General features: G+C 63.8%; 51 protein-coding genes, 3 tRNA genes and 2 riboswitches (2 of these 56 running past the window's edge). Of the genes, 24 read left to right on the forward strand and 30 right to left on the reverse strand.

The window, feature by feature from the left end; genetic code table 11:
- The 3 genes in view from AC0IPL_RS01415 to AC0IPL_RS01425 are tightly spaced (at most 6 nt apart) and all read left to right on the forward strand, a layout consistent with a single transcriptional unit that may run on beyond the window.
- Window positions 1-848, forward strand: partial view of a glycosyltransferase family 2 protein gene (locus AC0IPL_RS01415; RefSeq protein WP_474271956.1) — the 3' portion only. The gene continues 139 nt to the left of window position 1, outside the view; the window shows 848 of its 987 coding nt (coding positions 140-987); its start codon lies off the left edge, out of view; the stop codon is at window positions 846-848.
- The gene (locus AC0IPL_RS01420) at window positions 845-2545 is read left to right on the forward strand and encodes a DUF5927 domain-containing protein (protein WP_474271469.1); all 1701 of its coding nucleotides are present in this window, start codon (window positions 845-847) and stop codon (window positions 2543-2545) included. Before AC0IPL_RS01415 ends, AC0IPL_RS01420 begins: the two co-directional genes overlap by 4 nt.
- Before the next feature lie 6 nt (window positions 2546-2551).
- Window positions 2552-3988 (forward strand): nodulation protein NodH, encoded by a 1437-nt coding sequence (locus AC0IPL_RS01425; RefSeq protein ID WP_474271471.1) that lies wholly within the window; start codon window positions 2552-2554, stop codon window positions 3986-3988.
- Between the two features lie 314 nt (window positions 3989-4302).
- Here the strand turns inward: AC0IPL_RS01425 and AC0IPL_RS01430 are convergent, their stop codons facing one another.
- From AC0IPL_RS01430 to AC0IPL_RS01465, 8 genes are all read right to left on the reverse strand, one after another.
- Complete coding sequence (locus AC0IPL_RS01430; protein ID WP_474271473.1) at window positions 4303-4767, reverse strand: PTS sugar transporter subunit IIA; 465 nt, start codon at window positions 4765-4767, stop codon at window positions 4303-4305.
- Between the two features lie 53 nt (window positions 4768-4820).
- Window positions 4821-5378 carry a ribosome hibernation-promoting factor, HPF/YfiA family gene (gene hpf / locus AC0IPL_RS01435; RefSeq protein ID WP_474271475.1) on the reverse strand — a complete coding sequence of 186 codons (558 nt, stop codon included), beginning with the start codon at window positions 5376-5378 and terminating at the stop codon, window positions 4821-4823.
- A gap of 270 nt (window positions 5379-5648) precedes the next feature.
- Window positions 5649-6407 carry an LPS export ABC transporter ATP-binding protein gene (lptB, locus tag AC0IPL_RS01440; protein ID WP_474271476.1) on the reverse strand — a complete coding sequence of 253 codons (759 nt, stop codon included), beginning with the start codon at window positions 6405-6407 and terminating at the stop codon, window positions 5649-5651.
- The gene (gene lptC, locus AC0IPL_RS01445) at window positions 6407-6928 is read right to left on the reverse strand and encodes an LPS export ABC transporter periplasmic protein LptC (RefSeq protein WP_474271478.1); all 522 of its coding nucleotides are present in this window, start codon (window positions 6926-6928) and stop codon (window positions 6407-6409) included. The genes lptB and lptC (AC0IPL_RS01445) overlap by 1 nt, the downstream gene beginning before the upstream one ends.
- Window positions 6929-6931: 3 nt before the next feature.
- Window positions 6932-7531: an LPS export ABC transporter periplasmic protein LptC gene (gene lptC / locus AC0IPL_RS01450; protein ID WP_474271480.1), complete on the reverse strand. Its 600-nt coding sequence runs from the start codon at window positions 7529-7531 to the stop codon at window positions 6932-6934.
- Between the two features lie 26 nt (window positions 7532-7557).
- The gene (locus tag AC0IPL_RS01455; protein ID WP_474271482.1) at window positions 7558-8526 is read right to left on the reverse strand and encodes a KpsF/GutQ family sugar-phosphate isomerase; all 969 of its coding nucleotides are present in this window, start codon (window positions 8524-8526) and stop codon (window positions 7558-7560) included.
- Window positions 8523-9137, reverse strand: a complete 615-nt coding sequence (locus AC0IPL_RS01460; protein WP_474271484.1) for a ribonuclease D — start codon at window positions 9135-9137, stop codon at window positions 8523-8525. Before AC0IPL_RS01460 ends, AC0IPL_RS01455 begins: the two co-directional genes overlap by 4 nt.
- 166 nt (window positions 9138-9303) lie before the next feature.
- Window positions 9304-9390, reverse strand: a tRNA-Leu gene (locus AC0IPL_RS01465).
- Between the two features lie 227 nt (window positions 9391-9617).
- Here AC0IPL_RS01465 and AC0IPL_RS01470 point away from each other — a divergent pair.
- Entirely contained in the window at window positions 9618-10610 is a 993-nt protein-coding gene (locus AC0IPL_RS01470) for a complex I NDUFA9 subunit family protein (RefSeq protein WP_474271486.1), read from the forward strand.
- 63 nt (window positions 10611-10673) lie between these two features.
- Here AC0IPL_RS01470 and AC0IPL_RS01475 read toward each other — a convergent pair whose 3' ends face one another.
- Entirely contained in the window at window positions 10674-11480 is an 807-nt protein-coding gene (locus AC0IPL_RS01475) for an undecaprenyl-diphosphate phosphatase (protein WP_474271488.1), read from the reverse strand.
- Between the two features lie 241 nt (window positions 11481-11721).
- On the opposite strand from AC0IPL_RS01475, the gene AC0IPL_RS01480 reads away from it, so the two are divergent.
- The 7 genes from AC0IPL_RS01480 to AC0IPL_RS01510 all read left to right on the forward strand — a co-directional run bounded on the left by AC0IPL_RS01480 (window position 11722) and on the right by AC0IPL_RS01510 (window position 22941).
- Entirely contained in the window at window positions 11722-13161 is a 1440-nt protein-coding gene (locus AC0IPL_RS01480) for an NAD(P)-dependent oxidoreductase (protein WP_474271490.1), read from the forward strand.
- A gap of 55 nt (window positions 13162-13216) precedes the next feature.
- Window positions 13217-13651, forward strand: coding sequence for a GFA family protein (locus AC0IPL_RS01485; RefSeq protein WP_474271492.1), 435 nt, complete (start codon window positions 13217-13219; stop codon window positions 13649-13651).
- Window positions 13648-18180, forward strand: coding sequence for a glutamate synthase large subunit (gene gltB / locus AC0IPL_RS01490; protein ID WP_474271494.1), 4533 nt, complete (start codon window positions 13648-13650; stop codon window positions 18178-18180). Before AC0IPL_RS01485 ends, gltB begins: the two co-directional genes overlap by 4 nt.
- A 101-nt stretch (window positions 18181-18281) precedes the next feature.
- Complete coding sequence (gene mtgA / locus AC0IPL_RS01495) at window positions 18282-19019, forward strand: monofunctional biosynthetic peptidoglycan transglycosylase (RefSeq protein WP_474271496.1); 738 nt, start codon at window positions 18282-18284, stop codon at window positions 19017-19019.
- 65 nt (window positions 19020-19084) lie between these two features.
- Window positions 19085-19750, forward strand: coding sequence for an FtsZ-binding protein FzlA (gene fzlA, locus AC0IPL_RS01500; protein WP_474271498.1), 666 nt, complete (start codon window positions 19085-19087; stop codon window positions 19748-19750).
- 69 nt (window positions 19751-19819) lie between these two features.
- Complete coding sequence (queG, locus tag AC0IPL_RS01505; protein WP_474271500.1) at window positions 19820-20863, forward strand: tRNA epoxyqueuosine(34) reductase QueG; 1044 nt, start codon at window positions 19820-19822, stop codon at window positions 20861-20863.
- Window positions 20864-20934: 71 nt separating this feature from the next.
- Window positions 20935-22941, forward strand: a complete 2007-nt coding sequence (locus tag AC0IPL_RS01510; RefSeq protein ID WP_474271502.1) for a hydantoinase/oxoprolinase N-terminal domain-containing protein — start codon at window positions 20935-20937, stop codon at window positions 22939-22941.
- 191 nt (window positions 22942-23132) lie between these two features.
- On the opposite strand, the gene msrA is transcribed toward AC0IPL_RS01510, so the two are convergent.
- From msrA to ade, 7 genes are all read right to left on the reverse strand, one after another.
- Window positions 23133-23648, reverse strand: coding sequence for a peptide-methionine (S)-S-oxide reductase MsrA (gene msrA, locus AC0IPL_RS01515; RefSeq protein WP_474271504.1), 516 nt, complete (start codon window positions 23646-23648; stop codon window positions 23133-23135).
- Window positions 23645-24094 (reverse strand): peptide-methionine (R)-S-oxide reductase MsrB, encoded by a 450-nt coding sequence (msrB, locus tag AC0IPL_RS01520; protein ID WP_474271506.1) that lies wholly within the window; start codon window positions 24092-24094, stop codon window positions 23645-23647. Before msrB ends, msrA begins: the two co-directional genes overlap by 4 nt.
- A 105-nt stretch (window positions 24095-24199) precedes the next feature.
- The gene (locus AC0IPL_RS01525) at window positions 24200-24763 is read right to left on the reverse strand and encodes a DUF4202 domain-containing protein (RefSeq protein ID WP_474271508.1); all 564 of its coding nucleotides are present in this window, start codon (window positions 24761-24763) and stop codon (window positions 24200-24202) included.
- A gap of 108 nt (window positions 24764-24871) precedes the next feature.
- The gene (locus AC0IPL_RS01530) at window positions 24872-25786 is read right to left on the reverse strand and encodes a DMT family transporter (protein WP_474271510.1); all 915 of its coding nucleotides are present in this window, start codon (window positions 25784-25786) and stop codon (window positions 24872-24874) included.
- A 175-nt stretch (window positions 25787-25961) separates the two neighbouring features.
- Window positions 25962-26249, reverse strand: a complete 288-nt coding sequence (locus AC0IPL_RS01535; protein WP_222454480.1) for an HU family DNA-binding protein — start codon at window positions 26247-26249, stop codon at window positions 25962-25964.
- A gap of 139 nt (window positions 26250-26388) precedes the next feature.
- A complete protein-coding gene (locus AC0IPL_RS01540; RefSeq protein ID WP_474271512.1) occupies window positions 26389-27855 on the reverse strand; it encodes an AMP nucleosidase in 1467 nt (488 codons plus the stop codon).
- The gene (ade, locus tag AC0IPL_RS01545; protein WP_474271514.1) at window positions 27852-29654 is read right to left on the reverse strand and encodes an adenine deaminase; all 1803 of its coding nucleotides are present in this window, start codon (window positions 29652-29654) and stop codon (window positions 27852-27854) included. The genes AC0IPL_RS01540 and ade overlap by 4 nt, the downstream gene beginning before the upstream one ends.
- Window positions 29655-29821: 167 nt before the next feature.
- Between ade and AC0IPL_RS01550 the strand changes: the two genes are divergently transcribed.
- Complete coding sequence (locus tag AC0IPL_RS01550; protein ID WP_474271515.1) at window positions 29822-31012, forward strand: hypothetical protein; 1191 nt, start codon at window positions 29822-29824, stop codon at window positions 31010-31012.
- On the opposite strand, the gene AC0IPL_RS01555 is transcribed toward AC0IPL_RS01550, so the two are convergent.
- Entirely contained in the window at window positions 31009-31950 is a 942-nt protein-coding gene (locus tag AC0IPL_RS01555; protein ID WP_474271517.1) for a GlxA family transcriptional regulator, read from the reverse strand. The genes AC0IPL_RS01550 and AC0IPL_RS01555 overlap by 4 nt on opposite strands.
- Window positions 31951-32029: 79 nt before the next feature.
- On the opposite strand from AC0IPL_RS01555, the gene AC0IPL_RS01560 reads away from it, so the two are divergent.
- The 5 genes from AC0IPL_RS01560 to AC0IPL_RS01580 all read left to right on the forward strand — a co-directional run bounded on the left by AC0IPL_RS01560 (window position 32030) and on the right by AC0IPL_RS01580 (window position 37845).
- Entirely contained in the window at window positions 32030-33193 is a 1164-nt protein-coding gene (locus AC0IPL_RS01560) for an acyl-CoA dehydrogenase family protein (protein ID WP_474271519.1), read from the forward strand.
- A 3-nt stretch (window positions 33194-33196) separates the two neighbouring features.
- Complete coding sequence (locus AC0IPL_RS01565) at window positions 33197-33505, forward strand: Rdx family protein (RefSeq protein ID WP_474271521.1); 309 nt, start codon at window positions 33197-33199, stop codon at window positions 33503-33505.
- Between the two features lie 241 nt (window positions 33506-33746).
- Entirely contained in the window at window positions 33747-35777 is a 2031-nt protein-coding gene (locus tag AC0IPL_RS01570; RefSeq protein ID WP_474271523.1) for an acetate--CoA ligase family protein, read from the forward strand.
- A 47-nt stretch (window positions 35778-35824) separates the two neighbouring features.
- Entirely contained in the window at window positions 35825-36610 is a 786-nt protein-coding gene (locus AC0IPL_RS01575) for a carnitinyl-CoA dehydratase (RefSeq protein ID WP_474271525.1), read from the forward strand.
- A gap of 359 nt (window positions 36611-36969) precedes the next feature.
- Window positions 36970-37845 carry an SDR family oxidoreductase gene (locus tag AC0IPL_RS01580; RefSeq protein WP_474271527.1) on the forward strand — a complete coding sequence of 292 codons (876 nt, stop codon included), beginning with the start codon at window positions 36970-36972 and terminating at the stop codon, window positions 37843-37845.
- A 138-nt stretch (window positions 37846-37983) separates the two neighbouring features.
- Here the strand turns inward: AC0IPL_RS01580 and AC0IPL_RS01585 are convergent.
- Window positions 37984-38060: transfer RNA gene (locus AC0IPL_RS01585), tRNA-Arg, on the reverse strand.
- A gap of 146 nt (window positions 38061-38206) precedes the next feature.
- Here AC0IPL_RS01585 and AC0IPL_RS01590 point away from each other — a divergent pair.
- A complete protein-coding gene (locus AC0IPL_RS01590) occupies window positions 38207-39232 on the forward strand; it encodes a LacI family DNA-binding transcriptional regulator (protein WP_474271959.1) in 1026 nt (341 codons plus the stop codon).
- Between the two features lie 119 nt (window positions 39233-39351).
- A complete protein-coding gene (locus tag AC0IPL_RS01595) occupies window positions 39352-40437 on the forward strand; it encodes a winged helix-turn-helix domain-containing protein (RefSeq protein WP_474271961.1) in 1086 nt (361 codons plus the stop codon).
- Between the two features lie 3 nt (window positions 40438-40440).
- Here AC0IPL_RS01595 and AC0IPL_RS01600 read toward each other — a convergent pair whose 3' ends face one another.
- From AC0IPL_RS01600 to AC0IPL_RS01620, 5 genes are all read right to left on the reverse strand, one after another.
- On the reverse strand, window positions 40441-40881 hold the full coding sequence (locus AC0IPL_RS01600; protein WP_474271529.1) for an acyl-CoA thioesterase: 441 nt from the start codon (window positions 40879-40881) through the stop codon (window positions 40441-40443).
- Between the two features lie 13 nt (window positions 40882-40894).
- A complete protein-coding gene (locus tag AC0IPL_RS01605; RefSeq protein ID WP_474271532.1) occupies window positions 40895-42400 on the reverse strand; it encodes a TRAP transporter large permease in 1506 nt (501 codons plus the stop codon).
- On the reverse strand, window positions 42397-42978 hold the full coding sequence (locus AC0IPL_RS01610; protein ID WP_474271534.1) for a TRAP transporter small permease: 582 nt from the start codon (window positions 42976-42978) through the stop codon (window positions 42397-42399). The genes AC0IPL_RS01605 and AC0IPL_RS01610 overlap by 4 nt, the downstream gene beginning before the upstream one ends.
- 81 nt (window positions 42979-43059) lie before the next feature.
- Window positions 43060-44103, reverse strand: coding sequence for a TRAP transporter substrate-binding protein (locus AC0IPL_RS01615; protein WP_474271537.1), 1044 nt, complete (start codon window positions 44101-44103; stop codon window positions 43060-43062).
- A gap of 487 nt (window positions 44104-44590) precedes the next feature.
- Window positions 44591-44666: transfer RNA gene (locus tag AC0IPL_RS01620), tRNA-Lys, on the reverse strand.
- A gap of 187 nt (window positions 44667-44853) precedes the next feature.
- Here AC0IPL_RS01620 and dapF point away from each other — a divergent pair.
- The 3 genes from dapF to AC0IPL_RS01635 all read left to right on the forward strand — a co-directional run bounded on the left by dapF (window position 44854) and on the right by AC0IPL_RS01635 (window position 47615).
- Entirely contained in the window at window positions 44854-45696 is an 843-nt protein-coding gene (gene dapF / locus AC0IPL_RS01625) for a diaminopimelate epimerase (protein ID WP_474271540.1), read from the forward strand.
- Window positions 45693-46955 (forward strand): tRNA (N(6)-L-threonylcarbamoyladenosine(37)-C(2))-methylthiotransferase MtaB, encoded by a 1263-nt coding sequence (gene mtaB, locus AC0IPL_RS01630; RefSeq protein ID WP_474271542.1) that lies wholly within the window; start codon window positions 45693-45695, stop codon window positions 46953-46955. The genes dapF and mtaB overlap by 4 nt, the downstream gene beginning before the upstream one ends.
- A gap of 222 nt (window positions 46956-47177) precedes the next feature.
- The gene (locus AC0IPL_RS01635; protein ID WP_474271544.1) at window positions 47178-47615 is read left to right on the forward strand and encodes a glyoxalase superfamily protein; all 438 of its coding nucleotides are present in this window, start codon (window positions 47178-47180) and stop codon (window positions 47613-47615) included.
- Between the two features lie 148 nt (window positions 47616-47763).
- On the opposite strand, the gene AC0IPL_RS01640 is transcribed toward AC0IPL_RS01635, so the two are convergent.
- The 4 genes from AC0IPL_RS01640 to AC0IPL_RS01655 all read right to left on the reverse strand — a co-directional run bounded on the left by AC0IPL_RS01640 (window position 47764) and on the right by AC0IPL_RS01655 (window position 51289).
- Window positions 47764-48549, reverse strand: a complete 786-nt coding sequence (locus AC0IPL_RS01640; RefSeq protein ID WP_474271546.1) for a cytochrome c1 — start codon at window positions 48547-48549, stop codon at window positions 47764-47766.
- Window positions 48550-48568: 19 nt separating this feature from the next.
- Window positions 48569-49900: a cytochrome b gene (gene petB, locus AC0IPL_RS01645; protein WP_474271549.1), complete on the reverse strand. Its 1332-nt coding sequence runs from the start codon at window positions 49898-49900 to the stop codon at window positions 48569-48571.
- 12 nt (window positions 49901-49912) lie between these two features.
- Entirely contained in the window at window positions 49913-50473 is a 561-nt protein-coding gene (gene petA / locus AC0IPL_RS01650) for a ubiquinol-cytochrome c reductase iron-sulfur subunit (RefSeq protein WP_474271551.1), read from the reverse strand.
- Between the two features lie 213 nt (window positions 50474-50686).
- Window positions 50687-51289 carry a glutathione S-transferase gene (locus AC0IPL_RS01655; protein ID WP_474271553.1) on the reverse strand — a complete coding sequence of 201 codons (603 nt, stop codon included), beginning with the start codon at window positions 51287-51289 and terminating at the stop codon, window positions 50687-50689.
- Window positions 51290-51454: 165 nt separating this feature from the next.
- A riboswitch (FMN riboswitch) is annotated at window positions 51455-51604 on the forward strand.
- A 78-nt stretch (window positions 51605-51682) separates the two neighbouring features.
- Between AC0IPL_RS01655 and AC0IPL_RS01660 the strand changes: the two genes are divergently transcribed.
- Entirely contained in the window at window positions 51683-52120 is a 438-nt protein-coding gene (locus AC0IPL_RS01660) for a 6,7-dimethyl-8-ribityllumazine synthase (RefSeq protein WP_474271556.1), read from the forward strand.
- Here the strand turns inward: AC0IPL_RS01660 and AC0IPL_RS01665 are convergent.
- The 3 genes from AC0IPL_RS01665 to thiB are packed head-to-tail and all read right to left on the reverse strand — an operon-like array spanning window position 52117 to window position 55305.
- Window positions 52117-52809 carry a thiamine ABC transporter ATP-binding protein gene (locus tag AC0IPL_RS01665; RefSeq protein ID WP_474271558.1) on the reverse strand — a complete coding sequence of 231 codons (693 nt, stop codon included), beginning with the start codon at window positions 52807-52809 and terminating at the stop codon, window positions 52117-52119. The two genes, AC0IPL_RS01660 and AC0IPL_RS01665, sit on opposite strands and share 4 nt — an antisense overlap.
- The gene (locus AC0IPL_RS01670) at window positions 52796-54352 is read right to left on the reverse strand and encodes a thiamine/thiamine pyrophosphate ABC transporter permease ThiP (RefSeq protein WP_474271560.1); all 1557 of its coding nucleotides are present in this window, start codon (window positions 54350-54352) and stop codon (window positions 52796-52798) included. The genes AC0IPL_RS01665 and AC0IPL_RS01670 overlap by 14 nt, the downstream gene beginning before the upstream one ends.
- The gene (gene thiB / locus AC0IPL_RS01675) at window positions 54328-55305 is read right to left on the reverse strand and encodes a thiamine ABC transporter substrate binding subunit (protein WP_474271562.1); all 978 of its coding nucleotides are present in this window, start codon (window positions 55303-55305) and stop codon (window positions 54328-54330) included. The genes AC0IPL_RS01670 and thiB overlap by 25 nt, the downstream gene beginning before the upstream one ends.
- A gap of 32 nt (window positions 55306-55337) precedes the next feature.
- A riboswitch (TPP riboswitch) is annotated at window positions 55338-55430 on the reverse strand.
- A gap of 184 nt (window positions 55431-55614) precedes the next feature.
- Here thiB and aroC point away from each other — a divergent pair.
- Window positions 55615-56069, forward strand: the beginning of a protein-coding gene (aroC, locus tag AC0IPL_RS01680; RefSeq protein WP_474271564.1) for a chorismate synthase. 649 nt of this gene lie beyond the right edge of the window; 455 of the gene's 1104 nt are visible here — the first part of the coding sequence; the start codon lies at window positions 55615-55617; its stop codon lies beyond the right edge, outside the window.

The raw sequence follows: 56069 nt of genomic DNA on the forward strand, positions 1-56069 counted from the left end.
TGCCATATTTCCTGCAGTATTACCGCAACTTGGGGATCGGCCATTTCTTGTTCGTGGACAATGGCTCCACCGATGGAAGTGCCGACTATCTGCGCGGGATGAACGACGTGTCCCTGTGGCGGACCGAGGCCAGCTACCGGCGGGCGGGGTTCGGCATCGACTGGATGAACTATCTCAAACGCAGGTATGCCCATGGCCATTGGGTTCTGGTGGTCGACCCGGACGAGTTCTTTATCTATCCGTTCTGCGACACGCGACCGATCCGGGCGCTGACCGATTGGTTGGACAATTCCGAGATCCGCAGCTTTGCGGCGATGCTGATCGACGTCTACCCCAAGGGGCGGATCGACGCGGTGCCCTATCAGGCTGGTCAGGATCCGCTGGAGATTGCGCAGTGGTTCGACAGCGGCAACTACATGATCTCTCGCAATCCGGAGTACGGCAACCTGTGGATTCAAGGCGGGCCACGGGCGCGCGTGTTCTTTGCGGACAAGCCCAAGAAGGCGCCGGCCCTGAACAAGATTCCGCTGGTCAAATGGGACCGGCGCTATGCCTATGCCAGCTCAACCCATGCGCTGCTGCCGCGCGGGCTGAACCATGTCTATGCCACCGATGGCGGCGAAAAGGCCAGCGGCGCACTGTTGCATGCCAAGTTTCTGGACACGTTCACCGCCAAGGCCAAGGAAGAGCTGACCCGCAAGCAGCATTACGCCAGGTCCGTCGAATACCGCACCTATGCCGAGAAACTGGAGGATCAGCCGGAGCTGTGGTGCAAGTGGAGCGAGAAATACATCAACTGGCGCCAGCTGGAGATCCTGGGCCTGATGTCCAAGGGGAACTGGGCATGAGCCGGCTTGGCGTCGTGATGCTGGTGCACACCGCCCTTGATCGGGCGGCGCAGGTGGCGCGGCACTGGACCGCCAGCGGCTGTCCGGTGGTGCTGCACGTTGATCGAAATGTCAGCCATCCGGCCTTTGTGGCGTTCCGTGACGCATTGGCGGAGGAACCGCTTGTCCGGTTTTCCAGCCGTCATCGCTGCGAATGGGGCACCTGGGGCATCGTTGCCGCCGCGCAGGCCGCCAGCGAGGTGATGCTGGCGGAATTTCCGCAGGTGCGTCACGTCTATCTTGCCTCAGGCTCCTGCCTGCCTTTGCGCCCGGTGGAAGAGCTGAGCGACTATCTGGCGGCGCGCCCGCGCACCGATTTCATCGAAAGTGCCACCACCGCGGATGTGCCTTGGATCGTTGGCGGGCTCAGCCATGAGCGGTTCACCCTGCGCTTTCCGTTCTCGTGGAAGCGGCACCGGCAGCTGTTCGACCGTTATGTGGCCTTGCAGCGGCGGCTTGGCGTTCGCCGCCGCATCCCCGAGGGACTGGTGCCCCATATGGGCAGCCAGTGGTGGTGCCTGACGCGGCAGACCTTGGCGGCCATCCTGGAGGATCCGAAACGGCCGATTTATGACGCTTACTTCCGCAAGGTCTGGATACCGGACGAGAGCTATTTCCAGTCGCTGGCGCGGCTCCATTCCAGCAATATCGAAAGCCGTTCGCTGACGCTGTCCAAGTTTGATTTCCAGGGCAAGCCACATGTCTTCTACGACGATCACTTGCAGCTGCTGCGCCGCTCTGACTGTTTTGTTGCACGCAAGATCTGGCCGCATGCAGACCGGCTCTATCAAGCATTTCTGACAGGTCCCGACGGTGCCATGAAACGGACCGAGCCCAATCCCGGCAAGATCGACCGCATCTTTGCCAAGGCGGTGGAGCGGCGTACCCGCGGCCGCGCCGGGCTGGTCATGCAAAGCCGCTTTCCCGCCACCGGCGCCGAACAGGCGGTTACCGCCGGTCCCTACTCGGTGTTCCAGGGCTTTGCAGAGCTGTTCGAGAACTTTGAGCCATGGCTGGCGCGCTCTACAGGCGCGCGGGTGCACGGGCATATTTTTGGACCTGAACGGGCAGAGTTCGCGCGGGGGCAGAGGCTGATAAACGGCTGCCTGCCAGAGGCTCCGACCTTGCGTGATTACAATCCCGAGAATTTTCTGAAGAACCTGATCTGGAACAGCCGTGGCGAACGCCAATGCTTTCAGTTTGGACCGGCTGACAATCAGGCGGTGAACTGGACATTGGCGCAGGACGTCAACGCGCAGATCTCGGTGATCAGCGGGGCCTGGGCCGTCCCCCTGTTCCGCTCCAGTCGCAGCTTTTCGGAGTTGCGGCGGGAGGCAGCGCGTTTGCAGCAGATCGAGGCCAAGCAGCTGGAAATCCTGCGCGCGCCCTGGACCCGTGCGCGGGTGCGGATCTGGACCATGGCGGAATTTGCCGAAGCGCCGATGGACCCCTTGCAGACAGTGATCGAGGAAATCGGCACCGGCAAGGGTCGCCACCCGAACGAGCCGCCGAGGATGACCAGCCTTGAAGGGTTCGGCCAGTTTCTGCAGAATTTGAAGAACCAGGGCATGCATCCCTACCTGATGGGGGATTTCCCGGTTGAGCAAAGCCCGGCCAGTCTGAGCAAGGCGCCGCGCAAACCCTACTTGGTGCGATGAGGCCTGATGTCACATTCTGATCCCTTTGATTATTTTGTCGTCTTTGCCGAGATGCGTACGGGTTCCAATTTTCTGGAGGCCAATCTGAACGCCTATGATGGGCTGTGCTGCCACGGCGAGGCGTTCAATCCGCACTTTATAGGTCACCCGAACGAGCGCGAGATCCTGGGCGTGAGCCAGGAGATGCGCGAAGCCGATCCGGCTGCCCTGATCGACACAATCAGAGCGCAGCCGGGGGTACTGGGCGGATTTCGCTATTTTCACGACCATGATCCAAGGGTGCTGGACCAAGTGCTGGAGGATCCGCGCTGCGCCAAGATCATCCTGACCCGCAATCCGCTGGACAGCTACGTGTCGTGGAAAATCGCCCAGGCGACGGGCCAGTGGAAGCTGACCAACCTGAAGCGGCGAAAGGAAGCCAAGGTCGCGTTTGACGCCGAAGAATTCAACGCCCATGTCGCGGCTCTGCAGGCGTTTCAGACCAGTCTTCTGAACCGGCTTCAAAGCACGGGGCAGACAGCGTTCTACATCGCCTATGAGGATCTGCAGACCTTGGAGGTGATGAATGGCCTGGCACGCTGGTTGGGCGTGACGCAGCAACTGGAGGCTCTGGACGAAAGTCTCAAGCGGCAAAACCCTGCGCCGGTGCTCAGCAAGGTCGCCAACCCCGATGCGATGCAGCAGGCGCTGGCAGAGATGGATCAGTTCAACCTGACCCGTACCCCGAATTTCGAGCCCCGCCGCGGGGCGGCGGTGCCCGGCTACATTGCCGGGCAGGCGGTGCCGTTTCTGTTTCTGCCGATCCGGGGCGGTCCGGAGGCTGAAGTGGTGCAATGGATGGCGGCGCTGGAGCAGGTCGCTCCGGACGTGCTGGTCAGCGGTATGAACCAAAAGCGCCTGCGTGCGTGGAAGCGGGCGCACCCGGGGTTTCGCAGCTTCACGGTGCTCAGGCACCCTGCGGCGCGTGCCCATGCCGTCTTCTGCCGCCGCATTCTCAATGCGGGTGACGGCAGTTACGGACCAATCCGCAACACATTGCGGCGCCAGTTCAAGGTGCCGCTGCCCGCTGACGGGCCGGGCGCGGGGTATTCGCGCGCGCAGCACCGCGCGGCGTTCGTTGGCTTCCTGACATTCCTCAAGGCCAATCTGGCCGGGCAAACTTCCGTTCGGGTCGATCCGGAATGGGCGAGCCAAAGCCAGATCCTCAGCGGCTTTGCCGAGGTGGGGTCGCCGGATCTGATCCTGAGAGAAGCGGAACTGGCAGAGGATTTGCCCCTGCTGGCCCGCAAATTGGGTGGCCAGCCGACAGAGCCGGTGCCCGAGACCGTGCCGGACATGCCCTACGGTCTGGAGGCGATTTACGATGCGGACCTGGAGGCGATGGTCGCCGCGGTGTATCAGCGGGATTATCTGGCCTTTGGCTTTGGTGCCTGGCAGCCATAGAGGCACCGGGCGGAGGGATACTGCGCGGAGCAGAACACGGAACGTCGGCTAGCGGTCAAGGGCGCTCTCCCGCGCCCGTCAGCGCCCCGGCTGTGCCGGGCCGCCGCAGCGGGCTTGGGCCCAGCGCCGCACGGGGTGCGGCGCGGTGGCGCGCCGCCGCATCTGTCGGGGCCAACGGCCGTGACCGATGCTTGGCCCAACGGGAAGAGCACCGCCGGACAGCGGTCGATGACGGGCGGGAAGGGATGTTGAAGTCGCCGGACGTGGCCAGCATAGGCGCGGCACAGCCCCGCACGCGGCATGGGCTGACCCGATCAGGCGGCTTGGACCGACTGGCTCTCGGTCAGGATGGTATAAAGCGTGGCGGGTTCGTGGTTGGCGCGCAGTTTGGTGCAGAAGCTCTGCTCGCGCAGGGTCCGCGACACCAGCGCCAGCGCCTTCAAATGTTCGACCCCGGCATCCTCCGGCGCGAAAAGAGCGAAAGCGATGTCGATCGGCTGGCGGTCAACGGCGCCGAAATCGAGCGGCTTCTCCAGGATCAGAAAGACACCGCAGACCTCGCTGAGGCTATCGAGCCGGGCATGCGGCAGCGCAACACCATGGCCGACGCCGGTGGGACCGAGGCTTTCGCGGTCCAGCAACGCCTCGACCGTGGCCTGGGCGTTCAGCCCGTAGGCGGTTTGAGCAATATCCGCGATTTCCTGAAACAGGCGCTTCTTGCTGGAGACCGCACCGATCACTCGGACGGCCCCTGGCTTGAGGATGCTGGAAATCTGCATGTGTCTGCTCCGTTCCGGCGCCCCGTCCGGGGGCGCCGATGCATTAGATACGTTTACGGGTCGATCCAGCCGATGTTGCCGTCCTCACGGCGGTAGACCACGTTCAACCCGTCCTTGCCTTCGTTGCGGAATACCAAGACCGGCGCTCCTGCAAGCTCCATCTGCATCACGGCTTCCCCGACCGACAGCGACGGAATGCGGGTTTCCATTTCAGCAACGATGATCGGCTGCAGGCTGTCCGGTTCCGACTCCACCTCTTCAGACGCGAGGATATACGAATTGGCGCCCAAATGTTCAACCGGTTCGGCGCGGTCGCGGTGGTGGTCCTTCAGGCGGCGCTTGTACCGGCGCAGCTGTTTTTCCATTTTTTCGCAGCAGCCTTCAAAGGCGGCATAGATTTCAGTGGCATGCGCCTTGGCCTGGGCATTCAGCCCGGTGGACAGATGGACAGTGGTTTCACAAACATATTCATGCGCAGAACGGGAAAAGACCACGGCCGCGTCAGTCGGTCGTTCGGCGTATTTTTGTACAACCGCGCCCAGCTCGGTCTGCACATGGGTTTGCAGAGCTTCGCCGATGTCGATCTGTTTGCCGCTGATTTTGTAACGCATGTGATCTCCTTCACGAATTATTGCGGTCGGACCTACCGCCGAGGCAATCCTGGGCGGTGTCGGGTCAGGTCCTGAACCGGGGGGATGGCTTGCCGACGGGATGCATCGTTGCGGGCCTTGTCGCCAAGGTCATCAAGCGGATTGCATCGGTCTGCGCGTATGCCATGGGTCAATTCCACGGCAAGTCAGCGGGAGAGTCAATGGATAGCCGCAAAAAAGAAACGCAGGTTTCAGGTGCATTTTGCGCCTCCTGCCCGGCGGCGAACAGGATCAGGAGATGCGGAAATTGTCACCCAGATAAACACGGCGGACGTTTTCGTTTTTAACCACTTCCTCGGGGCTGCCGGACATCAGCACCTGGCCATCGTGCAGGATGTAGGCGCGGTCGACAATTTCCAGCGTCTCGCGCACGTTGTGGTCGGTGATCAGCACCCCGATGCCGCGTTTCTTGAGATCCGCCACAAGGTGGCGAATGTCGCCGACAGAGATCGGGTCAACCCCGGCAAAAGGTTCGTCCAGCAGCAGATACTTGGGGTCGGCGGCAAGGCAGCGAGCGATTTCCACCCGACGGCGTTCGCCCCCCGACAGCGCCAACGCAGGTGCCCGGCGCAGGTGTTCAATCGAGAAGTCCGACAACAGCTCTTCCAGACGTTCGCGGCGCTTGTGCTCGTGCTTTTGCGAGATGTCCAGCACGGCAGAGATGTTGTCCTCGACCGACAAGCCGCGAAAGATAGACATCTCCTGCGGCAGATAGCCAATGCCCAGGCGCGCACGGCGGTACATCGGCAGGCCGGTGACATTCTGACCATCGATGCTGACCATGCCGGCCTCGGGAAACACGAGGCCCGCGATGGCGTAGAAACTGGTGGTCTTTCCGGACCCGTTGGGCCCCAGCAGCGCCACCACCTCGCCGCGGTTCAGCGACATCGAGACGTCACGGATCACCACCTTCTTGCGGTAGGATTTGCGCAGCTGCTTGATCTGGAGGCCAGAGGTGCCTTCGGTCACGGTCAGGTTAGGTTTTGCCATCAGTCATCGCCATCCGGGTTGAGGATGGTCTTGACCCGACCCGCCATTCGGGCGGTGCCGGTGGTCAGGTTGACCTCCAACCGGTTCGACGTCAGCGTGTTGCCGGCCTGGTTCAGCAGAACGTCACCCGTCAGCACGATGGTGCCGCTGTCGATGGTATATTCCGCACGCTGGGACTCTGCTGCGTCAGGACCGCTGACCAGCACGACATTGCCGCTGGCTTCCAGCCGGTCGATGCCCTTGCGGGTCTCGCCGTCGTCTGCGGTCTTGTAGATCACCAGAACCCTGTCGGCCGACAGGCGCATCACGCCCTGCGCGATCAGGACATTGCCGGTGAACTCCGCTGATCCATCAGCCTGGCTGACCGCCAGATCGTCAGCGGTGACCTCGACCGGCTGGCTGGGGTCGGCCTTGACGGAGCCAAACGCAACCTGCGCGCTTTGGGCTGCGGCGAGGCCGGGATGCAGGCCGACGGGCAGCGCCAGCGGGATGCAGAATATCAATGCGCGCAAATAAGACACAGGTCATCTTTCTGGTTGCTGGGGATCGTATAGCAGCTTCACCCCGTTTTTGAATAGCATATGGATTGGCCCGCCCTCGGTTTTTGCCGCGATGCGCATGGTGCCAGCGGTCAGTTGGCCCAGCGTGCCGGTGGCCTGAACCGAACCGGGGGTGCTGGCCTCCAACCCGCTGAGGGCGGCGTTCAACGTCTCGGTTTCCACCACCATGCCTTGGGTCGAGGTAATCGTCACCCCGCCTGTGAATTCAGCCGTGGCCTGACCGGGTTGGATCGAGCCCGTTTGGGACACCAATGTGATCCTGCCGCCGTGCGCAAGTTTGAAGTTGGCCGACATTTCACTGGCAACCGCCGCTGTTTCCGCGTCGCCAGGGCGTGCGAGCGCTGCGGCCACCATGATTTCATCGCCCTGGGCCGTGGTGCCGGAGAAGAACGGCGCAGTCACCTGCTGCCCCTTCATCCGGTCCTCAATGTCCTTTTGCGCAAAGGGGATCACCGCCTCGGTATTGGTGCCGCGCGAGATCAGGAACAGCGTCGACATCAAGGCCAGCGCCGCAAGCGGCATCAGCACCTTGAGATAGGCGACGGTTCTGGAATGGCTGTCCATATCCTGATCTCCCCCTCAGCCCGGCGTCAGCCCAGACCCGCGCGCAGGCAGTCATGGATGTGCAGCAGCCCCTCTGGGCGCTGGCCGGTTTCGGCGTCGGTGACGAACAGGCAGGTGATCTTGCGCTGGTTCATCTGATTCACGGCTTCCTCGGCCATGGCACCGGGGGCGATGGTGGCAGGTGCCGCTGTCATCACCTCGGCGGCGGTCTTGTCCAGCAGCCCCTCCATATGGCGCCGCAGGTCGCCGTCAGTGATGATACCTGCAAGGGAGCCATCGGCTGCGGCAACGCCAGCCACGCCAAAGCCCTTCTGGCTGATCTCGATCAGCACATCGGCCATCGGCGCATCGCCCTGGACCAGCGGCAGCGCATCACCAGCGTGCATCAGGTCGCGCACCTGGCTGAGCTGTGCGCCCAGCTTGCCCCCGGGGTGGAAGTCGCGGAAGTTCTCGGGGCGGAAATCACGGTGCTTCATCAGCGCAATCGCCAGCGCATCCCCCATCGCCAGCGTCAGCGTGGTGGAGATCGACGGCACCATGCCAAAGCCGCAGGCCTCGCCCAGTGAGGGGATCTGCAGATGCACATCGGCCTGTTTCATCAGGGTGCTGTCCATCTTGCTGGACAGCCCGATCAGCGGAATCCCGAAGCGACGGGTGAACGCCACCAGATTCGCCAGCTCCGGCGCCTCGCCCGAGTTGGAGATCGCCAGCACCACGTCACCCTGCGACAGCATGCCAAGATCGCCATGGCTGGCTTCGGCCGGGTGCACAAAATAGGCGGGCGTCCCGGTAGAGGCCAGGGTCGCCGCGATCTTGTGACCGATATGGCCCGATTTGCCGATGCCGCTGATGATGATGCGTCCCTTGGCCGCGAGAATCATCTGCACCGCTTCGGCGAACCGGTCATCCAGACTGTCGGCCAGGGCTTCGAGCGCCTGGGCTTCGTCGACGATCACCTGTCGGGCGGTGACCAGGAATTTTTCTGTATCGGTCATGAGTGGGCAAAAATGTCGATTTCGGGCCAGCCAGCCAGATCCAGCTTGGCGCGCATGGGAAGAAAGTCGAAACAGGCCTGGGCCATCTCGGTGCGACCTTCGCGGGCCAGCCGTTTGTCCAGCGCGTTGCGCAGTCGATGCAGATGCAGCACGTCGGAGGCGGCGTAGTCCAGCTGCGCCTCGCTCAGCTCTGCGGCGCCCCAGTCGCTCATCTGTTGCTGTTTCGAGATGTCGATGCCCAGCAATTCCTGGGTTAGGTTCTTCAACCCGTGGCGGTCGGTATAGGTGCGTACCAGTCGGCTGGCGATCTTGGTGCAATAGACCGGCGCTGTCAGCGCGCCAAAGGCGTGGTACAAGGCGGCAATGTCAAAACGGCCAAAGTGGAACAGTTTCAGCACCTTGGGGTTTTCGAGCATGCGGCAGAGGTTCGGCGCCTCGGTCTGGCCCTTGGCGACCTGCACGATATGGGCGTCACCGTCGCCGCCGGACATCTGGATCACGCACAGCCGGTCGCGATGCGGGTTCAGCCCCATGGTTTCGCAGTCGATGGCGACAACGGGACCGAGGTCCAGCCCGTCGGGCAGGTCGTTCTTGTACAGGTGGTTGGCCACTGGAATTCCCTTTTGATGATCACCGCGGCGGCAGCGTCGCATGGCAGCATTGCAGTGGAAATAGGCACTTTGGCGGCCAAACTCAACTGGGCTGAGGTTGGCAGGTTTACACATGCCTAATACCGCCGCCGCCTGGCAGGGTGATCCGGGAGTAATTTCGGGGAAATGGTGCCCAGGAGAGGACTCGAACCTCCACGTCCATACGGACACTAGCACCTGAAGCTAGCGCGTCTACCAATTCCGCCACCTGGGCAGGTGTCGTGACGGCGCGTATAAGGCGCAATGCCGGGGGCGTCAAACGGAAAACGGGCGATGGTGCGGGTAAGGGCTGTCTTAACCAATGGCGGCGTTTTCCAGGTGGAGCTTAACGGCTTTTGCAGGATCAGGCGGTGATTGTCGCGCCAGTCCAGGGAATTGCGCCTTGTTCGGCGTGGCCTGCGGCGCTAGAGCATATAGGCAGCTAAGTTCAGGAGCCAAAAGATGTCCAAACTGGTCACGATTTATGGCGGATCCGGCTTTGTCGGCCGGTACATTGCGCGGCGCATGGCCAAGGCAGGCTGGCGGGTGCGGGTTGCCGTCCGCCGCCCCAACGAAGCCATGCACGTAAAACCCTACGGCGTGCCTGGCCAGGTGGAACCGGTGTTCTGCAATGTGCGCGACGACATGTCCGTGGCCGCGGTGATGCAGGGGGCGGATGCGGTGGTGAACTGCGTGGGCGTGCTGAACCAGCTGGGCAAGAACACCTTTGGCGCCGTCCATGCCGAGGGCGCGGGCCGCGTCGCACGGATCGCGGCGCAGGAAGGCGTGACCAGTTTGGTGCAGATCTCCGCGATCGGTGCCGATGCCGAAGGGGGCAGCGCGTATGCCCGCACCAAGGCCGCGGGCGAGACTGCGGTGCTGGCGCATTTCCCAGGCGCGGTGATCCTGCGCCCGTCGGTGATCTTCGGACCGGAGGACGACTTCTTCAACCGGTTTGCCGGCATGACCCGGTTGTCGCCGATTCTGCCGATCGCGGCGGGCGACACCCGGTTTCAGCCGGTGTATGTGGACGATGTGGCCAAGGCTGCGGTCAAGGCTGTGGAGGGCGCGGCAGAACCCGGCATCTATGAGTTGGGCGGGCCGGAGGTGAAGACCTTCCGCGCGCTGATGGCGCAGATGCTGGAGGTGATCCACCGCCGCCGCCTGATCGTGTCGCTGCCGGGGGTGGTGGCGAGTCTGGTTGCGCTGGGCTTTGACATGCTGCAGTCGGCCAGCTTTCAGCTGATCGAGAACAAGATGCTGACCCGCGACCAGCTGAAAAGCCTGAAATCCGACAACGTGGTGGCGGGTGGCGCCAAGGGCTTTGAGGATCTGGGCATCAGCCCGGTTGCCTTGGGCGCGGTGCTGCCGGATTACCTGTGGAAGTTCCGCCCGTCGGGCCAGTATGACGAGATGACCAGCTCGGCGCGGAACCTTCACAAGAACGGCACCTGACAGGCCGGACGTTCGGAGTGATTGCAAAAGCGCGGGCTGAGGTCCGCGCTTTTTCGTTGTGGTTCAGTTGCCGTAGGCGATGGCCAGCAGGATCAGACCCAGGATCACCCGATAAATCACATAAGGGGTGAAACTGACCGAGCGCAGCAGCCGCATCATCAGGCTGAGCGCCGCCAGCGCCGAGACCAACGCCAGCGCCGCAGCAATGCTTGCATCGCGCAACAGGGCGGTGTCGGCCTCCAGCGCCACCTCGGTGCCCAGCAGGATGCCAGAGGCGAGGATGGTCGGGATCGACATCAGCATGGCGATGCGGGCGCCCTCCTCGCGGGTATAACCCAGCTGCCGCGCGCCGGTGATGGTGATGCCCGAGCGCGAGGTGCCGGGGATCAGCGCCAGCATCTGCCACAGCCCCATCACCAGCGCGTCGCGCAGGCCCCAGTCGCAGGCCTGTTTCACCTTGGCCCCTTTCTGGTCGGCCCAGTACAGCAGCAGGCCAAAGCCCAGCATGGTCCAGCCGATCACGGTGATTGAGCGCAAGCCGTCGCTGAGCCCGCTGAAATGCAGCGCTGCTCCCAACAGCACGGTGGGGATGGTGGCGACGATCAACCCCATCGCCAGCTGGGCGCCGGGTGTGTCCAGCTGCCCGGTCAGGGCGCGGGGCAGGCCGACCAGACCCATGCTGACGTCGCGCCGGAAATAGATTAGTACCGCCGCCAGCGTGCCCACATGCACGGCAACGTCGATCACCTGGCCCTGGTCTTGCAGGCCGGTCAGGCCGGGCAGCAGAATCAGGTGCCCGGAGGAGGAAACCGGTAGGAACTCGGTGATTCCCTGGATCAATGCCACCAGGACCAGTTGAAAAATTGGCATTCTGAACGTGTCCCTTACCGGCCGCACCCCGGCCATAACCTGTCGGGATCCTGTATAAATCCCGGACCTGATTATGAAAGTCCTGATAAAAGACCGCATCGGACCTAAAATTACTGTACATTTCCGTGGAACAGGGTATCAGGGGGCAAGAGCTGATAAAATAGGTCAGCATAGTTGACATAACGCGTGCCAGTACCTGCTAAGGTGCCCGCGCAGCCAGACAAACGATGGAGTCCAGCCCGTGGCCAAGCAACCGATGCTGAAATTTGTGCAGATCGAACGCGACATGCCTCAGAAGCGTGACGCGCGCGAACGCAAGGAAGACTTCAACGAGATCTACGCGGAATACGCCGCCGCCAAGGCGGAGGAGCAGGCCAGCCGGTGCAGCCAGTGTGGTGTGCCCTATTGCCAAAGCCACTGCCCGCTGCACAACAACATCCCCGACTGGTTGCGGCTGACTGCCACCGGGCGTCTGGAAGAGGCCTATGAGGTCAGCCAGGCCACCAACACCTTCCCGGAAATCTGCGGTCGCATCTGCCCGCAGGACCGTCTGTGCGAAGGCAACTGCGTGATCGAACAGTCGGGCCATGGCACCGTAACCATCGGCTCTGTCGAGAAATACATCACCGACACCGCCTGGAACAAAGGCTGGGTCAAGCCCGCCGCGCCGCTGGCCGAGCGCAGCGAGAGCGTCGGCATCATCGGCGGTGGCCCCGGCGGGCTGGCGGCGGCGGACATGCTGCGCCAGGCGGGCGTGCAGGTCACCGTCTATGACCGGTATGACCGCGCGGGCGGGCTGCTGATGTACGGCATTCCCAGCTTCAAGCTGGAGAAGGACGTGGTCGAGCGCCGCAACAAGCTGCTGGCGGACGGCGGCGTGACGTTCAAGCTGAACTGCAATGTCGGCGAGGACATCTCGTTTGAGAACATCCGCGCCAAGCATGATGCGGTCATTATTGCGACCGGGGTCTATAAATCGCGCGATCTGTCGATGCCCGGCAGCGGTGCCGAGGGCATCGTCAAGGCGATCGACTTCCTGTGTGCGTCGAACAAGAAGAGCTTTGGCGACGAGGTCGAAGCCTTTGACAACGGCGATCTGAACGCCGCGGGCAAGAAGGTCGTGGTGATCGGCGGCGGTGACACCGCAATGGACTGCGTGCGCACCTCGATCCGTCAGGGTGCGACCAGCGTCAAATGCCTGTACCGCCGTGACCGGGCCAACATGCCCGGTTCGCAGCGTGAAACACAGAACGCCGAGGAAGAAGGCGTGGTCTTCGAATGGCTGTCCGCGCCCAAGGGCTTCACCGACGAGGGCGGCAAGGTGGCCGGCGTGATGGTCCAGAAGATGCGCTTGGGCCAGCCTGATGCCTCGGGCCGTCAGGCACCGGAGGTGATCGATGGCGCGGATTATGTCGAGGAGGCCGATCTGGTCATCAAGGCGCTGGGCTTTGAACCGGAAGACCTGCCCACCCTGTGGGGGCAGTCGGAACTGCCGGTGACCCGCTGGGGCACCATCAAGGCGCAATTCAAGACCGGCGCAACCGAGCTGGAGGGCGTTTACGCCGTTGGCGACATCGTGCGCGGTGCCTCTTTGGTGGTCTGGGCGATCAAGGACGGCCGCGACTGTGCCGAGGCGATCCTGGAGCGCTTCAACAGCAAGGCCGCGGTCGCAGCCGAATAAGACGGGCAGCAGCAAAGGTCAGCGTTTCTGACCCAGCCAGCGAAAGGACACGGAGATGAGCGAATTGCGGGGACAATGCATGTGCGGCGCGGTGACCGTCACCGCCACCCCGGCGCGCGACGCCGTGGCCGCCTGCCATTGCCAGATGTGCCAGCGCTGGGCCAGCGGTCCGTTCCTGAGCTTTCAGGCGGCGCCGGGCTATGCGGCGCTGGGCCCGGTGCAGACCTATCATTCCTCGGGCTGGGCCGAGCGGGCGTTCTGCGGCAAATGCGGCTCGGCGCTGTGGTACCGCATGACCTCGGGAAAACATCAGGGCCAGACGCAGATCTCGGCTGGCCTGTTTGACAACGCAGGCGGCAGCGAGCTGCGCCTGGAACTTTATATCGACAAGAAGCCAGCGGGCTATGCGTTTGATGCCAGCAGCCGGAAACTGACCGGTGCTGACGTGATCGACATGTTTGCCCCGTGCCAAGAAGGAAACAGCCAATGACCAAATATGATGCAGATTGGGTGCGCGCCGAAGAAGCCAAGCGCAAATGGCTGGCGGAGAACGGCCTGTATTCCGAGGAGGAGGAGCATTCTTCCTGCGGCGTGGGGCTGGTGGTTTCCGTTGACGGCAAGAAAAGCCGCAAGGTGGTCGAGGCTGGCATCGACGCACTGAAAGCGATCTGGCACCGCGGCGCAGTGGACGCCGACGGGATGACCGGCGATGGTGCCGGCATTCACGTGCAGATCCCGGTGCCGTTCTTTCACGACCAGATCCGCCGCACTGGCCATGAGCCGCATGAAGATGAGCTGATGGCCGTGGGCCAGGTATTCCTGCCGCGCACCGATTTCGGCGCGCAGGAGAAGTGCCGGACCATCGTCGAGACCGAGATCCTGCGCATGGGCTACTTCATCTATGGCTGGCGCCATGTGCCGGTAGATGTGTCCTGCCTGGGCGAAAAGGCCAACGCCACGCGCCCAGAGATCGAGCAGATTCTGATCTCCAACTCCAAGGGGGTGGATGAGGAAACCTTCGAGCGCGAACTGTACGTGATCCGTCGCCGCATCGAGAAGGCTGCGGCCGCTGCGGGCATCAACGGGCTGTACCTTGCGTCGCTGTCGTGCCGGTCGATCATCTACAAGGGGATGATGCTGGCCGAGCAGGTGGCGGTGTTCTACCCCGACCTGATGGATGAGCGTTTCGAGAGCGCATTCGCGATCTATCACCAGCGGTATTCCACCAATACCTTCCCGCAGTGGTGGTTGGCGCAGCCGTTCCGCATGCTGGCCCACAACGGCGAGATCAACACGCTGAAGGGCAATGTGAACTGGATGAAGAGCCATGAAATCCGCATGGCCTCGTCGACCTTTGGCGACTTTGCCGAAGACATCAAGCCGATCATCGCCAGCGGTGCATCGGACTCGGCGGCGCTGGACGGCGTGTTCGAGGTGCTGGTGCGCGCGGGCCGGTCCGCGCCGATGGCCAAGACCATGCTGGTGCCCGAAAGCTGGTCCAAGCAGGCGGTGGAGCTGCCGCAGGCCTGGCGTGACATGTACTCCTACTGCAATTCGGTGATGGAGCCCTGGGACGGCCCCGCCGCGCTGGCGATGACCGACGGCCGTTGGGTATGTGCCGGGCTTGACCGCAACGGCCTGCGCCCGATGCGCTATGTGGTCACTGGCGACGGGCTGGTGATTGCCGGCTCTGAGGCGGGCATGGTGCCGATCGACGAGGCACGCGTGGTTGAAAAGGGCGCGCTGGGACCGGGCCAGATGCTGGCTGTCGATATGGCCAAGGGCAAGCTGTACCACGACACCGACATCAAGGACAAATTGTCCCGGGCGCTGCCTTTCGGCGACTGGGTCAGCAAAATCAGCGATCTGGACAGCACCCTGGCCGGTGTCACCGAACAGCCTCTGTTCTCCGGCGAGGAGCTGCGTCGCCGCCAGGTCGCGGCCGGCTATTCCATCGAGGAGCTGGAGCAGATCCTGGCGCCGATGGCCGAGGACGGCAAGGAGGCGCTGGCCTCCATGGGCGATGACACCCCGTCTGCGGTGTTGTCGAAAATGTACCGCCCACTGAGCCATTTCTTCCGCCAGAACTTCAGCCAGGTGACCAACCCGCCGATCGACTCTTTGCGCGAATTCCGGGTGATGTCGCTGAAGACGCGCTTTGGCAACCTGAAGAACGTGCTGGACGAGGACAGCTCTCAGACCGAGATCATCGTGCTGGAAAGCCCCTTCGTGGGCAACGCCCAGTGGGACACGCTGGTTGAGCATTTCAACGCGCCGATGGCCGAGATCGACTGTACCTTTGAACCCGGTCGCGGCGCGCTGAGCGCGGCGCTGGCGCGGATCCGCAGCGAGGCTGAGGACGCTGTGCGTTCGGGCGCGGGGCACATCGTGCTGACCGACCAGTATTCGGACGCCAGCAAGGTGGCGATGCCGATGATCCTGGCGACCTCCGCCGTGCATTCGCATCTGACCCGCGAAGGTCTGCGCACCTTCTGCTCGCTGAATGTGCGCTCGGCGGAGTGCATCGATCCGCATTACTTTGCGGTGCTGATTGGCTGTGGTGCTACCGTGGTGAACGCCTATCTGGCCGAGGATTCGCTGGCCGACCGGATCGACCGCGGGTTGCTGGACGGCAGCCTGACCGAAAACGTCGCCCGCTACCGCGAGGCGATCGACCAGGGCCTGCTGAAGATCATGGCCAAGATGGGCATCTCGGTGGTGTCGTCCTACCGTGGTGGTCTGAACTTTGAGGCGGTGGGTCTGTCCCGCGCCATGTGCGCCGAGTATTTCCCCGGCATGACCAGCCGCATCTCCGGTATCGGTGTGACCGGTATCCAGACCAAGGCGGAAGAAATCCACGCCAAGGCATGGAAGGCGCCGGAGGGCATCCTGCCCATCGGTGGTTTCTACAAGGCGCGCAAATCGGGCGAGACCCACGCCTGGGAAGCCAGCTCGATGCACATGATGCAGATGGCCTGCAACCGTGCCTCGTTTGAGATGTGGAAGCAGTATTCCGCGAAGATGCAGTCGAACCCGCCGATCCACCTGCGTGATCTGTTGCAGATCAAGCCGCTGGGCAAGCCGGTGCCGATTGAGGAAGTGGAGAGCATCACCTCGATCCGCAAGCGGTTCGTGACGCCGGGCATGTCCCTAGGCGCGCTGAGCCCTGAGGCCCACAAAACGCTGAACGTGGCGATGAACCGGATCGGTGCCAAGTCGGATTCGGGCGAGGGCGGCGAGGATCCGGCCCATTTCGTGCCGGAGCCGAACGGCGACAACCCGTCTGCCAAGATCAAGCAGGTGGCCTCGGGCCGGTTTGGCGTGACTGCTGAATACCTGAACCAGTGCGAAGAGCTGGAGATCAAGGTGGCGCAGGGGGCCAAGCCCGGTGAGGGTGGCCAGCTGCCGGGCATGAAGGTCACCGACCTGATTGCGCGCCTACGCCATTCGACCAAGGGGGTGACGCTGATTTCGCCGCCGCCGCACCACGACATCTACTCGATCGAGGATCTGGCGCAGCTGATCTATGACCTGAAGCAAATCAACCCGCGCTGCAAGGTGACGGTGAAGCTGGTGGCATCGTCCGGTGTTGGCACCATTGCCGCGGGCGTGGCCAAGGCCAAGGCCGACATCATCCTGATCTCGGGCCACAACGGTGGCACCGGGGCCTCGCCTGCGACCTCGATCAAATACTGCGGGTTGCCGTGGGAGATGGGCCTGACAGAGGCGCATCAGGTGCTGGCGATGAACAACCTGCGCAGCCGGGTGACGCTGCGCACCGACGGTGGTCTGCGCACCGGGCGTGACATCGTCATGGCGGCGATGATGGGCGCCGAGGAATACGGCATCGGCACCGCCGCACTGATCGCCATGGGCTGCATCATGGTGCGCCAGTGCCAGTCCAACACCTGCCCGGTTGGCGTTTGTACCCAGGATGAAGAGCTGCGCGGCAAGTTCACCGGCAACGCGGACAAGGTGGTGAACCTGATCACTTTCTATGCGCAGGAAGTGCGGGAGATCCTTGCCTCCATCGGGGCGCGGTCGTTGGATGATGTGATTGGCCGGGCTGATCTGCTGGCCCAGGTGTCCCGCGGCTCGGCGCATCTGGATGATCTGGACCTAAACCCGCTGCTGATCACCGTCGATGGCTCTGCCAATATCGTCTACAACCGTGACAAGGAGCGCAACGCGGTGCCCGACACGCTGGATGCGGAGATCGTGCGCGATGCGGCGCGGTTCCTGCAGGACGGTGAAAAGATGCAGCTGTCCTATGCGGTGCAAAACACCCACCGCAGCGTCGGCACCCGCACCTCCAGCCACATCGTGCGCAACTTTGGCATGCGCAATTCGTTCCAGTCCGATCACCTGACGGTGAAGCTGCAAGGCTCTGCCGGCCAGGCGCTGGGTGCCTTTGCGGCGCCGGGGCTGAAACTGGAGGTCTCGGGCGATGCCAACGACTATGTCGGTAAGGGACTGTCGGGCGGCACGATTGTCGTGCGCCCACCGCAGGTGAGCCCGCTGAAGGCAAGCGAGAACACCATCATCGGCAACACCGTGCTTTATGGTGCGACCGATGGCTACCTGTTTGCAGCGGGTCGCGCGGGCGAGCGCTTTGCGGTGCGCAACTCGGGCGCGAAAGTGGTGATCGAGGGTTGCGGCTCCAACGGCTGTGAATACATGACCGGCGGTGTTGCGGTGATCCTGGGCACGATTGGCGCCAACTTTGGTGCCGGGATGACCGGCGGCATGGCGTATCTGTATGACCCTGACGGCAAGGCCGAGACCTTGATGAACATGGAATCGCTGGTGACCTGCCCGGTCACGGTGGCTCATTGGGAAAGCCAGCTGAAGGGTCTGATTGCCCGCCACCTGGATGAAACCGGCAGCCGCAAGGCGGCAGAGATCCTGCAACATTGGGATACCGAGAGAGCCCATTTCGTGCAGGTCTGCCCCAAGGAGATGCTGAACAAGCTGCCGCATCCGGTGATGCAGCAGCAGGCTGCTGTGCCGGCCGAATAGGCCCACAACAGAGACTGAGCACGCAAACCCCCGCAGGCAAATGCTTGCGGGGGTTTCTTTTCGTGGTTGGTTCGCAGGGGCAGGCTGTCCTATAGAGAAGCATGGCAAAGGCAGTGGCAAAAAAGAAAAAACCGAAGAGCAGCAAGAAAGCGGCAAAGGGGAAGATACAGCCTCTGCGGCGGCTGCGGCGTTGGCTGTTGCGGGCGCTGCTGGGCGTGGCGGCCGTCTTTCTGGCGCTGATCCTGCTGTTTTCGGTGGTCAACCCGCCGATCACCCATACCATCTGGGCCGAGCAGCGCCGTCTGGGCGAGGTCGACCGCATGTGGGTGCCGCTGGATGAGATGGCGCCGGTGCTGGCGCGCTCTGTTGTGGCGGCGGAGGATGCGCAGTTCTGCCGTCACTGGGGGTTTGACGCCCGTGCCATCCAGGCCGCGATCGAGGCGGGCGGCAGCCGTGGCGGCTCGACCATTTCGCAGCAGGTGGTGAAGAATGTCTTCCTGTGGCAGGGCCGCAGCTGGCCGCGCAAGGTGCTGGAGACGCTGCTGACCCCGGTGGTGGAGATCGCCTGGAGCAAGCGTCGCATTCTGGAGGTCTATCTCAACGTGGCGGAGATGGACGAAGGTGTCTTTGGCGCCGAAGCGGCGGCGCGGCGCTATTTCGGGGTTGGCCCCGAGGCGCTGAACCCGCGCCAGGCCGCGTTAATCGCGGCGGTGCTGCCCAATCCGAAGGAGCGCTCTGCCCGCCAGCCCAGCAGTTTCGTGCAGCGTCGCGCGCGGCAGATTGCGGATGGGGCAGCCACCATCCGCGCAGACGGGCGTGCGGCCTGTTTCGAGGATTGAATCTTTGCGCCCGCCGGGGCATTGCTGGGGGATCTGCTGAAACCTATCGGAGATCACCCTGAGCCATGGCGCGTTTGTATCACGTTCCCCTGTCCCCCTTCTGTCGCAAGGTGCGGCTGTCGCTGGCGGAGAAAAAGATCGAGGTGGAGCTGGTCGAGGAACGCTATTGGGAGCAGGACGCGGATTTCCTGCGCCGCAACCCGGCCGCCAAGATCCCGGTGATCCGGCTGGACGGCAAGATGATGGCCGAAAGTGCCGCGATCTGCGAATACCTGGAGGAAACCCGCCCCGAGCCGCGGCTGATGCCGCAGGATCCCGAGGCGCGTTATGAGGTGCGGCGGCTGGTCAGCTGGTTTGACGACAAGTTCCACCACGAGGTGACCGCGAACCTTCTGTATGAGCGGGTCAACAAGAAGATCACCGGCGAGGGCTACCCGGACAGCCGCAACGTCAAGGCCGGCGCCAAGGCGATCAAGTACCATCTGGATTACATGGCCTGGCTGCTGGATCATCGACGCTGGCTGGCAGGGGACATGATGACGCTGGCGGATTTTGCCGCTGCCGCGCATCTGTCCTCGCTGGATTACATCTCGGACGTGGATTGGAACCGCTCGGCCGCGGTCAAGGATTGGTACGCCAAGATCAAGTCGCGGCCCGCGTTCCGCTCTATCCTGGCCGACCAGGTGCCGGGGTTCCGGCCGCCGCCGCATTACACCGATCTGGATTTCTGATAGACCGGGGCAGGGGCGCTGCCCCTCTTGGGCCTGCGGCCCAATTTACCCCGGAGTATTTTTGGAAAGATGAAAGACGCGTCGGACATCAAGGAGCGGTTGGTGGCGCAGGCGCTGGCCGAGGGCTTTGTCTCCTGCCGGATCTGCCGACCCTGGGACGTGCCGGAGGTGCCCGCGCGGTTGCAGGCGTTTCTGGAGGCGGGCTATCATGGGCAGATGGGCTGGATGGCGGAGCGCGCACATTGGCGGGGCGATCCGGCCAAGCTCTGGCCCGAGGCGCGCTCGGTCATCATGCTGGCCGAGAGCTACACCCCGGACGAAGACCCGATGGCCGTTGTGGGACAGGCCGACCGCGGCGCGGTCTCGGTTTATGCGCGGGGCAAGGATTATCACGATCTGGTCAAGAAGCGGCTGAAACGGCTGGCACGCTGGCTGATTGCCGAGGCGGGTGCAGAGACTGCGGTGAAGGTCTTTGTCGACACGGCGCCGGTGCCGGAGAAGGCGCTGGGCCAAGCCGCAGGGCTGGGCTGGCAGGGCAAACACAGCAACCTGCTGAGCCGAGATTGGGGCAACTGGGCCTTTATAGGGTCTGTATTCACCACACTGGAACTGCCCGTGGACAAGCCCGAGGTTGACCACTGCGGGTCCTGCCGGGCCTGTCTGGACAGCTGCCCCACGGATGCGTTTCCGGCGCCCTATCAGGTCGATGCGCGGCGGTGCATTTCCTATCTGACGATCGAGCACAAAGGGCCGGTGGACGAAGAGTTGCGGGCGAAGATGGGCAACCGGATCTATGGCTGCGACGACTGTCTCGCGGCCTGCCCTTGGAACAAGTTCGCGGTGGCGGCCAGCGACATGCGCTATGTTGCGCGCGAGGAATTGAAGGCGCCGAAACTGGCTGAATTGGCGGCGCTGGATGATGCGGCGTTTCGGGCGATGTTCGCGGGCTCGCCGATCAAGCGGATCGGGCGCGACCGGTTTGTGCGCAACGTGCTTTATGCGATCGGCAATTCCGGCAGGGCGGAGCTGCGCGGGGCGGCGCAAGCCTTGGTCGCGGATGAGGACCCGGCGGTGGCAGATGCAGCGGCCTGGGCGTTGGCACGTCTGCCGTGACGCAAACGGGATGGACGCGCCGAAAATAGCCGTTACACCCAATGCAGCAAGGCAAGAGGAGAGGTGCGGGCATGGCGCTGCTGCTGGGGGTTGATACGGGCGGGACCTATACGGATGCGGTGTTGATCCGCGACGAGACGGAGGTGATCGCCAGCGCCAAGTCGCTGACCACGCGCGACGATCTGGCGATCGGCGTCGGCGGCGCGGTGCGGGCGGTGCTGACGCAGTCGGGGGCGGCGCCTGAGACGGTCTCGATGGCGGCGCTGTCGACCACGCTGGCCACCAACGCGCTGGTCGAGGGGCAGGGCGGCCGGGTGGCGCTAGTCTATATCGGGTTTGCGGCAGCGGATCTGGACCGGCACGGGCTGCGGGAGGCGCTGAAGGGCGATCCGGTGGTGGTGCTGGCGGGCGGTCACACCCATGCGGGCAACGAGGCCGCACCTCTGGACACGGCGGCGCTGGCGGCGTTTTTACGGCAAGAGGCGGCGGGGGTGACCGGATTTGCCGTTGCCGGGATCTTTGCCACCCGCAACCCGGCGCATGAGCTGGAAGCGGCGCGGATCATACACGAGATGACTGGCGCGCCGGTGACCTGTTCGCACCAGCTGTCGGCGCGGTTGAACGGGCCGAAACGGGCGGTGACCGCGATGCTGAACGCGCGGCTGATCGGGATGATCGACCGTCTGATCGGCCGGGCGCAGGACATGCTGCGGGAATTGGGGATCGCCGCGCCGATGATGGTGGTGCGCGGCGACGGCGCGCTGATGAGCGCGGAACAGGCGCGGGCGCGGCCGATTGAAACCATCCTGTCGGGGCCTGCCGCCTCGATCGTGGGGGCGCGCTGGCTGACCGGGGCGCAGACGGCGCTGGTCAGCGACATCGGCGGCACCACGACGGATGTGGCGCTGATCCGCGACGGGCGGCCCGCCATTGATCCCGCCGGCGCGCAGGTCGGAGATTTCCGCACCATGGTCGAGGCGGTGGCGATGCGCACCACCGGTCTGGGCGGTGACAGTCAGGTGCATATGACGGCCTCCGGTCTGGCGGGCGGGGTCACGCTGGGACCGCGGCGGCTGGTGCCGGTGGCGCTGATCGCTGCGGAGGCGCCGGAGGTGGTGCATGCGGCGCTGGACAGCCAGCTGCACGCCACCACGGTCGCAGAGCATGACGGGCGGTTCGTGCGGGCGCTGCCGGGCGCGGCGGTCGCGGGTCTGGGCGCGCGCGAGGCGGGTTTGCTGGCGCGGATCGGCAGCGGGGTGCAGCCCTTGGGGCAGGTGCTGCGCACGCGGGTCGACCACGCGGCGCTGACGCGGCTGGTCGATCGCGGGCTGGTGCAGATGGCTGGCGTGACGCCATCGGATGCGAGCCACGTCTTGGGGCGTCTGGACAGTTGGGACCGGAACGCAGCCGAAAAGGCGCTGTCGCTGTTTGCCCGCCGCCGCGCGGGCAATGGCAACAGGCTGGCGCGGGATGCGGTTGAGCTGGCGCAGATGATTGTCGATCAGCTGACGGAACAGACTTCCGTGACACTGTTAGAGTCTGCTTTTGCGGAGGAAACGGAGCGTTTCGGACTGCCGGCTGATCAGCTGGCGCGGCATGTTTTGTTGCAAAAGGGACTGGCTGGACATCGCGGTTTGCTGGCGCTGGACGCGGCGATGAATGTGGATGTGGTGGGTCTCGGGGCTTCGGCGTCCTGCTATTATCCGGCGGTCGGGGAGCGGCTGCGGGCGCGAATGGTGCTGCCTGAGCATGCCGACGTGGCCAATGCCATCGGCGCGGTGGCGGGGCGAGTGGCGATGCGGCGCAGCGGCACGGTGACCGCCCCGGCCGAGGGAAAGTTCCGGGTGCATCTGGACAGCGGCCCGCAGGATTTCCCGGAGCAGGGCGCAGCATTGGCTGCACTGGAGGCGGCGTTGTCGGCAGAAGCACGAAGCGCAGCAGTGGCGGCGGGGGCGGCAGAGATCCAGCTGCATGTGGCGCGCGACATCCGCACTGCGCAGCTGGAGGCGCGAGAGGTCTTTGTCGAGGCCACCCTCACCGTGGAAGCCAGCGGTCGGCCCCGGGTGGCGCGGGGGTAGCGCCGGGGGCGCCGCAGTGACTGTCGGCGGGTTTCTCAGGTAAACCTGCTGCCTCCGTCGGGGACAGTTTGGAAAAGAGGAAGGCTGCGTCTCTTAGACCGGCCGCTGCGCCCAGCCGGGGAAGGCGCTCGCGCGCCAGGACTGGCAAGCCAAGGCTGGCAGACCGGGGCTGGCAGGCCCCGGTTTAGAGCCTATCTTGCAGCAGCGCCGCGTTTGGGCAGTACCCAGTCCGGGCGGGCAAAGTGGCAGGTGTAGCCATGGGGAAGGCGCTGCAGGTAGTCCTGATGTTCCGGTTCCGCCTCCCAGAAATCTCCGACAGGCTCGACCTCGGTGACCACTTTTCCGGGCCAGATGCCCGAGGCATCGACGTCGGCGATGGTGTCCTCGGCCACGGCTTTCTGGGTGTCGTCCACATAGTAGATCGCGGAGCGATAGCTCATCCCGACGTCGTTGCCCTGACGGTTCGTCGTGGTCGGATCGTGGATCTGAAAGAAAAACTCCAACAGCTCCCGATAGGAGGTGACTGCCGGGTCGTAGATGATCTCGATGCCTTCGGCGTGGGTGCCATGGTTCTGGTAGGTGGCATTGGGGACATCGCCGCCGGTATACCCGACGCGGGTGCTGATGACGCCGGGGCGCTTGCGGATCAGCTCCTGCATGCCCCAGAAACAGCCGCCTGCCAGGACGGCGCGTTCGGTGGTGCTCATTTCACGACCTCCACTTGGTTGATATAGGCGCCATAGCCCTCTGCCTCCATTTCGTCCAGCGGCACAAAGCGCAGGGCGGCGGAGTTGATGCAGTAGCGCAAACCCCCCCGGTCCATCGGGCCGTCGGGAAACACATGGCCCAGGTGGCTGTCGCCATGGGTGGAGCGGACCTCGGTGCGGATCATGCCGAGCGTGCGGTCTTCCAGTTCCTGCACGTGGGCCGGTTCGATCGGCTTGGTAAAGCTGGGCCAGCCGCAGCCGGAATCATACTTGTCGGAGGAGGCAAACAGCGGCTCGCCAGAGACGATGTCGACATAAATGCCGGGCGCCTTGTTTGCGAGCAGCTTGCCGGTGCCGGGCCGTTCGGTCCCGGCTTCCTGGGTCACGTGGTATTCTTCCGCGGTGAGGGCGGCGATGGCGTCGGGGTCTTTGTGATATCTGGTCATGGGGTCCTCACGCCGTTGCTTCTGGCAGTGAAAGATGGGGGTTATTGGTGCAATTGCAATGCCGCGTTACACGGGGTTCACGGGGCCGTGCGCCTCGGCCCGTGTTCAGACGGCAAAGGCAGAGGCAAGGTTCTCTGGCAGCTGGAACTCATTCAGCACCCGCGCGCGAGCTTCCGGCGACATCTTGCGCGCGGTTTTCTCGACAATGCGCTGGACCTTCTCTGCGGGGTGCTTGGCGGCGAAGGGCGTGAAGTACCACGTCAGGAAGACGAGACAGATGATGTCCTCCAGCGCCTGCACCTGGGGGTCGCGCTTGATGCCCTCCTTGCGCAGCATCTTGGCGACGGCCTCCTGCGCGTCTGTGTCGTAGCCTGCCCGCTGCATCAGGGCGGTGACAACTTCGGCGTGGTGCTCTGCCTCGGCCTTGCGCCAGGCCAGATAACCGGCCCGGCCTTCGGGATAGGCCTCCCGCGGGAGTTTCCAGCGTTCCACATGCTGGCCGCGAGCCGCGATCTGCAAGGTGTCGGAAGCGTCCGGAAACAGGCGCGCCTGTTCCGCGCTCATCCGTTGGCCGTAGAGCAGCGCGGCAGGTTGACCGTTCTCCAGGGTGGGGTCCTGGGCGTTGGCCGCGTCGATGGCCTCCAGCACCTGGGTCAGTTGTGCGCTCATGCGGTATCCTCCTGTCGGGTTTGGGCGTAGTTTACGTTTTTGAGGTGGCAGGGTGCAACGGGCGAGCGCCGCGGCAGCGGCGCCGGGCCCAAGGGGCACGGGCGGGCGTCAGCCCGATCTTGTCGCGCGGGAGAGTTCGGTTGCGGCGCGGGTGGGCGGCTGCGGCTGGCGGGCCAGTTGCACGGCTAGGATGCCGAGGGTAACAATGGCGACCCCCAGCAGGTCCAGCGGCCCCAGGCTTTCCCCCAGCAGCAGTCCGGCAATGGCCACCCCGAAAACGGGGTTGAGAAAGTGGAATGTAGCCGCGCGGACCGCGCCGATGCGGTTCAGCAGCAGCACCCAGATGAAGGTGGCCATCAACCCCGGTACAACGGTGGTATAGCTGAAGGCCGCCGCCAGGCGCCAGGTCGGGGTGACGAAGATCTCCTCGACCAACGGTGCCGCGACAAACAGAATGGCAGAGCCCACCAGCATCTGCAGCCCCACAACCATCATGAAATTTCCCCCCGAGGTGGCGCCGCGCAGGGCCAGCGTGGCCGTGGTCAGCGCCAGCACGCCGATCACGCAGAGAAGGACACCGGTCAGATCCACCCCGGCGCTGAGCCGGGTGCCCATGATCAGCGCCACACCGGCAACGCCTGCCGCCAGCCCCAGATAGCCCAAGGGGCGCAACCGCTCGCCAAAGAAGGCCCAGCCGGCCAGCGCCACCAGCAGCGGCATGGTGGAGGCGATGATGGCGGCGAGCGAGGCTTCGATCCACTGCATGGCCATGAAGTTGAGCCCGAGATAGAGCGCGTTCTGGCACAGGCCAAAGATCACCGTGGCGCGCCATTGTCCGGGCGTCAGCCGCCAAGTCTGCCCCAGCGCGCGGGCGATGGCCACGCCGATCAGCCCGGAGATCAGAAACCGCACCGCCAAGGAGAACAGCGGCGACGCGTCCTGTACGATGATCCGCGCGGAGGTGAAGGCCGAGGACCACATCAGGGCAAAGACAAGCCCCATGGCAATTGCGCGTGCGTCCATCCAGCTTTTTCCCTGTCACGGCCGGGGGGATCCCGGTGGTCGCGCGGAGCTTCGTCCAAGCGCGCCGCATGTGCAAGGCAGAAGCCGCCGCGGGCTGCGCGACAGTCGGTTGGGGGCAAAAGAAAAGGGCTGCCCGGATGGGCAGCCCTGACACGGGTCGGCGTGCGATCCGGGATCAGCCGTTGACGCTGTCTTTCAGCGCTTTGGCAATGGTCATCTTGACGACCTTGTCGGCTTCCTTGGTGAACTTCTCACCGGTCGCCGGGTTGCGCACTTCGCGCTCAGGGCGTTCGCGGCAGTAGATCTTGCCCACGCCCGGCAGGGTCACGGCGCCGCCGTTCGACACTTCGCGGGTGATCAGCGCGCAGACCGCTTCCAGCGCGGCACCGGCGGTTTTCTTGTCGCTGTCCATTTCCTCGGCCAGAGCGGCAACGAGCTGGGTTTTGGTCATCGGTTTGGACATTCTTCGTCTCCTTAAACTGCCCGAACTGTGGGGCCTCATTGCGAGACATTATCGTTATGTTGTGGGACAACACAACTTCTTGTGTGTGTTGGCCGCAGGAAATAAGGCATTTTTCCAGGGAAAATCGCGAAAATCGCCTTTAAAGGAAGGCGGTTTCGTCGAAGGAGCGCAGTTTCCGGCTGTGCAGACGCTCCAGCGGCATTCCGCGCAATCGCTCCATTGCTCTTATGCCAATTTGCAAATGTCGCGCAACCTGGGTCTGGTAAAAGTCCGACGCCATGCCCGGCAGCTTCAGCTCGCCATGCAACGGTTTGTCGGAGACGCAGAGCAGCGTGCCATAGGGCACCCGGAAGCGGTAGCCATTGGCGGCGATGGTGGCGCTTTCCATGTCCAGCGCGATGGCGCGGGATTGCGACAGTCGCTGCACCGGGCCGGACTGGTCGCGCAGCTCCCAGTTACGGTTGTCGATGGTGGCGACGGTGCCGGTGCGCATGATCCGCTTGAGGTCGTAGCCCTCGAACTCGGTGACCTCTTCCACCGCGTCTTCCAGCGCCACCTGGATTTCCGCCAGCGCCGGGATCGGGGTCCAGATTGGCAGGTCGTCATCCAGCACGTGATCTTCGCGCAGGTAGGCGTGTGCGAGGACAAAATCCCCCAGCGCCTGGGTGTTCCGCAGGCCCGCGCAGTGGCCGACCATCAGCCAGGCATGCGGGCGCAGTACCGCGATGTGGTCGGTGGCGGTCTTGGCGTTGGAGGGGCCGACGCCGATGTTGACCAGCGTGATGCCGCCGCCGTCGGGCCGTTTCAGGTGGTAGGTCGGCATCTGCGGCAGTTTGGTCAGAGCGGGGATCGGCGTTGCCGGGTCGGTGATTTCGTGGTCGCCGGTGCTGACAAAACTGGTGTAGCCCGACTCCGGGTCTGCCAGTTGGGCGCGGGCGTAGGCTTCGAACTCCGCCACATAGAACTGGTAGTTGGTGAACAGCACGTGGTTCTGGAAATGCTCGGCGCTGGTGGCGGTATAATGGCTGAGCCGGGCCAGTGAATAATCGATGCGCTGGGCGGTGAACAGCGCCAGCGGCCCGGTGCCATTGGCGGGCTGGAAGGTGCCATTGACGATGTCGTCATTGGTGGTCGACAGGTCCGGCACGTCAAAGACATCGCGCAGGGTGAAGCCGGCGGCGCCCTCCTGCGGCACGGTCAGGTCAGGGCGCGACGCGACCGCGAAATGCACCGGGATCGGCGTGTCGGAGACGCCGATGGTCACCGGCTGGCCGTGGTTGCGGATCAGCAGGCTGATCTGCTGGATCAGGTAGTTGCGAAACAGGTCCGGTCGGGTCACCGTGGTGGCATAGGTGCCGGGCGCCGAGACATGGCCAAAGCTGAGGCGGCTGTCCACCTGGGCAAAGGTCAGGGTGGAGAAGCGGATTTCCGGGTAATAGGCGCGGATGCGCTGGTTGTCCGGCGCACCGTCGGCCATGGCCCGGATGAACTCCTCACACAGAAAGGCGGTGGCTTGTCGGTACAGAAGTTCCAACCGGTCGACGGCTTCGGTGGCGTCGGTGAAGTGTTCTGCGGGCGGGTGGCCGGGGTGTTTTGTTGTTATCATTGTGCGGGCTCGATTACCGGGATTTTCTGGAATGTGCGGACGTCAACAAGGCCAAGGTCGGAGATCCTGAGTTCCGGGATCACCACCAGGGCCAGCAGCGAGTGCTGCATATAGGCGTTGTTCAGCTTGCAGCCCGAGGCCTGCATAGCCTCGACCAGGGCTTGTGCCTTGGCGGCGACTTCGGTGGCGGGGCTGTCGGACATCAGGCCTGCGATCGGCAGCTCGACCAATGCCTGTTCCTGGCCGTCGCGGAACAAAGTGATACCGCCGCCGACCTCGGCCAGGCGGTTGGCAGCCAGCGCCATCTGTTCGCGGTCGGTGCCAACCACGATCATGTGGTGGCTGTCATGCGCCACGGTGGAGGCCATCGCCATTTTGCCCTCATAGCCGAAGCCCTGCACGAAGGCGTTGGTGACGCCGCCGGTGGCGCGGTGGCGCTCGACCAGCGCGATCTGGCAGACTTCCTGCGTGCCCTCGACCAGCCCGTCGATGACCGGCAGCTCTGCCTTCAGCGCCTTGGTCGGGGCCTGGTTTTCCACCACGCCGATCACATTGGCGGTGACCGCGTTGGCGCCTTCGGGCGCGGTCAGTTCGAAGTCCTTGGCGGTCAGTTCATGGCCCAGATGCACGGTGCCGCGGGCACTGGCGGGCCAGTCCAGATGCGGGCAATCCACCTTAATAGAGCCGGATTCCGCCACGATCTGGCCGCGGGCGATCACCACTTCGACCGGCAGCTCGCGCAGGTCGGAGGTCAGGATCACATCGGCGCGGCGGCCGGGTGTGATGGAGCCGATCTCGCGCTCCAGACCAAAATGGGTGGCGGTGTTGATCGTGGCCATTTGCAAGGCAACCACGGGATCGCAGCCGCAGGCAATGGCGTGGCGCACCACCCGGTTCATATGGCCATCATTGACCAGCGTGCCGGAGTGGCAGTCGTCGGTACACAGGATGAAGTTGCGCGGGTCCAGGCCTTTTTCCGTGATCGCGGTGATCTGCGCTTCGACGTCGTACCAAGCGGAGCCCAGTCGCACCATGGCGCGCATGCCCTGACGCATCCGGGCAATGGCGTCGGCCTCGCAGGTGCCTTCGTGGTCGTCGGCCGGGCCGCCCGCCACATAGGCCGCGAAATCGGGGCCAAGGTCCGGCGAGGCATAATGCCCGCCAACGGTTTTGCCCGCACGCTGGGTGGCGGCGATTTCGGCTAACATCTTCGGATCACCGTTGGCCACGCCGGGGAAGTTCATCATCTCGCCCAGACCAATGATGCCGGGCCAGTTCATCGCCTCTGCCACGTCCTCGGCCGAGATTTCATAGCCGGTGGTCTCCAGCCCCGGCGCCGAGGGGGCGCAGCTGGGCATCTGGGTGAAGATATTGACCGGCTGCAGCAGCGCCTCGTCATGCATCAGGCGCACGCCCTCAAGCCCGAGCACATTGGCGATCTCATGTGGGTCGGTGAACATCGAGGTGGTGCCATGCGGGATCACCGCGCGGGCAAATTCTGCCGGCGTCAGCATGCCGCTCTCGATATGCATATGGGCGTCGCAGAGGCCGGGGATCATGTAGCGGCCCTCGGCCTCGATGATCTGAGTGTCCGGTCCGGTGCAATAGGATGCGTCGGGACCGACATAGGCGATGCGGCCCGCGGTGATTGCAATGTCGTGGCCTTCCAGCACCTCACGGGTGTGGACGTTCACCCATTTGCCGCCACGGATCACCGTATCGGCGGCAGCGCGTCCGGCAGCAGTTTCGATGAGTTGAGGAGCGACGTCGGGCCAGCTTGGGAAGGTCTTGTTTGTCATGGCCTACTGTTGATGATTGCGCGGACGGGTGCAAGACCCCTACGCGCGGATCGTCACAGGGGTATGAAACGGGGGCGACTGCCCGCAAATCACCACTAGGCCGTCGACTTTTCTTTCCGCAACCGTTGGGTGATGCTGGCAGTGAAACTTGCCGCAAGGAGTCGCCGATGCACGCCATTGCCGATACAACCGCCCTGATCAAAGAGGGCGTGCTGAGCCCGGACCAGGCGCGCCAGATCGAGGCACGTTCACGCGAAGTGATGGTGCAGCTGGCGGTGAACGCCATCCTGTGTTTCGGCATCATCGCCGCCACCGCGGGCTTTATCTTCTGGCTGGCGGATCCGATGGCGGTGGCGCTGACCGGGCTGCTGATGCTGGGCGGCGGGCTGATGGTGCTGTCGCGGGGCGGCGCGATGCTGCGGATGTTCGGCAATTCCGCCACCTTGATCGGCGCGGGCATGCTGCTGGGCGGTGCCGTGATCGAGCTGGCCGACAAGCACGGGGACATCGCCGGCTGGGTGATGCTGCCCGCCGGGGCGCTGGTGACGGGGATCTGCGTCTGGCGCTGGCGGCAGGGCCCATGGTCAACCGCGTTTGTGCTGGGGGCGGTGCTGCTGATGGGGCTCATGATGCATCTGGCGGGCATCGAGCTGCTGTTGCAGCAGCACGGCATCGGCTCGCCGCTGCGCAATCTGGTGCTGCTGTATTACACGGCGGCGATTGCGCTGGCGGGCTGGCTGGTGGACGTGCGCTTTGTCACCGCACTGGCGATTGCGCCTTTTGCCCAGATGCTGGAGACCGGCACCAGCTATTTCCACGCGGCCTATGTGTTCTATTCACCGGAATCGACGCTGACGATCCTGCAGATGGTGGCGCTGATTGTCCTGTGCCTCTGGGGGGCTGCTCGGCTGGCAGAGCGCGACGCGCGGCATCTGCACATCCTTGCGATCCTTGGCTTTGTGATTGCCAATCTCTGCGCACTGGTCGGCTCGCTGTGGGGCGATGTGGTGGGCGAGACCGTTTGGGGGCCGGGACGTTTCCGAGACGGCTATGCCGATTGGGAGAGCTATGCCGCGGCGCGCGACGCCTTCCGTGATACTGCGCTGTTCATTTCCGAGGGCGTCTATTCCGTGCTGTGGGCTGCTGTACTTGCGGCGGTGATCTTCTGGGCGGCGCAGCGGCATCAGCGCGGGCTGTTCAATGCGGGTATGAGTTTTGCGGCGATCCATGCCTACACCCAGATGTTCGAAAGCTTCGCGGATGAGCCGCTGGCCTATGTGATCGGCGGGCTGGCGGCGATTCCGCTGGCCTGGGGGCTGTGGCGGCTGAACCTGTGGATGGCGGCGAAACAGGCCTAGGAGCCGCCGCGCAACCGGCGCGGGGTGGTGCCGAACTCCGACCTAAAGGCCCGGGTCAGCGCGCTGGGATCGTCGTAGCCGCAGCGCAGCGCGATTTCCGAGACACTCAGAACAGTCTCTAACACGAGCTTTCGTGCCTCGATCAGGCGCAGCCGCCGGTAGACGGCCTGCGGTGTCGCGCCGAGATCCGCGCGCATGCGGCGCTCCAGATCCTTTTGGCTGCGCCCGGTCTGGCGCGCGACCTCGGCGATTGGGAGCGGGGTTTCCAAGTTGGCCTGCATCAGCGCCACGGCACGGGCGACGGGACGGCTGCGGGCGAGGATCGGGTCTTGTGTGTCGGTGGCCTCGGCCGCCATGAACAACGCCGCCACCTCCAGCCGCAGGGCCGCGCCGTGGTGCAGGCCGATCAGCTCCATCATCGTGTCAAAGGCTGCCAGCGCGCCGGTGCAGGTGATGCGGTTGCCATCCATCACGTGACGCGCGCGCTGGGCTTGCACCTCGGGGAACTGCTCGGCAAAGCGGGTCAGCTCCTGCCAATGGATGGTTGCCTGATGCCCGTCGAGCAGCCCGGCCTGCGCCAGCAGCCAAGCGCCGGTGTCGAACCCAGCCAGAACGTCATAGCGCCGCGCCGCTGCGGTCAGGGCCCGGCTGGTCGAAACCGTAGCATGGCGCAGGAAATCATAGGACGGCATGGCCACCAGAAGGTCCCCGCGGCAGTCACCCAACCGTCCATGCGCCCTCACCTCCATGCCCGAAGACGACACGGCAGGCCCGCCATCCAGCGTCAGGAAGCGCCAGTCATAGACCTGCCGTGCGGCGAGCGTGTTGGCCGCCCGCAGCGGCTCCACCGTGTTGGCCAGGCAATGGGCGGAGAAGGCGTCAAACAGCAGCACGTCCATCTGCCGCGCTGAGGCGTGATCTTTTCTCGAACTTTGCATGATTGTGTCTAATCCTGCATTATAGCGCTGCGCAAGCGGCGTACCCTGCGGGGCAACAGCTTTGCAAAGGATATCCGCCATGCAGTTCGGGATGACCGAAGAACAGTCGATGATCGTCGAGACCACCCGCGCCTTTGTCGAAAAGGAGCTGTACCCGCATGAGGCGTTGATCGAGCGGACCGGTCATCTGGACATGGACGTGATCCGCGAGGTGCAGAAAAAAGCCATGGAAGCAGGTCTTTACGCCGCCAACATGCCCGAGGAGGTGGGTGGCGCGGGCCTCGATACCCTCAGCTGGCTGATGTACGAAAAGGAGCTGGGCCGCGCCAATTACGCGCTGCACTGGACCGGGGTTGCACGGCCCTCGAACATCCTGCTGGCGGGCACTGAGGAGCAGAAAGAGAAATACCTGTTTCCCTGCATCAAGGGGGAGAAGTGGGACTGCCTGGCGATGACGGAGCCGGACGCGGGGTCGGACCTGCGCGGTATGAAGGCGACCGCGCGGAAGGATGGCGATGACTGGATCCTGAACGGCACCAAGCATTTCATCAGCCACGCCGACATTGCGGATTTTGCCATCTGCTTCATGGCCACCGGGGTTGAGGATACGCCGCGCGGGCCGAAGAAGAAGATCACCGCCTTCTTTGTCGACAAGGGCACGCCGGGGTTCGAGGTGCGCGACGGTTATGGCAATGTCAGCCACCGCGGCTACACCAATGCGGTGCTGGAGTTCGACGACTGTCGCCTGCCGTCCTCGGCTATTTTGGGCGAGGTCGACAAGGGGTTCGAGGTGGCCAACACCTGGCTGGGCGCCACCCGCCTGCAAGTGGCGGCGACTTGCCTGGGCCGGGCCGAGCGCGCGTTGCAGCATTCGGTTGAATATGCCGCCGAGCGCAAGCAGTTCGGCCAGCAGATCGGCAAGTTCCAGGGTATTTCCTTCAAACTGGCCGATATGGCGCTGGAGTTGAAGGCGGCGAACCTGCTGACCTGGGAGGCGGGCTGGAAGTTTGACCAGGGCAGTGTGACGGAGGCCGACATGTCGATGGCCAAGCTGAAGGCCACCGAAATGCTGGCGATGGTCGCGGATGAGGCGATCCAGATCCACGGCGGCATGGGGCTGATGGACGAGCTGCCCTTGGAACGCATCTGGCGCGATGCGCGGGTGGAGCGTATCTGGGAAGGCACCAGTGAAATCCAGCGGCACATCATCAGCCGCGAGATGCTGCGCGCTGTCGGAGGCTGATCCATGACCCGGACCGGGACGCCCCAAGAGAAACCTGTGGTGACCATCACCTACTGTATCGGCTGTAGCTGGCTGCTGCGGGCCGGCTGGATGGCGCAGGAGCTTTTGCAGACGTTTCAGGACCAGCTGGGCGGGGTGACCCTGGTGCCCGGAGATATGGGCGGGATCTTTGAGATCCATGTTGATCAGGAGCTGATCTGGGAACGCAAGCGGGATGGCGGCTTTCCCGATGTGAAAGAGTTGAAAACCCGCGTGCGCGACCGGATTGACCCGGAGAAAAATTTGGGCCACCTCGACCGACCGGCACCTTGAAACCCAGCAGTATTACGCCTTCGGCGAGGATATTAGAAGGCCAGAAGAAAAATGACCCCAGATCCAGCCCCCGGAGGGCAGCGCCGCACCCGGGGGCCTTCTTCTGGCGCGGTCATCGGCGTCCCCGCCTGTACCGGAGTTTGATCGTTGCCGATTCTGGTAAACCAAACCTCACTCTTCTTCTGGCTGAAAGTATCCCCGCCGGAGGCTCCTGAACTCTCAAACAGCGGAACCGTTTAGAATGACACGAGACCTTTCCCGCCTCTTCCGCCCGAAAACCATCGCAGTGGTCGGCGGTGGTGCGTGGTGTCGCCACGTGATCGAGCAGTGTCGGAAAATGGGGTTTGATGGCGCCATCTGGCCCGTGCATCCCAAAGCGAATGAGGTCGCAGGCTTGCCTGCCTTCAAAGACGTGGACAGCCTGCCGGACGCGCCGGATGCGACCTTTATCGGGGTGAACCGCTTTGCCACAGTGGAGGTGGTGACGGCGTTGGCGGCGCGCGGCGCCGGGGGGGCTGTGTGTTTTGCCTCTGGGTTTATGGAAGCGGCCGCCGAAGATGCCGGGGGCGCGGACGTGCAGGCGGCGCTTTTGGAGGCGGCGGGGGAGATGCCGATTCTTGGCCCGAACTGCTATGGCTTCATCAACTATCTTGATGGGGCGTTGCTGTGGCCGGACCAGCATGGCGGCGAGCGGGTGGAGCGTGGCGTAGCGCTGGTCACGCAAAGCTCCAATATCGCGGTTAACCTGACGATGCAAAAACGTGGTCTGCCGCTGGCCTATGTGGTGACTGCGGGCAACCAGGCACAGACCGGCCTTGCCGCGATTGGCGAGGCCTTGCTGGAAGACGATCGGGTGACCGCGCTGGGCCTGCATATCGAAGGTTTTGGCGACCTGCGCGCGTTCGAAGCGCTGGCAGCACGCGCCCGCGACCTTGGCAAGCCCGTGGTGGCGGTCAAAGTTGGCAAGTCAGCCGAGGCCCGCGCGGCAACGGTTTCGCATACCGCCTCGCTTGCGGGCGGTGACGCGGGGGCCGGGGCTTTGCTCTCACGTCTCGGCATCCCGCGTCTGGAGGATTTGTCGTCCTTTCTGGAGACCCTGAAGCTGGTGCATGTGACAGGGCGATTGCCGTCGAACCGGATCGCAACGATTAGCTGTTCTGGCGGCGAAGCCAGCCTGGCCGCGGATATTGGCTACCGGCGCGACGTGGTGTTCCCGCCGTTGAACGATCGCCAGAAAACGGCACTGCGCGCGGCACTTGGGCCGATGGTGGCGCTGGCAAATCCGCTGGATTACCACACGTATATCTGGCGCGATGCGGCTGCGATGACGCAGGCGTTTTCGGCGATGATGGATCCGCAGCTGGCGATGACCTTGCTGATCGTCGATTTCCCACGGGCCGACCGCTGCGACGATTCGGATTGGGCCTGCGCGATCGAGGCGGCCATCGGAGCGCGGCAGGCCACGGGTGCGAATGTCGGGCTGGTGGCGACCTTGCCGGAACTGCTGCCGGAGGACGTGGCCAGCCAGCTGCTGGCAGGGGGGGTCGTGCCACTATGCGGCCTCAGCGAAGCGATTGCGGCCTGCGAGGCCGCCAGCTTGGCCCCGCCCAAAGCGCCCGCGCCGCTGCTGCTGCCAACCCCTGTGGTCGAGCCTGATCTGGTGCCTGAAGCAGACGCCAAATGGCAATTGGCGGAATACGGGCTGCGGGTGCCGCGTTTCAAGCGGGCGGCTTCGGCGGCCAACGCGCGTGCGGTGGCGGTGGATGTGGGCTTTCCCGTGGTGCTGAAAGGCGAAGGCGTTGCGCATAAGACGGAGGCGGGTGCGGTCGCGCTGAACCTCTGCTCCGGTCAGGAAGTGAGCGATGCGGCATTTGCGATGCCCGCCAAGCGCTTTTTGGTGGAGGAAATGGTCACCGATGTGGTGGCGGAGCTGCTGATCGGCGTGGTCAAGGATCCGGCGCACGGGTTCGTGATGACGCTGGCGGCGGGAGGAACCCTGACCGAATTGCTGGAGGACCGCGCCTCCTTCCTGTTGCCGGCCAGCGATGCAGCGATTGCGGAGGCGCTGGACGGGCTGCGGATCGCCCGGCAACTGCAAGGGTACCGGGGCGCGCCGGCCGCAGATCGCGAGGCAATCCTGCGGGCGATTCGTGCGGTCGAGGCCTATGTGGTGGAAAATGCCCTGGGCCTGGAAGAAATTGAAATCAACCCACTGCTGTGCACGCCCGGTGATGCCGTTGCCGCGGATGCGTTGCTGCGGCGCAAGTATTGATGCAGCGGCGGCCAATAGATGCGGCCCATAATTCTGGAGGAAACGAAATGAGCGACAACCCCGTGAAAACCCGCCGCGACGGAGCCATTCTGGAGGTGACGCTGGATCGGCCCAAGGCCAATGCAATCGACCTGAAGACCAGCCGTGCCATGGGCGACGTGTTTCGCGATTTTCGCGACGATCCGGCGCTGCGGGTGGCAATCGTGACGGGCGGCGGCGAGAAGTTCTTTTGCCCCGGCTGGGATCTGAAGGCGGCGGCTGACGGCGATGCAGTGGATGGCGACTATGGCGTCGGCGGCTTTGGCGGCCTGCAGGAGCTGCGCGACATGAACAAGCCGGTGATTGCGGCGGTGAACGGCATCGCCTGCGGCGGCGGGCTGGAGCTGGCGCTGTCGGCGGACATGATCCTCGCGGCCGATCGCGCCACCTTTGCCCTGCCCGAGATCCGCTCGGGGACGGTGGCGGATGCCGCGAGCATCAAGCTGCCCAAGCGGATCCCCTATCACATCGCCATGGAGCTTTTGCTGACCGGTCGCTGGTTTGACGCCGAGGAGGCCAACCGTTGGGGGCTGGTGAACGAGATCGTGGCTGCCGACCAGCTGATGGACCGGGCGTGGGAGCTGGCGCGGCTGCTCGCCTCGGGGCCGCCGCTGGTCTATGCCGCGATCAAGGAGATCGTGCGCGACGCCGAGGACAGCAAGTTTCAGGATGCGATGAACCGCATCACCCGCCGCCAGCTCGCGACGGTGGATGTGCTTTATGGGTCCGAGGACAACCTGGAAGGTGCCCGCGCTTTTGCCGAGAAACGCGATCCGGTCTGGAAGGGTCGCTGAGGCGGACGGCTCCCGCCCGTTCTTGGCCAATCGGAGATTGACCGGAACGGTTGGGCGTGGCGCCGCGCTGGTGCGCGTCGCGGTTGCACCCGACCGCGGGCCGAGCGCCGGGGCGGGGGGATCCCAGCGGTGTCTGCCCCCGCATCGAGAGCTGGCCCGCGCCAGGAGGTGTGCAATCCTGCCCGGTGGAGGAGCTGTGATGGTAATTGTCAGCGCGTGGATCGTGGAACGCGCTTGAACGCGCGGAGTGAGTTGAGGCCAAAGCTTGGGTGATTGCCCAAGCGCGGGCCCCCGCAAAAGGCGCAAATGAGGCAGAAACAACCCTTGCGCCCCGAGGCGCGTGAACGCATCAAGACACAATGGATAGAACGCTTCTTTGTCTTGGATATGGCTACACAGCTCGCGCGTTGGCGCCGCATCTTATCGCGCGCGGCTGGCGGGTCATCGGCACCACGAGGGACGCCGTTAGCGATGAGACGGGTGCTGTGCAGCTTCAGCAATGGCCCGGCGCGCCGCTGCCGCTGGATGGGGTGACCCATATCCTGAGTTCAATCGCGCCCACCGAGGAGGGCGATCCGGTGCTGGTAGAGCTGCGCGACGAGATCGCCGCTGCCCCGGACCTAGAGTGGATGGGCTACCTGTCGACCACAGCGGTCTACGGCGATCACGGCGGCGGCTGGGTGGACGAAGACACGCCTCTGACCCCCTCCAGCAGGCGTGGCGACTGGCGTATGCGGGCGGAGGCGGACTGGCAGTCCGTACCCGGCCTGCCGTTGCATATCTTCCGCCTCGCGGGGATCTATGGCCCCGGCCGCGGCCCCTTTGCCAAGCTGATGGCGGGCAAGGCGCGGCGGATTGTGAAGCCGGGGCAGGTGTTTTCACGCATTCATGTGGACGACATCGCGCAGATTTTGATGGCGTCGATGATGCAACCGCAGGCGGGGGCGATCTATAACCTCTGCGATGATGACCCTGCGCCGCCGCAGGATGTGCTGGGCCATGCGGCGGAACTTCTGGGCCTGCCGGTGCCCGCCGAGGTGCCCTACGAAGAGGCTGCTATGACCCCGATGGCGCGCAGTTTCTATGGCGAGAACAAGCGCGTGAGCAATCGGCGTATGAAAGAGGAGCTGGGCGTTGCGCTGCTTTACCCGACCTATCGCGAGGGGCTGCGGGCCGTCCTGGCCGCCGAGGACATGGCGAGCTTTGTCCCGCCCGCCGAACCCCCGGGCGTCTGATGCTTGCACCGGCACGCTCGCGTCGGCGCGCACGGGCTTTCCGGTAATCGGGGCTTTGCTTTGCAAAAGCGGGGAAGCCTGAACGCCCCCTTTGCCCGACCGTCCTTATCCTACGGGCTCTGTGGCAATTTCTGCAACTGGCGACCCCGGCAGGATTCGAACCTGCAACCTGCCCCTTAGGAGGGGGCTGCTCTATCCAGTTGAGCCACGGGGCCGCGTGTGACCCGGCGATAGCAAATCTGCGATGCGATCACAATGGTATGGGCGTGGCCGGACGCGGCTTTTGCCACCCCGGTTTCCATTGTGCAGTACATGGCGTCTGGGCTAACCTCGGATCTGCAGTAACATGAGGCTCAGCAACGTGACCACGGACAACAAGCGCCCCCTCACTCTCCGCGACGTATCCGAAGCGACCGGGGTTTCCGAAATGACCGTGAGCCGGGTGCTGCGCAACCGCGGTGATGTGTCGGAGAAAACCCGCACCAAGGTCCTGACCGCCGCCAAGGAGCTGGGCTATGTGCCCAACAAGATTGCCGGCGCGCTGGCCTCGAACCGGGTGAATCTGGTGGCCGTCATCATCCCCTCGCTGTCGAACATGGTGTTCCCCGAGGTGCTGACCGGCGTCAACCAGGTGCTGGAAAACACCGAGCTGCAACCGGTGGTCGGCGTCACCGATTACCAACCCGAGAAAGAGGAAAAAGTCCTCTACGAGATGCTGTCTTGGCGCCCCTCGGGCGTGATCATTGCAGGGCTGGAACATACCGAGGCCGCGCGCGCCATGTTGAACAGCGCTGGCATCCCAGTGGTGGAGATCATGGACACCGACGGCAAGCCGGTGGACGCCATGGTCGGTATCTCGCACCGCCGCGCGGGCCGGGAGATGGCCAGGGCAATCCTCAAGGCGGGCTACCGCCACATCGGTTTCATGGGCACCAAGATGCCGCTGGACCACCGTGCGCGCAAACGGTTCGAAGGTTTCACCGAGGCGCTGGCCAAGGAAGGCGTCGAGATCGAGGACCGCGAGTTTTACTCTGGCGGCTCGGCGTTGGCCAAGGGGCGGGAGATGACGGCGGCGATGCTGGAACGTTCACCTGAGCTGGATTTTCTGTATTATTCCAATGACATGATTGGCGCGGGTGGGATGCTGTACCTGCTGGAGCAGGGTATCGACGTGCCGGGTCAGATCGGTCTGGCCGGGTTCAACGGGGTGGAGCTGCTGCAAGGGCTGCCGCGCAAGCTGGCCACTATGGACGCTTGTCGGCTCGAGATCGGACGCACCGCGGCCAAGATTATCGCGGATCAACTTGCCGATCCGGAGGCGGAGATCGAGCGTCAGGTTACCCTGTCGCCCACGATCACCTATGGTGACACGCTGAAGCGGCGCTGATGGCGTTGCAACGGCTGGACAATGCGGCGGCGCGGCGGCTGTTTCTGGACCGGCACGCGCTGCTTGAACAGCCCGTCGGCCCCGCAAAAGGTGCGGATCTTCTGGCGCTGATCCAGCGACTGGGATTCGTGCAGCTAGACAGCATCAACACCGTGGCGCGTGCGCATGACATGATCCTTTATGCGCGCCGCCCAGCCTATCGCGCGCAGCATCTGAAACAGCTGTATGAGCGCGATCGCGGGTTGTTCGAACATTGGACCCATGACGCTGCGGTGATCCCGATGGCGTTTTACCCGCAGTGGCATCTGCGGTTTCAGCGCGACACCGATATGCTGCGCAAACGTTGGCGCAACTGGCGGCGCGACGGGTTCGAGGCACAGTTCGAAACCGTGCTGCAACATGTTCGCGACCACGGGGCGGTCAGCTCTTCGGATGTTGGCAAGGATGAAAAGAAGGGCTCGGGCGGCTGGTGGGACTGGCATCCGTCCAAGACCGCGCTGGAATACCTGTGGCGCAGCGGCGCGCTGACGGTTGTTGGGCGCAGCGGGTTTCAAAAGCAATACGACTTGACGGAGCGGGTGATCGAAGAGCATCTGCGCCCCGGCACGCGGCCCGTTGATGCGGAGGCCACTGTGCATTGGCTGTGTTCCGCGGCGCTGGAGCGGCTGGGCTTTGCCACCTCGGGCGAGTTGGCGGCGTTTTGGGACACCGCAACGGCGGCCGAGGCAAAGGCATGGTGCGCGGAGCAGTTGCAGCAGGGGGAGCTGCAAGAGGTCGAGATTGAACTGACCGATGGCAAGCTGCGCAAATCCTTCGTGCGGCCCGGAACCATAGAGGCCGCCGCGGATCTGGCACCGCCACCGGGCCGGATGCGGGTGCTGAGCCCGTTTGATCCGGCGCTACGCGACCGCAAGCGTGCAGAGCGGCTGTTTGGTTTTCGCTACCGGATCGAGGTGTTTACCCCGGCCGATAAACGCCAGTACGGATATTACGTGTTTCCGCTGCTGGAGGGCGCACGGCTGGTGGGGCGCATCGACATGAAGGCTGATCGCGATGCAGGTGTGCTGCGGGTGACTGCCCTGTGGCAGGAAGCTGATGTGAAATGGTCCCCCGCCCGCACCCGTCGGCTGGAGGCTGAACTGGAGCGGGTGGCGCGCTTTGCCGGGCTGGACCGTGTCAGTTTTGCGGATGGCTGGCTGCGGTAGGGGTCACTCCGGGCGCAGCTGTGCCTCAATCACTTGGCGGTAATCGTCTGGCGCGGGACGGGTGGTGAAAGTATCCGGCGCGATGAAGACGCAGACAAATTTGCCCTCGAAGCACAGCTTGCCGTCCTGACGGGCGTTCACCCGGAAGGTCACGGATTTTTCACCCAGTGCCGCGGGCCAGACCTCGCAGCGCAGCCGGTGGCGCGGGGTAACTGGCGAGCGGAAGTCGATGCTCATATGCACAAACGGGGTGCCGGTGCCGCGGTCAAGTTCCATCTGGTACCAGCCGTCGCCGCCCAGGTGGTGTTCCCACCATGCGTCGATCGCCTCGAGTGCAAAGGCGGGCAGGCGGCCGGTGTAGGCAATCCGCGCCGGGTCGCAATCGCCCCAGCCGACGCGGATTTCATGCTCGAAACCGGTGGCTTGCCCGTTTTCCTCTGCCATCACACCGCCCTCCCTAGTTCATCAGCATCAGGGGTAGCAGCGTGATCACCGGGAAGGCAACCAGGATGATAACCCGGATGAGGTCGGAGGCGACAAAGAACATCACCGCCTTGTAGGTGTCGATCATCCGCGTCTGCCGGTCCATCGCGTTGATGATGAACAGGTTCATGCCCACCGGCGGGGTGATCAGACCAACCTCGACCACGATCAGAACCAGAATGCCGAACCAAATGGCGACATATTCTGCCTCAATCCGGTTCACCCGGCCCTCAGTCACGCGGATGCCTAGTTCCTTCATCTGCTCGCGGGTCAGCTCGGCGCCCGTGGCAATGGCATCCTGGATCGAGGCCAGCATTTCCGCCCCCATGCCCTCTGGCACGCCGGCCTTCAGCACTTCCATTGCCGCATCCGCCTGCATGGCGGGCAGTGACAACAGGCCAAAGTCCATGGCGGAAATCACCGGAAAGAAGATCGGGATGGTCAACAGGATCATCGACAGTGAATCCATCAGGCAGCCGAACAGCAGGTAGAAGGCGAGGATCAGCGCCAGCACCACCCAGGGGCTGAGACCGAGGCTGACGACGTGATCCGCCAGTTCCTGCGGCACTTTGGTCAGCGCCAGGAAGCCGTTGTAAAACCCTGCGCCCAGCACGATGAAGAAGATCATTGCGGTGGAGCGCGCGGTGACCAGAAAGCTGTCGGCCAGGGTCTCGCGGTTCAGCCCGCCGTTCATCCAGGCGATGAAACCGGTGCCGAATGCGCCTACGGCGGCGCCCTCCGTCGGGGTGAACCAACCCAGATAGATGCCGCCGACCACGAGGCCGAAGACCAAGAGTACCGGCCAGACGTGAAACAGCGCCGCAAAGCGGTCGCGCATCGGCACCGGCGGGCGGGTGCCCGCGCTTTCGGGGAACATGCGCACGTAGATCGAGATCGCGATCACATATCCCAACGCAGCCAGCAGGCCGGGGATGAAGGCCGACAGGAACAGCTTGGCGATGTTCTGCTCGGTCAGGATGGCGTAGATCACTAGCACCACGGAGGGCGGGATCAGGATGCCCAGCGTGCCGCCCGCCGCCAGCGTCGCGGTGGAGAACCCACCGGCATAGCCGTATTGCTTCAGCTCCGGCAGGGCGACGCGGCCCATGGTGGCCGCCGTGGCCAGGGATGAGCCGCAGATCGCGCCAAAGCCCGCGCAGGCCCCGATGGAGGCCATGGCGACGCCGCCCTTGCGATGGCCAAGGAACCCCTCAGCCGCCTTGAACAGGGCGGTGGACATGCCGCCCAGCGTTGCGAAATGCCCCATTAGCAGGAACATCGGCACGATGGTCAGCGAATAGGAGGAAAAGGTGGTGTAGGTTTCGCTTTTCAGCCGACCGAAGGCCACCTGGGTGCCATCGGTGACCCAGATCAGCCCGCCAAGGCCAACCAGAAACATCGACAACCCAATGGGCACCCGCAGAAAGATCAGCAGCATCAGAACCGGAAAGGAGGCGATGCCAATTTCAAGAGCCGTCACTGTTCGCCCTCCACGCCGTCCCAGACGAGGATCCGACCGGTAAAGAATTCAATGGTGCGTACCGCACCCATGTAGATACCCACGATGGCGGCGACCACGGCGGCCACCATGCTGACGCCATAGGCCCACCAGACCGGGAATTCGAGCAGGAACGATGTCTCGCCGTTGGAAAACTTGCTGGCGAGCCCTGCGCCGAGGCGCCAGGCGATCAGCACCAGAACCGCAGCAAAGACCACCTCCGTCAGCATCCGCAGGAAGCGGTTCACCTGACGCGGAAAGGCGTTCGCGACCACATCCACCGACGCATGGCCCGCCGTGATCTGGCACAGCGGCAGGAAGGCGAAGATGGCAAAGGCGACGCCGGCCTCGACCAGTTCGAAATCGCCGTTCACCGGGCCGACCCAGCCGCGCATCCAGTCCGAAAATCCGGGGGCGATCGCTGTCATCAGATCACCATGGAAAAAGCCGTTGAGCAGTCGCCCGGCAATCGACACGCAGGTCAGGATGATCAGAAGAGTGAGGACCGCACCGCCGAGGTAGGCCATCGATCTGGCCAGCCGCGTCATGAGCTTGTGCATGGTTTCAGTGCCTTGTTCCACGTGCACCGGGCCGCGGAGCGGGATGCCTTGCGGCCCGGTGCAGATTTCAGTCAGGCCGCGTTACTGGTACTGCGGCGTGTATTTCTCGATCAGGGACGTGGCTTCGTCGATCAGCGCCTGGCCGTCGATGCCCTTTTCCGTCATGTCAGCAACCCAATTGTCGTAGATCGGCTGGGCGCGCTCGCGCCAGACGGCGGTCTGCTCTTCGTCCAGGGTGATGACGTTGTTGCCGTTGTCCAGCGCAAACTCGCGCGAGGGGTCATCCGCATCGGCCATGGTGCCGCCGGCAAAGACCGAGAATTCCAGCCCGGAGTTGTCGTCGATCACCTGTTTCAGATCGTCCGGCAGGCTTTCATACTTGTCCTTGTTCATCGCCAGAACAAACGTGAGCGTATACAGCGCCTTGCCGGAGAATTCGGTGTGGTTTTCCACCAGTTCCGGCACTTTCAGCGCCGAGGTCACTTCCCACGGGATGGTGGTGCCGTCGATCACGCCCTTGGACAGGCCTTCCGGGATGGCCGGGACCGGCATGCCCACGGGGGTGGCGCCCAGTTCTTCCAGCAGCGCGTTGACCGAGCGGCCACCGCCGCGGATCTTCATGCCCACCAGGTCGTCGGGCGTTTCCACCGGATCGGAGCTGTGGATCAGGCCGGGGCCATGCACCCAGGTGGCCAGGATATGCACATTCTTGAACTCGGTGTCCTTCATGTGCTTGTCGAACATTTCCCAATAGGCGTGCGAAACGGCACGCGCGTTAGTCATCATGAATGGCAGTTCGAACACCTCGGTCGACGGATAGCGGCCCGGCGTATAGCCCACCACGGTCCAGACGATGTCAGCGACGCCATCAATGGCCTGGTCCATCAGCTCTGGCGGTTTGCCCCCCAGCTGCATCGACGGGAAGCGGTCAATCTTGATACGGCCGTCCGAGGCCTCCTCGACCTTGTCGGCCCAGACATCCAGGATCAACTTGGGCACGTTGGCCTGCGCCGGCAGAAACTGGTGCAGTTTCAAAGTCACATCCTGTGCCAAGGCCGGTGCGGCCCCCAATGCTGCCAAGGCAACGGCCGCGGCCGCCCCCATAAACCTTCTGCGCGTGGTCATGTCAGTCCTCCCTGTGACCAATCGGAACAGCCCTTGACGCGGTAATTTTGCTGCGCCTGCCCGTCCGCTTGTTTTCATTCCTGTTGCCAGAACCCCCTGAAAGGTTCGTTTTACGAACCAGTCGCCCTTCTGCTATTGGGTGCGTTTGTAACTATCAACAGAAGATCCTGCATTTTCGAGTCATGAAATCCGGCTTTCCTCCTGTGCGTGTCCGTCGTTAGATATGTTACACCATTATCGACACCGTTGAATTATTGATACGCGTCCAGGCAGGGTTCTGGCAACAGCATTCGCATCCTTGCCGGGTGCGCCCTGGCCTGCAAGGGACAATTCGCGCGGGGCGATGCGAGGCTTTGAGTTGATGCGTTGTACCAATTGACGATCGTGCGCGATTCGCCACTGGCGATGTGCTGCGCCGAACGCGACGGCATGCGCCGGTTTGCGCGCGGCGGCGTCGTGTATCAGTGTGCAGGGGAGGAGAATGAAGTGGTGAGCCGTGCAGGATTCGAACCTGCGACCCACTGATTAAAAGTCAGTTGCTCTACCAACTGAGCTAACGGCCCACTTCTTCTTCGCGGTCTAAGTGTTTTTCCCAGAAGGTTCAAGCACTTATTTCGCTTCGGAACTGTTTGTCACCGTGTGACTTGCTGTCCCGATAGGCGGCGTATCTAGGGGGAGTAGAGCGGGGGGTCAAGCCCTTTTTTCAACTTTTCTCACCCAAGGCTGGATTCATCGCGGCGCGGGGTCTATATGCCCGCCATGAGCATCACCGCAGATACCGCAGTTCCCTTTATGAAGATGCACGGGCTTGGCAACGACTTCGTCGTCGTCGATGCACGCGCGTTGGATTTTGCCGTCACCCCGGCAATGGCCCGCGGCATCGCGCACCGCCAGTTCGGCGTCGGTTTCGACCAGCTGACGGTGATCTCGAACGGGACGGGGGATGCCCACCTGACGTTCTACAATGCCGATGGGTCCACCTCGGCGGCCTGCGGCAATGCCACCCGCTGTGTGGCCCGTCACCTGATCGTGGAGAGCGGCAAGACACAGCTGCACTTGACTACGGATCGTGGCGATCTCTATGCGCGCGATGCAGGCAAGGGTCTGACCTCTGTCAACATGGGGGCGCCGCAGCTGGCGTGGCAGGACATTCCCTTGGCCGAGGAGGCCGACACGCTGGAGCTGCCGATCGAAGGCGGCCCCACCGCCACTGGCATGGGCAACCCGCATTGCACCTTCTTTGTCGAGGATGCCGAAGTGATCCCGCTTGAGGAATTCGGCCCGCGCTACGAGCATCACCCGCTGTACCCGCAGCGCACCAATGTGCAGGTCGCCCAGGTGACCGGCCCGGACCGCATCCGCATGCGGGTGTGGGAGCGCGGCGTGGGCGTGACGCTGGCCTCGGGGTCGTCCTCCTGCGCCACAGCCGTTGCGGCCGTCCGGCGCGGGCTGACCGGGCGCAAGGTGCAGATCGATCTTGATGGCGGCAGCCTGTGGATCGACTGGGCCGAGGATGGCGTCTGGATGACGGGAGCGACCATGCATGTCTTTGACGGTACGTTCACGCGTCAGTTTCTGGAGAGTCTGACATGAGTGCGCCCAAGTTCACCACGCTGGGCTGCCGCCTGAATGCCTATGAGACCGAGGCGATGAAGGAGCTGAGCGAGCGGGCGGGTCTGAAGGACGCCGTGGTGGTGAACACCTGCGCAGTCACGGCCGAAGCGGTGCGCAAGGCGCGTCAGGAAATCCGCAAACTGCGCCGCGAAAACCCCGAAGCGCCGATCATCGTGACCGGATGTGCCGCCCAGACTGAACCGGAAACCTTTGCCGCGATGGAGGAGGTCACCCGCGTCATCGGCAACACCGAGAAGATGCAGGCGGACATCTGGAATGAAATCGCCAAGGGGCCGGATTTCATCGGCACCACCGAAAAGGTTCAGGTTGACGACATCATGTCGGTGACCGAGACGGCCGGCCATCTGATCGACGGCTTCGGCACCCGCTCTCGCGCCTATGTGCAGGTACAGAACGGCTGCGACCACCGCTGCACCTTCTGCATCATTCCGTATGGCCGCGGCAACTCGCGCTCTGTCCCTGCCGGTGTGGTGATCGATCAGATCAAGCGGCTGGTGGACAAGGGCTATAACGAAGTGGTTCTGACCGGCGTTGACCTCACCTCCTGGGGGGCTGATCTGCCCGCCACGCCGAGGCTGGGCGATCTGGTGATGCGGATCCTAAAACTGGTGCCGGACCTGCCACGGTTGCGGATTTCCTCGATCGATTCGATCGAGGCGGACGAGAACCTGATGCAGGCGATCGCCACCGAATCGCGGTTGATGCCGCATCTGCATCTGTCTTTGCAGCATGGCGATGACATGATTCTGAAGCGGATGGCGCGCCGACACCTGCGCGACGATGCGATCCGATTCTGTGAAGACGCCCGCAAACTGCGCCCGGAGATGACCTTTGGCGCGGACATCATCGCGGGCTTCCCGACTGAGACCGACGCCCATTTTGAAAACTCGCTAAAGCTGGTCACGGACTGCGACCTGACCTGGCTGCATGTTTTCCCCTATTCCAAACGAGAGGGCACCCCGGCGGCCAAGATTCCGAAGCAGGTGAACGGCAATCTCATCAAGGACCGTGCCGCCCGTCTGCGTGCGGCCGGTCAGGCACAGGTCAGCCGCCATCTGGCCGGTCAGATCAACAAGACCCACCGCATCCTGATGGAAAACCCCCACATGGGCCGCACCGAACAGTTCACCGAGGTGAGCTTTGCCGCGCCTCAGGCGGAGGGCAGCATCGTCACCGCCCGCATCACCGGTGCCAATGGCAGCCAGCTGACCGTCTGAACCGGGGTGTTGGTTTTCTGCAACGGCCGTCCCTTGCGGCCGTTGCAAGAGCGCCCGTTTCGCGCTAGCTCTCCTAATATAGGTTCCGGATACCTGCCGCTCGCGGCCTTTGGCCATGGTGAAATCCGATTGGATCAGATCCTGACGCCTGGGTGTTTGCCCGGATAGCAATGCGAGCCCTATCTGCATCGGCAAACGCACCCTTTTGCGAAAGGTAATTCCATGCAGACAACTTCCATTATCCCCCACCTCACGCAGCTCAAGGCCGAAGCGCGTCAGCTGCGCCAGCACGCCCGAAACCAGGGCGACGTCATCAGCCATGCCACCGCGTTGGAGCGCATTGCCCAGTCTTACGGCCATCGCAACTGGAACACACTGCGCGCCCGTGCGTCGAACCTGCCTGCGTTGGAACTGGGCATGGCGGTTGCCGGGCATTACCTTGGGCAGCCTTTCACCGGCCATGTGCGTGCCATTTCCACCTGCGGAAGCGGCGGCCACCGCAGGATCACCCTGCAGTTCGATACGCCGGTCGACGTGGTCGAATTCGACAGTTTCTCGAATTACCGGAGCCGGGTGTCCGCGATCATTTCGCAAGACGGGATCTCGCCGCAAAAGACGTCCCGTGGACAACCGCATCTGGAAGTGACCCCACGTCTCTGACTCCCGGCTGGCCTTTTTCTGGTCAGAAATACTCCGGGGTGAATACGCCGCACGGCGCCGAGGGGCAGCGCCCCCGCCCAAGATAGCAGAACGCCCCCGCAAGATCACTTGCGGGGGCGTTTCAATTCACACTGTCAGCAGACTGGGATCAGTCCTTGCCCTTCACGGGTGCCCACAGTCTCTTGTTGGTCAGATACAGCAGCACCGACAGCACGGTCAGGAACAGCACGCCGACAAAACCGGCCTGCTTGCGGGCCATCATCTTGGGCTCCGCGGTCCACATCAGGAAAGCCGCGACGTCCTGCGACATGGCCTCGACATCGTTGGCATGGCCGTCGGCATATTCCACCTGCTCATCCGACAGCGGCGGCGCCATCGAAATCCAGCCGCCGGGGAAGGCGGTGTTTTCATAGAAGGTCGTGCCGGCTTCTTCCTTGGTCTCGCCGGTGTAACCGGCCAGCAGCGAGGCGATGTATTCGGCACCGCCCATGCCCTTGAACAGCTGGTTCAGGCCCAGGCCGTAAGGACCGTGAAAGCCCGCACGCGCCTTTGCCATCATGCTGAGGTCGGGCGCGCCTGCGTTGTTGTTCTCCGGGAAGTGGTCGACCGGCGTTGCCGGGCGGTCCTCATCCAGTTCCGGGTCATAGACGCTGAAGTTGTCCGCTGCGTAGGCCCGCACCTGATCTTCGGGCATGTTTGGCCCACCTTCGTCCGACAGGGTGCGGATCGGCACCAGTTTCAGACCATGGCAGGCTGCGCAGACCTCGGTATAGACCTGCAAACCGCGTTGCAGCTGGTTACGGTCATAAGCGCCGAACGGACCCTCAAATGAGAAGTCGTAGTCTTCGACATGGCCTGCCCCGCCTGCTGCGAAGGACGCAGCAGGGATCAGGGCCAGAGCGAAGGCGGCACCGGTTGCCATTTTCTTGAACATTGCTAGGTGTTCCTTCTTCTTACTCGGCAGGAGTGGCTTCGGAAGACTTCTTGCCGTACTTGGCGTCGAAATCCTCTTCGATGGTGGCAGGCTGTGCCAGCGGCTTCTCGATCACGCCCAGCAGCGGCAGGATCACGAAGAAGTAGCCGAACCAGTAGGCCGAAGCGATCAGCGAGAACGAGGCATAGGGCTCTTCCGCGGGCATCGCACCCAGCCACATCAGGGCAAAGAAGTCGACGACCAGCAGCGCGAACCACCATTTGAACATCGGACGGTAACGACCCGACCGCACGCGGCTGGTGTCCAGCCAAGGCGCCAGCGCCATTGCCAGGATCGCGCCGAACATGGCAATCACGCCAAAGAACTTTGCGTCCACGATGCCGCCGGTGATGAAAGAGGCAAACTGCACGACCCAAACCTCAGAGGTGAAGGCCCGCAGGATCGCGTAGAACGGCAGGAAGTACCATTCGGGCACGATGTGCGCAGGTGTCACCAGCGGGTTGGCTTCGATGTAGTTGTCGGGGTGGCCCAGGTAGTTCGGCATGAAGCCGACAATTGCCCAGAAGATCACCAGCACCACGGCCAGACCCAGGAAATCCTTGATCACGAAGTAGGGCCAGAACGGCAGGGTGTCTTTCTTGGCTTCTTCCTTGGAATCCTTGCGGACGGGAACACCGGTGGGGTTGTTGTTGCCGGTGGTGTGGAAGGCCCAGATGTGCACGATCACCAGCGCCGCAATCACAAACGGCAGCAGGTAGTGCAGCGAGAAGAAGCGGTTCAGCGTGGCGTTGTCCACTGCCGGTCCGCCCAGCAGCCAGGTCTGGATGCCCTCGCCGATGAAGGGGATCGCGCCGAACAGGCCGGTGATCACCGTTGCGCCCCAGAAGGACATCTGGCCCCAGGGCAGAACATAGCCCATGAAGGCGGTGCCCATCATCATCAGGTAGATCAGCATGCCGACAATCCACGTGATCTCGCGGGGTGCCTTGTAGGAACCATAATACAGGCCACGGAAGATGTGGATGTAGACGGCAACAAAGAACAACGATGCGCCGTTCATGTGAATGTAGCGCAGCATGTGGCCGCCATTCACGTCACGCATGATGTGTTCGACGGATGCGAAGGCCAGGTCGACATGCGGGGTGTAATGCATCACCAGCACGATGCCGGTGACGATTTGCAGCACCAGGCAGAAGGCCAGGACGATGCCCCAGATCCACCACCAGTTCAGGTTCTTGGGGGTGGGGATCATGATGGTGTCATAGATCAGGCCGACGATGGGCAGGCGGCTGTGCAGCCACTTTTCTGCGCCTGTCTTCGGCTCGTAATGGTCGTGCGGAATACCGGACATGAGCGCGTTTCCTTATCCCAGCTTGATGGTGTTGGCGTCGGTGAACTCGGCGACCGGCACATGCAGGTTCTCGGGCGCCGGGCCTTTGCGAATGCGGCCGGCGGTGTCGTAGTGCGAGCCGTGACACGGGCAGAACCAGCCATTGAATTCGCCGGCGCCATCACCAAGAGGCACGCAGCCGAGGTGGGTGCAAACACCCATCATCACCAGCCACTCGCCGGTTTCGTCCAGCGTGCGGTTGACGTCCGCCGCATCGGTACCCGGCTTGTTGGCGTTCTCCGACCAGGGGTCGATCAGGTCGGACAGTTCCACGGCACGGGCGGCTTCGATCTCTTCCGGGGTGCGGCGGCGGATGAACACCGGCTTGCCCAGGAACATGACCGAGATCTGCGTGCCTACTTCCACGCCGCTGACATCGACCAGGATCGAGGACAACGCTTTTACATCGGCGGAGGGGTTCATCTGGTTGACCAGGGGCCATACGGCGGCACCCGCGGTCACTGCCCCGGCGCCGGCAGTGGCGTAGTAGAGGAAATCTCTCCGGGTTCCTTCGTGGTCTTCTGCGTGGGACACGAGGTTTTCTCCAATTCCAGCGCCCGTTTAGGGCAAACATGCGCATGCACCGCGATTGCTCGCAGTGACTCAGGCGCGTGTCTAGCGGGGCTAAGGGCGTTCGTCCAGCGGTCATAGGCGCGCAGTCAGCCGCATCTATAACTTTCTGTCATCCGCGTGTGACAAAGCCACACCGGGACAGCAGACGCCCGGCCGCGGCAAGGTTTTTTGTCATCAGCTGCTTGGCGGACGGGTGGCCTGCATGCTGGGGCGTGATTCGAAACCGGCGAACCACGCGGCCAGCGCTGCATTGCCCTGACGCCAGTCGGTTTGTGGATGGCGGAAGTCGATGTAGCCAAGCGCGCAGCCCACCGCGATCTGGCCAATGTCCAGTGGGCCTTCCAAGTGACTCATCCAGCGTGCGTTCAGCGCCGCGCAGCCGCTCAGCACCTTGCCATTCTGCGCCGCCAGCCAGTCCGCCCACTGTTTTTCCGGCGGCCGAAGCCGCTTTTCATAAGACATCAGCACCGCCGCATCCATGATGCCGTCGGCCGTGGCCTCCAACAGCTTGCTGTCCCAGCCGCCGCTATACAGCGTGCCACCCGCCCGCGCGTTCAGGAAGTCGCAGATCACCCGGCTATCATAAAGTGTCGGGCCGTCGTCGCGGGCCAAGGCCGGGATCTTGGCGACCGGGTTGCTGGACTGCACGGCGGTGCTGGGCTGAACCGGCGACGTCAAAACCTGCTCAATCTCCACCTCGTCCAGCTGTGTGGTCTCATGCAGGACGACCATTACTTTGCGCACAAAAGGCGATGCGGCCGAGGCATATAGTTTCATGTCCGTCTCCTGATGCTATGTCCACGGCCGCGACCGATCGCAGCGGCTGCACCGACCACCCAAAGGTTTTGCAAAACTTTTGGCAAGACTTTTTACACAATGTCTTGTGCCGCCGGGCGCAAGGGTGCCGGGGCTTGCGCTGCCGGGCAAAGGCTGGCACGTTCGCCGCGTTCTCAGGGCGGGGCGAAATTCCCCACCGGCGGTAAACGGGCCAAGCCCCGTAAGCCCGCGAGCGGCTTCCGGATTTCGGAAGTGTCAGCAGATCTGGTGTGATTCCAGAGCCGACGGTCACAGTCCGGATGGAAGAGAACGTGCAGAAGGGCGGCGCTTGGCGTGCGCTCCTCTGTCCGTGATCGCCTTGGGTGACGTGTCAGAACCTATGGAGATTACGACATGACACACACCCGATTTGCCTTCATCAAGGCGCAATGGCATGCCGACATTGTCGACCGGTCGCTGGAAGGCTTCCAGCAGCTGATCCCGTCGGATCAGATCGACGTCTTTGACGTGCCCGGCGCGTTTGAGATGCCGTTGCTGGCGCAGGAGCTGGCCAAAACCGGCAAATACGCGGCCGTGGCCTGCGCGGCACTGGTGGTCGACGGCGGCATCTACCGGCATGATTTCGTAGCGCAGGCCGTGGTTGACGGGCTGATGCGCGCTGGCATGGACACCGGCGTGCCGGTGTTGTCGGTGTCGCTGACGCCGCATCATTTCCAGGAGACGGATCACCACATGGCGATCTACCGCGCCCATTTCGTGGAGAAGGGCCGCGAGGCTGCGCGGGCGGCGCTGATGATCACCGAAACGCGCCGGGCCGCGCTGGCCGCCTAGCCCAGATAGGCCTTCAGAGCCGGCGGCGGGTTGTCCAGCAGCTCCGCCGTCGGCTGCGGGGGATAGGCCTTGCCTTCCGCTACCAGCACCACCTGATCGGCGATGCGGCGGGCATCATTCGGTTCATGGCTGACCATCATCACGGTGGCACCGCTTTCGCGCGCGAGCGCTGCCACCAGATCCAGCATCTCGGCCTTCAAGGCCGGGCCGAGCGCCGCAAAGGGTTCATCCAGCAGCAGAAGGTCGCGGCCCTGTACCAGCACCCGCGCCAGCGCCACCCGGCTTTGCTGGCCGCCGGACAGGGCCGCGGGTTTGCGCGTTCCCATGTCCGTCAGCCCAACACGGTCCAGCGCCGCCGCCACCTGCTGCCAGTCAGACTGCGACAACCGCAGATTTGGATGAAGGCCCAGCCCGACATTCTGCGCCACGCTAAGATGTGGGAACAGGTTGCCGTCCTGAAACAGCATGGCCACCGGCCGTCGGCCCGGCGGTTGACGGCTCAGATCCGCGCCTTGCCAGCTGATCGTGCCGCGGTCCAGCGGCAGAAAGCCTGCTATCGCCTCCACCAGCGTGGACTTTCCGGCCCCCGAGGGGCCGATGATCGCGGTGCAGCTGCCGGGCCGGATTTCCAGATCCGCCTCTACCGCATAGGTGCCGTTCAGAATTCGACAGGTTTCAAGCTTCAGCATGCCAGCGGCCTCCGCGGTCCAATATCCAGAAGGCCCCCATCGACAGCATCAGCAGCAGAAGCGCCGCCGCTGCCGCAGCCTCCATACGATAGGCGCCCATCAGCCGGTAGATCTGCAGGGGCAGGGTTGCAAATTCCGGATCGGCAAACAGTGCCACGACGCCCAGATCGCCCATCGACAGCGCCGCCGCAAGTCCCGCGGCAAAGCCGATCTGCGCCCGCATCCGCGGCAGGTAGACATGGCGCACGAAATGCCACCCACGCATGTCCAGTGACAGCGACAGTCGGCCATAGCGGCCCAGCACCTCTTGCGCGCGTGGCGTCAGGATACGCATGGCAAAGGGCAGCGCCATCACTGCATTGACCAGGGCCGTCACCGGCAGGGCCAGTCGGAACGGGCTGGCAAACGGGTAGATCATGATGAACAGCCCGGTGCCGATCACCAGCGGCGAGGCTGCAAGCCCCAAAACCCCTGAGACTTCGGCCAGTCGACCACGCCCCACCGCAGCGGCAGCAGCCATTGGCAGCGCAAGCAGCAGCAGAATCCCGGTGCTGAGCGTGGCCACCAGAATGGAATTCACCGCCGCCTGCCAGACAACCCCGTTCAACGTGGCCAATCCCGGCACGCCTGCAAGAACAATCGCCGCCAGCGGCAGCAGCAAAAAGCCTGCCGCGAGCAGTATCCAGCCCGCATCCACTCCTCGGGCCAATGCGCTATGGCCGTCCCAACGCTGCACCGCGCGGTCCAGTCCGGCGCCAAAGCTCTCGCCTGCGGATGCCCGCAGTGCAACCAGCGCAGCGGCGCCAGTCAGCAGCAACTGCATCCCCGACAGCAGCGCGGCGCGGCTGAGGTCGAAATCGAAGCGGAAGGCCTGGTAGATCGCCAGCTCGATCGTGGTGGCGCGCGGTCCGCCGCCCAGCGTCAGCGCCACGGCAAAGCTGGACAGGCAGATGGCAAAAACCACCGCCAGCGCCCCCGGCACGGTCCGCCGCAGCATGGGTGCCTCCAGCAGGCGCCACATTGCCAGCGGGCCAGCGCCCAGCTGCGCTGCCAGACGGAACCGCTCCGCCGGGATCTCCTGCCAGCCCTGAAGGATCAGCCGGGTGGCCAGCGGCAGGTTGAAGAACACATGCGCCAGCACCACCCCGTGCAGCCCGTATATCTGCACAGGTTCCAGCCCAAACAGCGCCAGCAGCGCGCTCAGCCAGCCCGCCCGGCCGAACACGGCCAGCAGGCCCAGGATTGCCACGATTACCGGCAGGATAAAGGGCGCGCCCAAAAGCGCGATCAGCAGCCGCCGCCCGGCGAAGCGCCGCCGCGCCAGCGCGCGGGCCACCGGAATGGCCAGGCCGACGCTCAACACTGCCGACAGGCTGGCCTGGGTGAGGGTGAAGCGCAGTGCGGACCAGTCGCTGGCGGCCAGGCCGCTGCCGGTTTCCGCCCTGAAAGCCACAGCCCCCAGGGTGCCCAGGATCAGCGCCGCGACAAGCAGCGCCGCGCTGATCCCGACAGTTGCGCTTATTGGCTGAGCGCGTTCAGCCATTCGTCGAGCGCCGCATCGCGCAGGGATGCTGCCTCATCCTCGGACAGCAACAGCGCCTTGGTGGGCTGTGTCAGGGTCTCAAACCCGTCCGGCAGGCCATCCGCCGGGGTGACGGCGGGGTACATCCAGTTGGTGGTCGGGATGATCGACTGGAAGGCGTCGCTGACCATGAACTCCAGGAACTGATCCGCCAGTGCCGGCTGGTCAGAGCCTGCCAGCTTGCCGGCCACTTCGACCTGCATGTAATGGCCCTCGTCAAAGGCGGCAGCGGCCTTGGAGCCGTCTTCCTCGGCGATCAGGTGATAGGCGGGGGAAGTGGTGTAGGACAGCACCATGTCGGCCTCCCCCTCCAGGAACATGCCATAGGCTTCGGACCAGCCCTTGGTCACGGTCACCACGTTGTCGGCCAGCGCTTCCCAGATGGCGGGGGCTTCATTTCCATAGGCGGCCTTGACCCACATCAGCAGCCCCAGACCGGGGGTCGAGGAGCGGGGATCCTGGATCACGATCTTCGTGTCGCTGGCGGCCAACGCCTTGAAATCGGCAGGTGCAGCGGCATCGGCGTTGTGGACAAAGGCAAAATAGCCCCAGTCGTAAGGTACGAATGTCGCGTCGTTCCATTCAATCGGCAGGCTGTAGTCGGCGCTGACCGCATGATCGGCAATCAAGCCGGTTTCCTTGGCCGCTGCGGTCAGGTTGGTGTCCAGCCCCAGAACCACATCCGCGTCAGAACGCGCGCCCTCCAGCTTGATCCGCGCCAGCAATGCGGCGCCGTCACCAGCACCGACCAGTTTCAGGTCGCAGCCGCAAACCTCTTCAAAGGCTTTCTCAACCGCCGGGCCGGGCCCCCATTCGGAGACAAAACTGTCATAGGTATAAACGGTGAGTTCGGGCGTGTCGGCAAAGGCTGCCGAGGCGCCCAGCAGTCCCGCTGCAAATGCAAGATGTTTCATGCCATCCTCCTTTGCGGCTTTGGGCAAGGGTGGAGGCTGTCCAGTACCTTCCCTCCGCCGGTGTGATCCGGTTCAGGTTCAACGGGTGTCATCTCAGCGCCAAAAGCGCACCCCGAGGTGGCGCGGACACTAGGCCCCGAACGCGGAAATGACAAGCCAAACCCCGTTTCTTCTTCTGGCCTGAAAATATCCCGAGGGAGCCGCCGCAGCCGGCGGGGGCAGCGCCCCCATGCCCCTGTGTCGCAGCAGGAAACCTCTTGAGAGACCGCCCCCCGCCCGCTAAGCACGGCCCAAAGGAGACCGCGCCCTATGTCGATGAACAGCTTTGGACACCTCTTCCGCGTCACCACCTGGGGCGAAAGCCACGGGCCTGCGCTGGGCGCCACCGTCGATGGCTGCCCGCCGAACGTGCCGCTGGAGCCTGAAATGCTGCAGCAGTGGCTGGACAAGCGCCGACCGGGCCAGAACAAGAACACCACCCAGCGCAACGAGCCCGATGCGGTCAAGATCCTGTCCGGCGTGTTCGAGGGGAAATCCACCGGCACCCCGATCCAGCTGATGATCGAGAACACCGACCAGCGGTCCAAGGATTACGGCGAGATTGCCCGCACCTTCCGCCCCGGTCATGCCGACATCACCTACTTCCAGAAATACGGCAACCGCGACTATCGCGGTGGTGGCCGGTCTTCGGCGCGCGAAACCGCGGCGCGGGTTGCGGCGGGCGGTGTTGCACGTGAAGCAATCCGGGCGTTGGTCCCTGGGTT

This window comes from Leisingera sp. SA32 (assembly GCF_056033425.1).

Bases quoted from the DNA above. Each gene is read 5' to 3' on its own strand.
- AC0IPL_RS01420 (WP_474271469.1), top strand. From the start codon at position 845: ATGAGCCGGCTTGGCGTCGTGATGCTGGTGCACACCGCCCTTGATCGG.
- AC0IPL_RS01425 (WP_474271471.1), top strand. From the start codon at position 2,552: ATGTCACATTCTGATCCCTTTGATTATTTTGTCGTCTTTGCCGAGATG.
- AC0IPL_RS01430 (WP_474271473.1), bottom strand. From the start codon at position 4,767: ATGCAGATTTCCAGCATCCTCAAGCCAGGGGCCGTCCGAGTGATCGGT.
- hpf (WP_474271475.1), bottom strand. From the start codon at position 5,378: ATGCGTTACAAAATCAGCGGCAAACAGATCGACATCGGCGAAGCTCTG.
- lptB (WP_474271476.1), bottom strand. From the start codon at position 6,407: ATGGCAAAACCTAACCTGACCGTGACCGAAGGCACCTCTGGCCTCCAG.
- lptC (WP_474271480.1), bottom strand. From the start codon at position 7,531: ATGGACAGCCATTCCAGAACCGTCGCCTATCTCAAGGTGCTGATGCCG.
- AC0IPL_RS01455 (WP_474271482.1), bottom strand. From the start codon at position 8,526: ATGACCGATACAGAAAAATTCCTGGTCACCGCCCGACAGGTGATCGTC.
- AC0IPL_RS01470 (WP_474271486.1), top strand. From the start codon at position 9,618: ATGTCCAAACTGGTCACGATTTATGGCGGATCCGGCTTTGTCGGCCGG.
- AC0IPL_RS01475 (WP_474271488.1), bottom strand. From the start codon at position 11,480: ATGCCAATTTTTCAACTGGTCCTGGTGGCATTGATCCAGGGAATCACC.
- AC0IPL_RS01485 (WP_474271492.1), top strand. From the start codon at position 13,217: ATGAGCGAATTGCGGGGACAATGCATGTGCGGCGCGGTGACCGTCACC.
- gltB (WP_474271494.1), top strand. From the start codon at position 13,648: ATGACCAAATATGATGCAGATTGGGTGCGCGCCGAAGAAGCCAAGCGC.
- mtgA (WP_474271496.1), top strand. From the start codon at position 18,282: ATGGCAAAGGCAGTGGCAAAAAAGAAAAAACCGAAGAGCAGCAAGAAA.
- fzlA (WP_474271498.1), top strand. From the start codon at position 19,085: ATGGCGCGTTTGTATCACGTTCCCCTGTCCCCCTTCTGTCGCAAGGTG.
- queG (WP_474271500.1), top strand. From the start codon at position 19,820: ATGAAAGACGCGTCGGACATCAAGGAGCGGTTGGTGGCGCAGGCGCTG.
- AC0IPL_RS01510 (WP_474271502.1), top strand. From the start codon at position 20,935: ATGGCGCTGCTGCTGGGGGTTGATACGGGCGGGACCTATACGGATGCG.
- msrA (WP_474271504.1), bottom strand. From the start codon at position 23,648: ATGAGCACCACCGAACGCGCCGTCCTGGCAGGCGGCTGTTTCTGGGGC.
- msrB (WP_474271506.1), bottom strand. From the start codon at position 24,094: ATGACCAGATATCACAAAGACCCCGACGCCATCGCCGCCCTCACCGCG.
- AC0IPL_RS01525 (WP_474271508.1), bottom strand. From the start codon at position 24,763: ATGAGCGCACAACTGACCCAGGTGCTGGAGGCCATCGACGCGGCCAAC.
- AC0IPL_RS01530 (WP_474271510.1), bottom strand. From the start codon at position 25,786: ATGGACGCACGCGCAATTGCCATGGGGCTTGTCTTTGCCCTGATGTGG.
- AC0IPL_RS01535 (WP_222454480.1), bottom strand. From the start codon at position 26,249: ATGTCCAAACCGATGACCAAAACCCAGCTCGTTGCCGCTCTGGCCGAG.
- AC0IPL_RS01540 (WP_474271512.1), bottom strand. From the start codon at position 27,855: ATGATAACAACAAAACACCCCGGCCACCCGCCCGCAGAACACTTCACC.
- ade (WP_474271514.1), bottom strand. From the start codon at position 29,654: ATGACAAACAAGACCTTCCCAAGCTGGCCCGACGTCGCTCCTCAACTC.
- AC0IPL_RS01550 (WP_474271515.1), top strand. From the start codon at position 29,822: ATGCACGCCATTGCCGATACAACCGCCCTGATCAAAGAGGGCGTGCTG.
- AC0IPL_RS01555 (WP_474271517.1), bottom strand. From the start codon at position 31,950: ATGCAAAGTTCGAGAAAAGATCACGCCTCAGCGCGGCAGATGGACGTG.
- AC0IPL_RS01560 (WP_474271519.1), top strand. From the start codon at position 32,030: ATGCAGTTCGGGATGACCGAAGAACAGTCGATGATCGTCGAGACCACC.
- AC0IPL_RS01565 (WP_474271521.1), top strand. From the start codon at position 33,197: ATGACCCGGACCGGGACGCCCCAAGAGAAACCTGTGGTGACCATCACC.
- AC0IPL_RS01570 (WP_474271523.1), top strand. From the start codon at position 33,747: ATGACACGAGACCTTTCCCGCCTCTTCCGCCCGAAAACCATCGCAGTG.
- AC0IPL_RS01575 (WP_474271525.1), top strand. From the start codon at position 35,825: ATGAGCGACAACCCCGTGAAAACCCGCCGCGACGGAGCCATTCTGGAG.
- AC0IPL_RS01580 (WP_474271527.1), top strand. From the start codon at position 36,970: ATGGATAGAACGCTTCTTTGTCTTGGATATGGCTACACAGCTCGCGCG.
- AC0IPL_RS01600 (WP_474271529.1), bottom strand. From the start codon at position 40,881: ATGGCAGAGGAAAACGGGCAAGCCACCGGTTTCGAGCATGAAATCCGC.
- AC0IPL_RS01610 (WP_474271534.1), bottom strand. From the start codon at position 42,978: ATGCACAAGCTCATGACGCGGCTGGCCAGATCGATGGCCTACCTCGGC.
- AC0IPL_RS01615 (WP_474271537.1), bottom strand. From the start codon at position 44,103: ATGACCACGCGCAGAAGGTTTATGGGGGCGGCCGCGGCCGTTGCCTTG.
- dapF (WP_474271540.1), top strand. From the start codon at position 44,854: ATGCCCGCCATGAGCATCACCGCAGATACCGCAGTTCCCTTTATGAAG.
- mtaB (WP_474271542.1), top strand. From the start codon at position 45,693: ATGAGTGCGCCCAAGTTCACCACGCTGGGCTGCCGCCTGAATGCCTAT.
- AC0IPL_RS01635 (WP_474271544.1), top strand. From the start codon at position 47,178: ATGCAGACAACTTCCATTATCCCCCACCTCACGCAGCTCAAGGCCGAA.
- AC0IPL_RS01640 (WP_474271546.1), bottom strand. From the start codon at position 48,549: ATGTTCAAGAAAATGGCAACCGGTGCCGCCTTCGCTCTGGCCCTGATC.
- petB (WP_474271549.1), bottom strand. From the start codon at position 49,900: ATGTCCGGTATTCCGCACGACCATTACGAGCCGAAGACAGGCGCAGAA.
- AC0IPL_RS01655 (WP_474271553.1), bottom strand. From the start codon at position 51,289: ATGAAACTATATGCCTCGGCCGCATCGCCTTTTGTGCGCAAAGTAATG.
- AC0IPL_RS01660 (WP_474271556.1), top strand. From the start codon at position 51,683: ATGACACACACCCGATTTGCCTTCATCAAGGCGCAATGGCATGCCGAC.
- AC0IPL_RS01665 (WP_474271558.1), bottom strand. From the start codon at position 52,809: ATGCTGAAGCTTGAAACCTGTCGAATTCTGAACGGCACCTATGCGGTA.
- AC0IPL_RS01670 (WP_474271560.1), bottom strand. From the start codon at position 54,352: ATGGCTGAACGCGCTCAGCCAATAAGCGCAACTGTCGGGATCAGCGCG.
- thiB (WP_474271562.1), bottom strand. From the start codon at position 55,305: ATGAAACATCTTGCATTTGCAGCGGGACTGCTGGGCGCCTCGGCAGCC.